At 75.3% G+C, this 57671-nt stretch carries 44 protein-coding genes and 1 pseudogene (2 of these 45 cut by a window edge); 22 read left to right on the top strand and 23 right to left on the bottom strand.

The features are described from left to right. Together ACI79O_RS10110 and ACI79O_RS10105 are read left to right on the top strand one after the other, a co-directional pair. On the top strand, nucleotides 1–1303 hold the 3' portion of the coding sequence (locus ACI79O_RS10110) for a glycoside hydrolase family 15 protein (protein WP_456914036.1). The gene continues 527 nt to the left of window position 1, outside the view; the window shows 1303 of its 1830 coding nt (coding positions 528–1830); its start codon lies beyond the left edge, outside the window; its stop codon occupies nucleotides 1301–1303. 111 nt (nucleotides 1304–1414) lie between these two features. Beyond that, the gene (locus ACI79O_RS10105) at nucleotides 1415–1714 is read left to right on the top strand and encodes an anti-sigma factor family protein (RefSeq protein WP_456914035.1); all 300 of its coding nucleotides are present in this window, start codon (nucleotides 1415–1417) and stop codon (nucleotides 1712–1714) included. A gap of 27 nt (nucleotides 1715–1741) precedes the next feature. Here the strand turns inward: ACI79O_RS10105 and ACI79O_RS10100 are convergent, their stop codons facing one another. Together ACI79O_RS10100 and ACI79O_RS10095 are read right to left on the bottom strand one after the other, a co-directional pair. Then, the gene (locus ACI79O_RS10100; protein ID WP_456914034.1) at nucleotides 1742–3685 is read right to left on the bottom strand and encodes a potassium transporter Kup; all 1944 of its coding nucleotides are present in this window, start codon (nucleotides 3683–3685) and stop codon (nucleotides 1742–1744) included. A gap of 31 nt (nucleotides 3686–3716) precedes the next feature. Further along, nucleotides 3717–4196, bottom strand: coding sequence for a hypothetical protein (locus tag ACI79O_RS10095; protein ID WP_456892164.1), 480 nt, complete (start codon nucleotides 4194–4196; stop codon nucleotides 3717–3719). 216 nt (nucleotides 4197–4412) lie between these two features. Between ACI79O_RS10095 and ACI79O_RS10090 the strand changes: the two genes are divergently transcribed. Continuing rightward, nucleotides 4413–5807: an MFS transporter gene (locus ACI79O_RS10090; protein WP_456914033.1), complete on the top strand. Its 1395-nt coding sequence runs from the start codon at nucleotides 4413–4415 to the stop codon at nucleotides 5805–5807. 81 nt (nucleotides 5808–5888) lie between these two features. Here the strand turns inward: ACI79O_RS10090 and purU are convergent, their stop codons facing one another. Together purU and ACI79O_RS10080 are read right to left on the bottom strand one after the other, a co-directional pair. Continuing rightward, nucleotides 5889–6737: a formyltetrahydrofolate deformylase gene (purU, locus tag ACI79O_RS10085; protein WP_456892160.1), complete on the bottom strand. Its 849-nt coding sequence runs from the start codon at nucleotides 6735–6737 to the stop codon at nucleotides 5889–5891. 10 nt (nucleotides 6738–6747) lie between these two features. Continuing rightward, the gene (locus ACI79O_RS10080) at nucleotides 6748–8121 is read right to left on the bottom strand and encodes an L-serine ammonia-lyase (protein WP_456914032.1); all 1374 of its coding nucleotides are present in this window, start codon (nucleotides 8119–8121) and stop codon (nucleotides 6748–6750) included. Nucleotides 8122–8261: 140 nt separating this feature from the next. Here ACI79O_RS10080 and ACI79O_RS10075 point away from each other — a divergent pair, with 140 nt between their 5' ends. Next, nucleotides 8262–8930, top strand: a complete 669-nt coding sequence (locus ACI79O_RS10075) for a GntR family transcriptional regulator (protein WP_456892156.1) — start codon at nucleotides 8262–8264, stop codon at nucleotides 8928–8930. Between the two features lie 88 nt (nucleotides 8931–9018). On the opposite strand, the gene ACI79O_RS10070 is transcribed toward ACI79O_RS10075, so the two are convergent. The 6 genes from ACI79O_RS10070 to ACI79O_RS10045 are packed head-to-tail and all read right to left on the bottom strand — an operon-like array spanning nucleotide 9019 to nucleotide 17810. Further along, entirely contained in the window at nucleotides 9019–11487 is a 2469-nt protein-coding gene (locus ACI79O_RS10070; protein ID WP_456914031.1) for a GcvT family protein, read from the bottom strand. Between the two features lie 4 nt (nucleotides 11488–11491). Continuing rightward, nucleotides 11492–12082 carry a sarcosine oxidase subunit gamma gene (locus ACI79O_RS10065; protein WP_456914042.1) on the bottom strand — a complete coding sequence of 197 codons (591 nt, stop codon included), beginning with the start codon at nucleotides 12080–12082 and terminating at the stop codon, nucleotides 11492–11494. Next, a complete protein-coding gene (locus ACI79O_RS10060) occupies nucleotides 12075–14945 on the bottom strand; it encodes a 2Fe-2S iron-sulfur cluster-binding protein (protein ID WP_456914030.1) in 2871 nt (956 codons plus the stop codon). Before ACI79O_RS10060 ends, ACI79O_RS10065 begins: the two co-directional genes overlap by 8 nt. After that, complete coding sequence (locus ACI79O_RS10055) at nucleotides 14942–15220, bottom strand: sarcosine oxidase subunit delta (RefSeq protein ID WP_456892150.1); 279 nt, start codon at nucleotides 15218–15220, stop codon at nucleotides 14942–14944. Before ACI79O_RS10055 ends, ACI79O_RS10060 begins: the two co-directional genes overlap by 4 nt. Before the next feature lie 26 nt (nucleotides 15221–15246). Further along, nucleotides 15247–16479, bottom strand: coding sequence for a sarcosine oxidase subunit beta family protein (locus ACI79O_RS10050; protein ID WP_456914029.1), 1233 nt, complete (start codon nucleotides 16477–16479; stop codon nucleotides 15247–15249). Continuing rightward, nucleotides 16476–17810 (bottom strand): serine hydroxymethyltransferase, encoded by a 1335-nt coding sequence (locus ACI79O_RS10045; RefSeq protein WP_456914028.1) that lies wholly within the window; start codon nucleotides 17808–17810, stop codon nucleotides 16476–16478. The genes ACI79O_RS10050 and ACI79O_RS10045 overlap by 4 nt, the downstream gene beginning before the upstream one ends. 194 nt (nucleotides 17811–18004) lie before the next feature. Between ACI79O_RS10045 and ACI79O_RS10040 the strand changes: the two genes are divergently transcribed. Together ACI79O_RS10040 and ACI79O_RS10035 are read left to right on the top strand one after the other, a co-directional pair. Then, nucleotides 18005–19096: an S-(hydroxymethyl)mycothiol dehydrogenase gene (locus tag ACI79O_RS10040; RefSeq protein WP_456914027.1), complete on the top strand. Its 1092-nt coding sequence runs from the start codon at nucleotides 18005–18007 to the stop codon at nucleotides 19094–19096. Then, nucleotides 19093–19992, top strand: coding sequence for a methylenetetrahydrofolate reductase (locus tag ACI79O_RS10035; RefSeq protein WP_456914026.1), 900 nt, complete (start codon nucleotides 19093–19095; stop codon nucleotides 19990–19992). Before ACI79O_RS10040 ends, ACI79O_RS10035 begins: the two co-directional genes overlap by 4 nt. Before the next feature lie 72 nt (nucleotides 19993–20064). On the opposite strand, the gene ACI79O_RS10030 is transcribed toward ACI79O_RS10035, so the two are convergent. Together ACI79O_RS10030 and ACI79O_RS10025 are read right to left on the bottom strand one after the other, a co-directional pair. Further along, the gene (locus ACI79O_RS10030) at nucleotides 20065–21186 is read right to left on the bottom strand and encodes an aromatic ring-hydroxylating oxygenase subunit alpha (RefSeq protein WP_456892142.1); all 1122 of its coding nucleotides are present in this window, start codon (nucleotides 21184–21186) and stop codon (nucleotides 20065–20067) included. A gap of 191 nt (nucleotides 21187–21377) precedes the next feature. Then, nucleotides 21378–22178, bottom strand: coding sequence for an IclR family transcriptional regulator (locus ACI79O_RS10025; RefSeq protein WP_456892140.1), 801 nt, complete (start codon nucleotides 22176–22178; stop codon nucleotides 21378–21380). 127 nt (nucleotides 22179–22305) lie between these two features. Here ACI79O_RS10025 and ACI79O_RS10020 point away from each other — a divergent pair, with 127 nt between their 5' ends. After that, a complete protein-coding gene (locus ACI79O_RS10020; RefSeq protein WP_456878109.1) occupies nucleotides 22306–22626 on the top strand; it encodes a bifunctional 3-phenylpropionate/cinnamic acid dioxygenase ferredoxin subunit in 321 nt (106 codons plus the stop codon). Beyond that, entirely contained in the window at nucleotides 22623–23795 is a 1173-nt protein-coding gene (locus ACI79O_RS10015) for an NAD(P)/FAD-dependent oxidoreductase (protein WP_456892138.1), read from the top strand. The genes ACI79O_RS10020 and ACI79O_RS10015 overlap by 4 nt, the downstream gene beginning before the upstream one ends. A gap of 207 nt (nucleotides 23796–24002) precedes the next feature. Here the strand turns inward: ACI79O_RS10015 and ACI79O_RS10010 are convergent, their stop codons facing one another. Further along, on the bottom strand, nucleotides 24003–25973 hold the full coding sequence (locus ACI79O_RS10010) for a BCCT family transporter (protein ID WP_456914025.1): 1971 nt from the start codon (nucleotides 25971–25973) through the stop codon (nucleotides 24003–24005). A gap of 277 nt (nucleotides 25974–26250) precedes the next feature. Between ACI79O_RS10010 and ACI79O_RS10005 the strand changes: the two genes are divergently transcribed. Beyond that, the gene (locus ACI79O_RS10005; protein ID WP_456914024.1) at nucleotides 26251–28842 is read left to right on the top strand and encodes a DUF4062 domain-containing protein; all 2592 of its coding nucleotides are present in this window, start codon (nucleotides 26251–26253) and stop codon (nucleotides 28840–28842) included. 6 nt (nucleotides 28843–28848) lie between these two features. Here the strand turns inward: ACI79O_RS10005 and ACI79O_RS10000 are convergent, their stop codons facing one another. Further along, complete coding sequence (locus ACI79O_RS10000) at nucleotides 28849–29583, bottom strand: CPBP family intramembrane glutamic endopeptidase (protein WP_456914023.1); 735 nt, start codon at nucleotides 29581–29583, stop codon at nucleotides 28849–28851. A gap of 122 nt (nucleotides 29584–29705) precedes the next feature. Between ACI79O_RS10000 and ACI79O_RS09995 the strand changes: the two genes are divergently transcribed. Then, the gene (locus tag ACI79O_RS09995) at nucleotides 29706–29912 is read left to right on the top strand and encodes a hypothetical protein (RefSeq protein WP_456877923.1); all 207 of its coding nucleotides are present in this window, start codon (nucleotides 29706–29708) and stop codon (nucleotides 29910–29912) included. A 16-nt stretch (nucleotides 29913–29928) separates the two neighbouring features. Here the strand turns inward: ACI79O_RS09995 and ACI79O_RS09990 are convergent, their stop codons facing one another. Then, complete coding sequence (locus tag ACI79O_RS09990) at nucleotides 29929–32520, bottom strand: LuxR C-terminal-related transcriptional regulator (RefSeq protein WP_456914022.1); 2592 nt, start codon at nucleotides 32518–32520, stop codon at nucleotides 29929–29931. A 295-nt stretch (nucleotides 32521–32815) separates the two neighbouring features. On the opposite strand from ACI79O_RS09990, the gene ACI79O_RS09985 reads away from it, so the two are divergent. The 4 genes from ACI79O_RS09985 to ACI79O_RS09970 all read left to right on the top strand — a co-directional run bounded on the left by ACI79O_RS09985 (nucleotide 32816) and on the right by ACI79O_RS09970 (nucleotide 35640). After that, nucleotides 32816–33394 carry an HdeD family acid-resistance protein gene (locus ACI79O_RS09985; RefSeq protein WP_456892663.1) on the top strand — a complete coding sequence of 193 codons (579 nt, stop codon included), beginning with the start codon at nucleotides 32816–32818 and terminating at the stop codon, nucleotides 33392–33394. A gap of 14 nt (nucleotides 33395–33408) precedes the next feature. After that, nucleotides 33409–33564 carry a hypothetical protein gene (locus ACI79O_RS09980; RefSeq protein WP_456892665.1) on the top strand — a complete coding sequence of 52 codons (156 nt, stop codon included), beginning with the start codon at nucleotides 33409–33411 and terminating at the stop codon, nucleotides 33562–33564. Between the two features lie 169 nt (nucleotides 33565–33733). Beyond that, nucleotides 33734–33910 (top strand): hypothetical protein, encoded by a 177-nt coding sequence (locus tag ACI79O_RS09975; RefSeq protein WP_456892667.1) that lies wholly within the window; start codon nucleotides 33734–33736, stop codon nucleotides 33908–33910. Beyond that, nucleotides 33907–35640: an alpha/beta hydrolase gene (locus tag ACI79O_RS09970; RefSeq protein ID WP_456892668.1), complete on the top strand. Its 1734-nt coding sequence runs from the start codon at nucleotides 33907–33909 to the stop codon at nucleotides 35638–35640. Before ACI79O_RS09975 ends, ACI79O_RS09970 begins: the two co-directional genes overlap by 4 nt. Nucleotides 35641–35655: 15 nt before the next feature. Here the strand turns inward: ACI79O_RS09970 and ACI79O_RS09965 are convergent, their stop codons facing one another. Next, nucleotides 35656–37080 (bottom strand): M1 family aminopeptidase, encoded by a 1425-nt coding sequence (locus ACI79O_RS09965; RefSeq protein ID WP_456892670.1) that lies wholly within the window; start codon nucleotides 37078–37080, stop codon nucleotides 35656–35658. 264 nt (nucleotides 37081–37344) lie between these two features. On the opposite strand from ACI79O_RS09965, the gene ACI79O_RS09960 reads away from it, so the two are divergent. Beyond that, a complete protein-coding gene (locus ACI79O_RS09960) occupies nucleotides 37345–38580 on the top strand; it encodes a hypothetical protein (protein ID WP_456914021.1) in 1236 nt (411 codons plus the stop codon). Between the two features lie 72 nt (nucleotides 38581–38652). Here the strand turns inward: ACI79O_RS09960 and ACI79O_RS09955 are convergent, their stop codons facing one another. Genes ACI79O_RS09955 through ACI79O_RS09945 form a run of 3 tightly spaced genes read right to left on the bottom strand, consistent with a single transcriptional unit; the run spans nucleotide 38653 to nucleotide 44844 of the window. Next, the gene (locus ACI79O_RS09955) at nucleotides 38653–39372 is read right to left on the bottom strand and encodes a BPL-N domain-containing protein (RefSeq protein WP_456914020.1); all 720 of its coding nucleotides are present in this window, start codon (nucleotides 39370–39372) and stop codon (nucleotides 38653–38655) included. Continuing rightward, nucleotides 39359–40648, bottom strand: a complete 1290-nt coding sequence (locus tag ACI79O_RS09950; protein WP_456914019.1) for a heparan-alpha-glucosaminide N-acetyltransferase domain-containing protein — start codon at nucleotides 40646–40648, stop codon at nucleotides 39359–39361. Before ACI79O_RS09950 ends, ACI79O_RS09955 begins: the two co-directional genes overlap by 14 nt. A gap of 29 nt (nucleotides 40649–40677) precedes the next feature. After that, complete coding sequence (locus ACI79O_RS09945) at nucleotides 40678–44844, bottom strand: Pls/PosA family non-ribosomal peptide synthetase (RefSeq protein WP_456892677.1); 4167 nt, start codon at nucleotides 44842–44844, stop codon at nucleotides 40678–40680. A gap of 256 nt (nucleotides 44845–45100) precedes the next feature. Here ACI79O_RS09945 and ACI79O_RS09940 point away from each other — a divergent pair, with 256 nt between their 5' ends. The 3 genes from ACI79O_RS09940 (at nucleotide 45101) to ACI79O_RS09930 (ending at nucleotide 47086) form a co-directional block, all read left to right on the top strand. Next, nucleotides 45101–45823 carry a 4'-phosphopantetheinyl transferase family protein gene (locus ACI79O_RS09940; RefSeq protein ID WP_456892679.1) on the top strand — a complete coding sequence of 241 codons (723 nt, stop codon included), beginning with the start codon at nucleotides 45101–45103 and terminating at the stop codon, nucleotides 45821–45823. A 163-nt stretch (nucleotides 45824–45986) separates the two neighbouring features. Continuing rightward, on the top strand, nucleotides 45987–46583 hold the full coding sequence (locus ACI79O_RS09935) for a TPM domain-containing protein (protein WP_456914018.1): 597 nt from the start codon (nucleotides 45987–45989) through the stop codon (nucleotides 46581–46583). Between the two features lie 104 nt (nucleotides 46584–46687). Further along, nucleotides 46688–47086, top strand: a complete 399-nt coding sequence (locus ACI79O_RS09930; RefSeq protein WP_456914017.1) for a hypothetical protein — start codon at nucleotides 46688–46690, stop codon at nucleotides 47084–47086. A gap of 66 nt (nucleotides 47087–47152) precedes the next feature. On the opposite strand, the pseudogene ACI79O_RS09925 reads toward ACI79O_RS09930, so the two are convergent. Next, nucleotides 47153–47596: pseudogene (locus ACI79O_RS09925) on the bottom strand (GtrA family protein); the annotation flags it as partial. A gap of 253 nt (nucleotides 47597–47849) precedes the next feature. On the opposite strand from ACI79O_RS09925, the gene ACI79O_RS09920 reads away from it, so the two are divergent. Together ACI79O_RS09920 and ACI79O_RS09915 are read left to right on the top strand one after the other, a co-directional pair. Further along, a complete protein-coding gene (locus ACI79O_RS09920) occupies nucleotides 47850–49499 on the top strand; it encodes an MFS transporter (RefSeq protein WP_456914016.1) in 1650 nt (549 codons plus the stop codon). 139 nt (nucleotides 49500–49638) lie between these two features. Beyond that, nucleotides 49639–50238 carry a hypothetical protein gene (locus tag ACI79O_RS09915; RefSeq protein WP_456914015.1) on the top strand — a complete coding sequence of 200 codons (600 nt, stop codon included), beginning with the start codon at nucleotides 49639–49641 and terminating at the stop codon, nucleotides 50236–50238. A 94-nt stretch (nucleotides 50239–50332) separates the two neighbouring features. Here ACI79O_RS09915 and lon read toward each other — a convergent pair whose 3' ends face one another. Beyond that, nucleotides 50333–52687: an endopeptidase La gene (gene lon, locus ACI79O_RS09910; RefSeq protein WP_456914014.1), complete on the bottom strand. Its 2355-nt coding sequence runs from the start codon at nucleotides 52685–52687 to the stop codon at nucleotides 50333–50335. A 152-nt stretch (nucleotides 52688–52839) separates the two neighbouring features. Between lon and ACI79O_RS09905 the strand changes: the two genes are divergently transcribed. Then, a complete protein-coding gene (locus ACI79O_RS09905) occupies nucleotides 52840–54894 on the top strand; it encodes an ABC transporter ATP-binding protein (RefSeq protein WP_456914013.1) in 2055 nt (684 codons plus the stop codon). 38 nt (nucleotides 54895–54932) lie between these two features. On the opposite strand, the gene ACI79O_RS09900 is transcribed toward ACI79O_RS09905, so the two are convergent. After that, on the bottom strand, nucleotides 54933–55379 hold the full coding sequence (locus ACI79O_RS09900) for a hypothetical protein (protein ID WP_456877470.1): 447 nt from the start codon (nucleotides 55377–55379) through the stop codon (nucleotides 54933–54935). A 194-nt stretch (nucleotides 55380–55573) separates the two neighbouring features. Then, on the bottom strand, nucleotides 55574–57184 hold the full coding sequence (locus ACI79O_RS09895; protein WP_456892695.1) for a Na+/H+ antiporter: 1611 nt from the start codon (nucleotides 57182–57184) through the stop codon (nucleotides 55574–55576). A gap of 158 nt (nucleotides 57185–57342) precedes the next feature. On the opposite strand from ACI79O_RS09895, the gene ACI79O_RS09890 reads away from it, so the two are divergent. Continuing rightward, nucleotides 57343–57671 carry the beginning of a GmrSD restriction endonuclease domain-containing protein gene (locus ACI79O_RS09890; protein ID WP_456892697.1) on the top strand. The gene runs 1513 nt beyond the window's last position, so only the first 329 of its 1842 coding nucleotides appear in the window; it begins with the start codon at nucleotides 57343–57345; the stop codon falls past the right edge of the window.

The raw sequence follows: 57671 nt of genomic DNA, 5'->3' as shown, positions 1-57671 counted from the left end.
GCGGGCCGGGGACGTCGTCCACCTGGCGCTGCAGCGCAGCACCCTCGGCGACGCCGTCTCGGCGCACGTCTGGTCCCAGGGCGAGCTGGCGGACCTGCTCGACCGCACGCTGGCCTCGTGGGAGTCCTGGTGCGACCTGCACCAGTCGTACGAGGGCCCCTGGGCCGACCTGGTCCACCTCAGCGGCCGGGTGCTGCAGGGGCTGTCCTACCAGCCCAGCGGCGCGGTCGTCGCCGCCGGTACGACGTCCCTGCCCGAGGGGGTCGGCGGCGAGCGGAACTGGGACTACCGCTACGCCTGGGTGCGCGACGCCAGCTTCACCATGGAGGCGCTGTGGGTCGCGGCCTGCCCCGACGAGGCGGAGGACTTCTTCGCCTTCATGACCACGGCGGGCGCCGGCGGCATCGGCCCCGAGATGTCGCTGCAGATCATGTTCGGCGTCGGCGGTGAGCACGACCTCAGCGAGCGGACCCTCGGGCACCTGCGCGGCTGGCGGGACAGCCGGCCGGTCCGGGTGGGCAACGGCGCCTGGGACCAGCGGCAGGTCGACGTCTACGGGGAGCTGCTGGGCGCGGCCGCCCGGCTGGCCGACCAGCTGCCCGCCCTCGACGAGGAGACCCGCTGGTTCCTCGCCGCCTGCGCCGACACCGCCGCCGTCCGCTGGCGGGACCGGGACCAGGGGATCTGGGAGGTGCGCGGCGAGCCGCAGCACTTCCTCTACTCCAAGGTCATGTGCTGGGTCGCCCTGGACCGGGCGATCGCCCTCGCCCCGCAGCTGCGCTGCGAGCACCGCGTCGACGAGTGGGCCAAGGTCCGCGAGGAGATCGCCGACACCGTGCTGCAGCAGGGCTGGAACGAGGAGGCCGGCGCGTTCACCCAGTCCTTCGGGTCCACCGCGCTGGACGCCTCCAACCTGATGCTGCCCATCGTCGGGTTCCTCCCCGCCGACGACCCCCGCATGCTGGCCACGATCGACGCGATCGCCGAGCGGCTGACCGACGACCGGGGTCTGGTGTACCGCTACCGCACCGAGGAGGGGGTCGACGGGCTGGCCGGGGAGGAGGGCACGTTCCTGCTGTGCACCTTCTGGCTGGCCCAGGCGCTGGCGCTCTCCGGGCAGGTGGACCGGGCCCGCGAGGTGTTCGAGCGGGCCGCGGCGTTCGTCAACGACCTCGGGCTGCTGTCGGAGGAGGTCGACCCGGTCAGCGGTGAGCTGCTCGGCAACGTCCCCCAGGCGTTCAGCCACATCGGCCTGGTCAACGCCGCCTGGGCGATCGACCAGGCGGAACGGGCCCGGCGGTGAGCGCCCCGCATCGGACCCCGCCGACCGGGGCATCCTCCTGGGCCGGGAGTGCACCCGGCCACGGGCGCTGATCGACGGCGCGGGCCGGTGCGCCGAGAGGAGGAGAGCGCCATGGCCGAGCTGCCGAGCCCTCGCCCCGCAGGTGGGGACCCCGCACTGGAGGTCGCCTGCCAGGAGTTCGTCGAGCTGGTCACCGAGTACCTCGAGGGGTCCCTCGCCGAGGACGTCGAGCGGGCGGTCGCGGCCCACCTGGAGCTGTGCGAGGCGTGCGCGGTCTACCTGGAGCAGATGCGCCGGACGTCGGCAGCGCTGCGGGCCACCGACACCCCGGCGCTGCCCCAGGCCGCCCGTCTCCGGCTGCTCGAGGTGTTCCGGACCCTCCACGCCCGGGACGGGGACGGCGGCCACTGACCGGCCGCGGCGAGGCTCCGGGCGGGATCACAGGTCGATCTCGGCTCCCGTGACGACGGTCCGGGGGGCGGGCAGGGACAGGTACTCGCTGTGCCCCACCGAGCCGTGGGCCAGCGCGACGAACAGGCGGGTCCGCCAGGCGCTCATCCCCGACCGCCGGGTGGGCCGCAGCACCGGCCGGGTCACGAACCAGGTCACCGTGTCCGGGTCGCCGTCCCCTCCGGGTACCGCCCCGCGGAGGGCGGCCGCGAGGTCCGGCGGGTCGAGGAAGCCGAACTCGACGGTGACGTGCACGAAGCCGTCGCCGGCCGGGCCGAGGGGCTCCACCGTCACCCGCCGGTCCTCGGGGACGTGCGGCACGGTCGCCGTCCGGCCGGAGACGACCACGACCCGTTCGTGCAGGACGGAGAAGCGGTCGACCGTGGTCCGCAGTGCGAGTGGGGCGGTGTCCCCGGAGGCGTGCGGGTAGATCCCGGCGCCGGGGACGCGGGGCACCCCCGCGGCGCGCACCTCGTCGAGGAACCGGCGCAGCGGCCCCTCGGACTCCCTCCGCCGGGCCACCAGCAGCTCGTGTCCGCGGTGCCAGGTGGTCATGACCGTGAAGACCGTGGCCGCGAGCAGGAGGGTCAGCCACCCGCCGTGGGCGACCTTGGGCAGGGTGGCGGCCGAGTAGGTGAGCTCGACGGCCCCCAGGACACCGCCGAGGAGCAGCAGCCGACGCCCCGACCAGCCCCACCGCAGCCGGGCGACCGCGAGCAGCAGCGCGGTGGTGACGAGGAAGGTGGCGGTCACCGCGACGCCGTAGGCGGTGGCCAGCCGGGCCGAGGAGCCGAAGCCGAGCACCACGACGAGCACGGCGACGAACAGCACCCGGTTCACCACCGGCACGTACACCTGACCGGCCTCCCGTGCGGAGGTGTGCCGGATGCGCAGCCGCGGCAGGAAGCCCAGCTGCACGGCCTGGCGGGACACCGAGAAGGCGCCGGCGAGCACGGCCTGCGACGCGATCACGGTGGCGGCGGTGGCGAGCACGACCACCGGCACGTGCGCCCAGGACGGGTAGAGCAGGAAGAACGGCTCCCGCCGGGCGGCCGGGTCCCGGGCGACCAGCGCCGCCTGCCCCAGGTAGTTGAGGACGAGCGCCGGGAAGACCAGCAACGACCAGGCCAGCCGGATCGGCCGCCGGCCGAAGTGGCCCATGTCGGCGTAGAGGGCCTCCGCACCCGTGACCGCCAGCACCACCGCCCCCATCGCGGCGAGGGCGACGGCGGGCCGGTCGGCGGCGAGGAGCACGGCGTAGGAGGGCGACAGTCCGCGGAGCACCCCCGGCGTGCTGAGCACCTGCGCCAGCCCGGCCGCGCCGAGGACGGCGAACCACACCAGCATGACCGGACCGAAGACCCTGCCGACCCGGCTGGTGCCCCAGCGCTGCACCGCGAAGAGCGCGGTCAGCACCGCGACGGCCAGGGGGAGGACGACGCCGGAGAGCCCCGGCGACACGACCTCCAGGCCCTCGACGGCCGAGAGCACCGAGATCGCCGGCGTGATGACGCTGTCCCCGAAGAACAGCGAGGTCCCCAGGACGCCCAGGACCATCGCCAGGCCCGCACGCCGGCCCGGGCCCGCGCGCAGCGACCGGGAGACCAGGGCCGCGAGGGCCAGGACGCCGCCCTCGCCGTCGTTGTCGGCCCGCAGGACGAACACCACGTACTTGACGGTCACGGTGATCGTGAGCGACCAGAACACCAGGGACGCGACGCCGAGCACGTCATCCGCGGTGGTCCGCACCGCACCGCCGTCGACGGCGAACACCGTCTCCACCGCGTAGAGCGGGCTGGTGCCGATGTCGCCGTACACGACCCCGAGCGCCCCCAGCACGAGTGCCGGCCGGTGCGGTGCGGCGTCCGCGCGCGACGCCCGTGCCGGTGTCCCGTCCGGTCGCACGCCGGCAGGCGGTACGGATCGGGCCACCGGCGCGGCTCCTCTCGCTGACGGGCCGCGCTCAGGTGCGCATGCCCTCGTCCGGCGTCGAGAAGAGGGCCGCGGCGTTGTCGTCGAGCAGCGCGAAACCGTCGACCATCTGAGCGGCGACCCGCCACCCGGGACCGGACGGGTCCGCGCGGAAGAGCCAGGTGTGGAAGGCCTGGCCGGTGAACTCCTCGCTCACCGCGGCACCGGGGTCCCGGCGGCGGAGGGAGAAGCGCAGCCGCGTGCGGGCCCGGATCACGTCCTCGGCCGTCTTCTCCACGTCCATCAGCTGCAGGATCTCGTGCGACTCGTCGAAGAAGACCGCGCGGGTGCTCAGGAAGTCGGCCAGCCCGTCCGGGCCGCGCCACGTGAACCCGCCGACGAACCCGGTCTCGAAGTCCTGGGTCAGCACCTCCGCGAGCATCTGCTCCGCGGGCACGTGGGCCTGCAGCAGCCGGAAGTAGTCCTCGATCGCGGTCAGCACGAGCGGCTCGAGGGCCTGGGGAGCTGCCACGGGCGCCTCCCGGTGCGGAGTGGGACGCGGGTCCCTGGGTCCGGCCCGGGCATCGTCCCACGGGACGCCCCGCCGGTGACCGACCGCGCGCACGGCGGACGGCACGCGCGCCGGGGTGCCCGTCCCCGGCCGGCGTCCGGTCGCGCCGAGGGTCCTTGAGGGGGTGCCGTCGCGCTGCGAGACTCCTCGCGCCCGATGAGGGAAGTGGTGGTGCACGTGCCCACGCCCGCGAGTCTCCGGTCGGCGATCCCCTTCCTGCCCGTGGGTGGGGCGCTGTTCTGCATCCAGCTCGACTTCTTCTCGCTGAGCCTCGCGCTGCCCACGATCGCGGCGGACCTCGGGTCGACCACGACGGACCTGCAGTGGCTGCTGAGCGGCTACATGATCGCCCTGGGCTCGCTGCTGATCCCCGCGGGCCGGGCCGGTGACGTGCTGGGACGGCGCCGGGTGCTGCTGGCCGGCGTCGCGGTCTTCGGGGCGACCTCGCTGGTCTGCGGCCTCGTGTCGTCCGTGCCGCTGCTGCTCGCCGCCCGGGTGGCCCAGGGGATCGGCGCGGCGATGATCCTGCCGACGGCGTTCGCCCTGGTGACGAACGCGACGACCGAGGCGGAGCGGCCGCGGGTCACCGGTGCCCTGCTCGGGGTCGCCGGGGTCGGGACGGCGCTCGGGCCGGTCGTCGGCGGGGTGCTGGCCTCGACCGTGAGCTGGCGGTGGGTGTTCCTGCTCAACGTCCCGCTCGCCGCGCTGGCGGTGGCGGGCGGGCGGCGGCTGCAGGAGTCCCGCGACGAGACCGGGCCCCGCACGCTGCGCGGCCTGGACTGGTGGGGCGTGCTGACGGTGGTGGCCGGCCTCGCCCTGGTCAGCATCGCGATCGACGACGGCGGCGTCGAGGGCTGGGCGAGTCGGGCGACGCTGGTCCCCCTGGGCGTCGGCGTCGCGCTGCTGGTGGTGTTCGGGCTGGTCGAGACGCGGGCCCGGGCACCGCTGGTCCGCCCGTCCCTGCTCCACGACCGGCTCTTCGTGCTGCTCACGGTCGCCGGCACGGTCGCGAACATCGGGGCCTGCGTCTACGTCGTCCTGGCCACCCTCGAGCTGCAGGAGGTGCGGGGGCTGTCCGCGGCCACGGCCGGGATGCTCTTCTTCGTCTCCTCGGCCGGGCTGGCGCTGTGCGGGCCGCTGTCCGGGCGGTTGTCGGCCCGCCATCCCGCGGGGCTGGTCATGGGCGCGGCGGTGCTGCTGTCCGCGCCCGCACTGGCCCTGCTGTCGCTGGCCGGCCCGTTGCCGCTGTACGTCGCCGCGATGGGGCTGTGCGGCATCACCTCCGGCATGGGCTACGCCCTGAGCCAGCTCGCCGTGCAGAACGTCCTGCCCGCGGCCCGCTCGGCCGAGGGCACCAGCGTGCTGCTCACCGTCCTGATCTGCATCGGCGGTGTGGGCGTGGTCGCCGCCACCGCGGTCGTGGAGGCGGTGGGCGGTGGCCGGCCGACCCCGGGCGGGATCGACCTGGTGCTCCGCGTCGTGGCCGCCCTGCTCCTCGTCGCGGGGGTCGCCACGCTCGCCGTCGAGTCCCGTCGGCTGCGGACCGCGGGGTCGGTGGCGTCGCCGGCCTGAGGACGACGCGGGCCCCGAGCGGGCCCGCGGTGCGCCGTCAGGCGCCCCGGACCCGGGGGCGGGTGCGGTCCGGGCTCGGGGTCAGCGGAAGACGACGGTGCTGTGGCCGTTGAGCAGCACCCGCCGCTCGCTGTGCCAGCGCACGGCCCGGGAGAGCGCGAGCGCCTCGGCGTCCTGGCCGACCGTGGCCAGGGCGCGCGGGTCGTGGGTGTGGTCGATCCGGATGACCTCCTGCTCGATGATCGGCCCCTCGTCCAGGTCGGGGGTCACGTAGTGGGCGGTCGCCCCGACGAGCTTGACGCCGCGGTCGAAGGCCTGGTGGTAGGGCTTGGCGCCCTTGAAGCCCGGCAGGAACGAGTGGTGGATGTTGATCGCCCGGCCGTGCAGGGCCGCGCAGGTCTCGTCGGAGAGCACCTGCATGTACCGGGCGAGCACCACGAGGTCGACCGCGTGCTCGTCGACCAGCTCGAGCAGCCGGGCCTCGGCCTCCCGCTTCGTCGCCGGCGTCACGGGCACGTGGACGAACGGCAGGCCGGCCGCCTCGGCCATCGGGCGCAGGTCCTCGTGGTTGGAGACGACGGCGACGAGGTCGGCACCGAGGCTGCCCGCGCGCCAGCGGAAGACCAGGTCGTTGAGGCAGTGCCCCAGCCGGGACACCATGACGAGCACCCGCTGCGGCTGGTCGCCGGTGACCTGGTAGGTCATGCCGAACTCGTCGGCCACCGCCCGGAAGTCCGCCGCCAGGCGGTCGGCGTCGGTCTGCTCCGCGCACACGAACGCGGTCCGCAGGAACAGCTGACCGCGGACGGCGTCGTCGAACTGCTGGTGCTCGACGATGTCGCAGCCGCGCTGGAAGAGGAACGCGGTGACCGCGTGGACGATGCCCGGGCGCTCCTGGCAGCTCAGCGTGAGGGTGAAGGGGTGCGACACGGGTGCCTCCTCAGCACTCGACGACGTTGAGGGCCAGCCCGCCCCGGGCGGTCTCCTTGTACTTGTCCTTCATGTCGGCGCCGGTCTCGCGCATCGTCTTGATGGCCTTGTCCAGCGAGACGTGGTGCCGGCCGTCCCCGCGGACGGCCATGCGCGCCGCGGTGATCGCCTTGACCGACCCCACCGCGTTGCGCTCGATGCACGGGATCTGCACCAGCCCGCCGACGGGGTCGCAGGTGAGCCCGAGGTTGTGCTCGATCCCGATCTCGGCGGCGTTCTCCACCTGTTCGGGCGTGCCACCGAGGACCTCGGCGAGGCCCGCGGCCGCCATGGAGCAGGCCGAGCCCACCTCTCCCTGGCACCCCACCTCGGCTCCCGAGATCGAGGCGTTCTCCTTGAACAGCAGCCCGATCGCCGTGGCGGTGAGCAGGAACCGGACCACGCCGTCCTCGGAGTAGGAGTCGAGGAAGTCGCGGTAGTAGTGCAGCACCGCGGGCACGATCCCGGCGGCGCCGTTGGTCGGGGCGGTGACCACGCGACCCCCGGCGGCGTTCTCCTCGTTGACCGCGAGGGCGTAGAGCGTCACCCACTCCATCGCCCGCAGGGCGTCGGAGTCGTCGCGGTGCTCCTCCAGCTGAGCCCGCAGCGCCGCCGCCCGGCGCCGGACCCGCAGACCGCCGGGCAGGACGCCGGTGGCCCGCGTCCCCCGCTCGACGCACTCCTGCATCACCGACCAGACGTGCAGCAGGCCCGCGCGGACCTCGGCCTCAGTGCGCCAGGACAGCTCGTTGGCCAGCACCAGGTCGCTGATCCGCAGGCCGGTCTCCCGGGCGTGGGCCAGCAGCTCCTCGCCCGTGCGGAACGGGTACCGCACCGGCGTGCCGTCCTCGACGAGCACCGGGTCGCCGGCCTCGTCCTCGTCGAGGACGAAACCGCCGCCGACGGAGTAGTACGTGCGCCGGCTCAGCTCCGTCCCGTCGGCGCCCAGCGCCAGGAAGAGCATGCCGTTGCTGTGGAACTCCAGCCGCCTGCGCCGGTGCAGGACGACGTCGTCGTCCACGGAGAACTCGACGAGGTGCTCGCCGGCGAGCCGCAGCTTGCCGTCGTGGCGGACGGCCTCGACCCGCGGCCGGGCCGCGAGCGGGTCAACGGTCTCGGGGTCCTCGCCCTCGAGGCCCAGCACGACGGCCGGCACGCTGCCGTGGCCGTGGCCGGTGGCGCCGAGCGAGCCGAACAGCTCGCAGCGCACCCGGACCACCCGGCCGAGCACCCCCTCGTGCCGCAGCCCGGCGGCGAAGGAGCAGGCGGCCCGCATCGGCCCGACGGTGTGCGAGCTGGACGGGCCGATCCCGACCTTGAAGAGGTCGAAGGCGCTGATGGTCACCCGGGCCCCCTCCCACCCGCCGCGGCGACGACCGCCCGGCGACGGAGGTACACAGTTGGTATATCAGTCAGTAGGATGACGGTATGTCGATTCCTCTGACGAGGCAAGACCCGCAGGCGGTCAACGCCTACGATCTGCGCGTGACCGTCGCTCCGCTGGACCTGGACCAGCCGGCCGCCTCGTCCCTGGCGGACCGGGCCTACGTGGCGATCCGGGACCGGCTGATCATGCTCGACATCCGGCCGGGCGACCCGATCGACGACGACGACCTGGCCCAGGACCTCGGCGTCGGCCGCACCCCGGTCCGCGAGGCGCTCAAGCGCCTGGAGGGCGACCGGCTCGTCGTGTCCTACCCGCGGCGGGGCACGTTCGCCACCGGCATGGACATCTCGGACCTGGCGCACATCTCCGACATCCGCGCCCAACTCGAGCCCCTGGCCGCCCGCCGGGCCGCTGAGCGCGCCACCCGGACGCCACGCCCCGACCTCGAGGACCTGGCCGCGCACATCGAGCAGCTCGACGTCACCCGGGTCGACCGGACCGAGCTCATGCGCTGGGACCTCGCGGTGCACCGGGCCATCTACCGGGCGGCCGGCAACCCCCACCTCGAGGACGTCCTGATCCGCTACGACAACCTGGCGACGCGGATCTTCTGCCACTTCCTCGACCGCCTGCCCACGGTCGACGAGCACGTCCGGGAGCACGTGGAGCTGCTCCGGGCGATCGCCGCCGGCGACACCGACCGGGCCGACGACCTCGCCCGCGAGCACGTGCTCGGCTTCGAGACGGCGATCCGCGCGGTCATCTGAAAGGACCCCCCTTCAGGGGCCCACGCCGCACTCCGTTCGGCGCGGGCCCCTGAGGGGGGCCGTTCCAGCACGTCACCTGGGTCCTCCATCAGCCTCGGATGCGGGTCATCTCGGGGTCGACGAGCGGCTCGGCGGCGACGGTGGCGGGGATGCGGGTGCCGAAGTACTCGATCTCGACAGCCGTCCCGACGGTCGCCGAGGCGGGCAGCCAGGCGTAGGCGATCGGCCGGCCGACGGTGTGCCCGAAGGCCGCGCTGGTCACGTGGCCGGCCGGGCGGCCGTCGACGAACACCGGCTCGGAGCCGAGGACGACGCTGCGGCCGTCGTCGATCGTCAGGCAGGACAGCCGGCGGCGCACCGTGTCGTCGCCCTTCCCGGCGAGGGCCTGCCGTCCCACGAAGTCGTGCTGCTTCTGCCGGCGGACCGCGAACCCGAGACCGGCCTCGTAGGGGTCGTGCTCGGTGGTCATGTCGTGGCCCCAGGCGCGGTAGCCCTTCTCCAGCCGGAGGCTGGCGAAGGCCGCGCGGCCCGCGGCGACCACGCCGAGGTCCTGGCCGGCGCACCACAGCACGTCCCACAGCCGCCGGCCGTCGTCGGCGGAGGCGTAGAGCTCCCAGCCCAGTTCGCCGACGTAGGACAGCCGCATCGCCGTCACCGGCACTCCCCCGATCCGTGCCCGCGTGGCGCGGAAGTACCGCAGCCCGTCGTTCGAGAAGTCGTCGGAGCTGACCCGCTGGACCAGGTCGCGGGCCCGCGGGCCCCACAGGCCGATGCAGCAGGTGCCGCCGGTGACGTCCCGGACCTGCACGCTGCCGTCGTCCGGCGCCTCGCGCAGCAGGTGGTCGTGGTCGAGGGGACCGTTGGCGCCGACCTGGAACAGCTGCTCGCCGAGCCGGGCGACGGTGAGGTCGCTGCGGATGCCGCCGGCCTCGTCGAGGGCCAGCGTGTAGGTGACCGACCCGACGGACTTGTCCATCTCGCCGGTCGTCAGCCGCTGCAGCAGGGTGAGGGCGCCGGGGCCGCTGACCTCCAGCCGCTTGAGCGGCGTCATGTCGTACAGCGCCACGGCCGTGCGGGTCCGCCACGCCTCCGCCGCCGCGATCGGCGACCAGAACCGTCCCGCCCAGGCGTCGCGCTCCGGCGGCACCCACTCCGCGGGCAGCCGGTCCACCAGGTGCGCGTTGGCCTCGTACCAGTGCGGCCGCTCCCAGCCGGCGGCCTCGAGGAACACCGCGCCGAGCTCCTGCTGCCGGGCGTGGAAGGGGCTGACCCGCAGGTCGCGCGGGGACAGCCGCGGCTGCAGCGGGTGGACCACGTCGTAGACCTCGACGAAGTTCTGCTGCGAGGTCTCGCGGACGTACTCCGGCGCGAGCTGGACGTCCTCGAAGCGGTGCACGTCGCAGCCGTGCAGGTCGAGCTCCGAGTGGCCGTCGACGAGCAGCTGGGCCACCGACCGGGCGACACCGGCCGAGTGCGTCACCCAAACCGCCTCGGCGATCCAGAAGCCCGCCACGTCCCGCGACTCGCCGATCAGCGGGCCGCCGTCCGGGGTGAACGAGAAGACGCCGTTGAAGCCCGAGTCGATCTTCGTGGCCCGCAGCGAGGGCAGCAGCAGCCGGCTCTGCTCCCACGCCGGTGCGAAGTCCTCCTCGGTGAAGGGCAGCATCGAGGGCATCGCCGACTCCCGCACGCCGTCGCCCTGGGGGAGCTCGCCCAGGTCGACGGGCATCGGCCGGTGGGCGTAGGACCCGATGCCGAGGCGGTCGACGCGCTCGCGGTAGTAGAGGTCCTGGTCCTGGTGGCGCAGGATCGGCAGGCTCGCCTCGCCGAGCTCGTCGTTGCGGCCGACCAGCTCGGGCACCTGGCCGGTCCAGACGAACTGGTGGGCCAGCGGCAGCAGGGGCACGTCCATGCCGACCATGGCGCCGAGCTCCTGGCCCCAGAAGCCGGCGCAGGAGACGACGATGTCGGCGGGGAGAACGCCGTCCGGGGTGCGGACGCCGGTCACCCGGCCACCGGCCTGCTCGATCCCGGTCACCCGGGTGGACCCCTGGAAGCGGGCGCCCCGCGCCTCGGCGCGGCGGGCCAGGGCGACGACCGCCCGCGACGCCTTGGCCAGGCCGTCGCTGGGGATGTGCAGGCCGCCGAGGATGCGGTCGCGGTCGACCAGCGGGTGCAGCCGGAGGCACTCGTCCACGTCGACCACCTGCGCCTCGACGCCCCAGGAGGTGGCCCAGCCGTGCTTGCGGTGCAGGTCGGCGAGCCGCTCCGGCGTGGTGGCGACCTCGAGGCCGCCGACCTGGTTGAAGCACCAGGCGCCGTCGACGTCCATGCCCAGGAACTTCTCGACCGTGTAGCTCGCGAAGGCGGTCATCGTCTTCGAGGCGTTGGTCTGGAAGACCAGCCCGGGCGCGTGCGACGTGGAGCCCCCGGTGAGCGGGAGGGGTCCCTGGTCGACCACGGTGACGCGGTCCCAGCCGCGGGCGGTCAGCTCGTCGGCCAGGTTGGCCCCGACGATGCCCGCTCCGATGACGACCACACGAGGCGTGGTGGACATGGCTCTACTCCTGACCGGCGGTGGTGGGGGTGAACTCGAGGGCCGCGTCGAGCAGCCAGTCGGCGAGGTAGCCGGCGAACGAGGACCGGACGAGCACGAGGTGGTCGTCGCCGGCGTCGGAGAGGGTGAGCAGCACGACCCCGGCCTGGCCGAGCGTGGTCTGCGCGCTGCGGCCACGCCCGGAGACCCGCGGGTGCAGGTCGATCGAGCAGCCCCTGGCGAGCACGTCCCGCACCCGCGCACCGGTCAGCCGGAGACCGATCCGCTGGGCGGAGACGTCCGTCACGGACCCGCCCAGCGGGACCACGGCGGCACGGACGCGGGCCTCGAGCTCCTCCGGGGTCTCCGTGGTGCTCGTCAGCAGCCACTCGTCGGGGCCGAGCCAGACGGCCCGTCCCGAGCCGGCGGGCACCCAGGTGTTCGGCGCCGTCGGCAGGTCCACGCCCAGCGCCGCGGCGGCCTCGGTGCCCACCGCGGGCAGCCGGACGTCGACCGTCGCGACGTACGGCTCGACGGCGATGCCGACGTCGGCGGGCAGCCGCGCGAACCGGGTGGTCCACGCCTCGAGCGGGTGGGTGCGCAGCAGCTCAGCCATCACGACGGGCTCCTTCGGGGTCGACCAGCACCGACCCGGTGACCTCGACCGGGACGAGGGCGCCGTCGACGGGCACGTGGACGGTGTCGCCGACGCGGGACCGGCCGCCCTTGACCAGGGCGAGGGCGAACGGGCGTCCGAGCTCGGCGCTGCGGTAGCTGGAGGTGACGTGCCCGAGCATCGGGACCGGCGGGGGCGGCAGCTGGCCGTCGGCGCGGAACTCGACGATCTGCGACCCCTCGGGCAGCACGGTCTGCCGGTCCACGGGCAGCAGGCCGACCAGCTGCTTGCGCAGCGGGTCGGAGTTGGCCGGGCGGGCGAAGGAGCGCTTGCCGACGAAGTCCGGCTTCTTCTTCGACACGGCCCACGCCATGCCGAGGTCGTGGGGGGTGACGGTGCCGTCGGTGTCCTGCCCGATGATCGGGTAGCCCTTCTCCGCGCGGAGCACGTGCATCGTCTCCGTGCCGTACGGCGTGATGCCGAACGGGCGGCCGGCCTCGATCAGCCGCTGCCACACCGCGACGGCGTACCAGGGGCTCACGTAGACCTCGAAGGCGAGCTCGCCGGAGAAGCTGATCCGGGCCAGCCGGACCGGCACCCCCTCGAGGGTGGCGTCCCGCCAGGTCATGAACGGGAACGCCTCGTTCGAGACGTCGACGTCGGGGAAGACTGCGCCGACCACGTCGCGGGAGCGGGGGCCCACGACGGGGAAGGTGGCCCACTGCTCGGTGACCGACGTGCAGTGCACCCGCAGGTCGGGCCACTCGGTCTGGAGCCACTCCTCCATCCAGTCGAGGACCTTCGCCGCGCCGCCGGTCGTGGTGAGGACGAGGAAGCGGTCCTCGGCCAGCCGCAGCACCGTGCCGTCGTCGATGACCATGCCGTCGACGCCGCACATGACGCCGTAGCGGACCGAGCCGACCTTCAGGCTGCTCATCAGGTTCGTGTAGAGCCGGTCGAGGAGGACGGCGGCGTCGGGGCCCTGGACGTCGATCGTGCCGAGGGTGGAGCCGTCGAGGATGCCGACGCCGGTCCGGGCCGCGGCGCACTCGCGGAGGACCGCGGCCTCCATGTCCTCGCCGGGCCGCGGGTAGTACCGGGGCCGCTTCCACTGGCCGACGTCCTCGAGGACCGCGCCGGCCGCGACGTGCCAGTCGTGCAGCGCGGTGACCCGCTCGGGGTCGAAGAGCCGGCCGCGGTCGCGGCCGGCCAGCGCGGCGAAGGCGACCGGGGTGTAGGGCGGCCGGAACGTGGTGGTGCCGGTGTCCTGCACCGGGATGCCCAGCAGCTCGGCGGTGATGCCCGAGGTGAGGACGCCGGAGGTCTTGCCCTGGTCGTGCGCCGTCCCGATCGTCGTGTAGCGCTTGACGTGCTCGATGGAGCGCAGGCCGGCACCGACCGCGCGGGCGATGTCGGCGACCGTCGCGTCGCGCTGCAGGTCGACGAACGAGGTGCTGCCCGCGGCGCCGGAGGTGTCGGGGACCCGCCACAGCACCAGGGGCGCGGCCGGCGCGACGGGCTCCGGGGCGGTGGGCAGCCGGTCCTCGGCCGCGGGCGCGATGGCCAGGGCGGTCAGTGCCGCGCGGGCCACCCGCTGCCCGTCGGCCAGGCACCCGGCCAGGTCGGACACGCCGGCCGCCGAGCCGGCGACCGAGAGGCCGTCGAGGTCCTCCCCGGGGACGAACGCGCCGAGCGCCTCGTCGTAGCGCAGCCGGCCGCGGGCCTGGCTGAACAGGTGCACCGCCGGGTTCCAGCCGCCGCTGACCAGGAGCAGGTCACAGGCGACGGCGGAGGAGGCGCCGACCTCCCCGTCGGCGAACGGGGCGACGAGGGCGTGGGTGACCCGCTCCTCGCCACGGGTGCCGGTGACGACGGCGCCGGGCAGGACGCGGATGCCGGCCTGCTCGCACTCCTCGCGCCGGCGCGGCGAGCCCTCCGGCCGGGCGTCGACCACCGCCTGCACCCGCACGCCGGCGCGGGAGAGGTCGAGGGCGGCGTCGTAGGCGCTGTCGTTGGTGGTGAAGACGACGGCCTCGCGGCCGGGCAGCACGCCGTACCGGTGCAGGAACGTCCGGGCGGCGCCGGCGAGCATGGTCCCCGGGCGGTCGTTGTCCGCGAACACGACCGGACGCTCGTGGGCCCCGGTCGCCACGACGACGGCGCGGGCCCGGAAGCGCCACACCCGCTGCCGGGACAGGTGCCGCGGTGCGGCCGCCCCGAGGTGGTCGGTGCGCCGCTCGAGCGCCAGGACGAAGCCGTCGTCGTAGCTGCCGAAGGCGGTGGTGCGCTGCAGGTGCAGCACCTCCGGGTGCGCGGCCAGCTCCGCGACCGCGCCCGCCACCCAGTCCGGCGCCGGGGCGCCGTCGAGCCGGTCGGTGCCCGACAGCAGCGAGCCGCCGGCCTCGGAGTGCTCGTCGACGAGCGCGACCCTCGCCCCCGCACGGGCGGCGCTGAGCGCCGCGGCCAGCCCCGCCGGACCGGCCCCCACGACCAGCACGTCGACGTGGTGGTGCACGGCGTCGTACCGGGCGGAGTCGGGGACGTCGGCGAGACGTCCCTGTCCCGGCAGGCCGGAGGCGGCCAGCCCGTCGAAGAGCTCGACGGTGGTGGCCAGCAGCATGGGCTCGGGGAAGGGCTCCTCGATCTGGACGAGTCCGCCCGGGTCCTCGGCCCAGGCCGCGGCGATGCCGCGCGGCCGGCCGAGCTTGACGCTGGTGGCGACCCGGTGGCGGCCGGAGGCGAGCAGGGCCGAGGCCAGCGTGTCGCCGGGGTGGCCGGTGAGGGTCTCCCCGTCGAAGGTGAACTCGAGGGTGGTGGTGCGGTCGATGCGGCCGCCGTCGGCCGTCCGGGAGCTGCTCGTCACGGGGTCACCGGCTTCGGGTCGTCGAGGCGGTCCACGCGCTCGAAGCGGTAGGTGGCGGTGTCGCGGACGGCGGTGAACCAGCGGCGGCAGCCGGCGCTGTGGTGCCAGCGCTCGGTGAAGCGGCCCCGGGGGTTGTCGCGGAAGAAGACGTAGTGCGCCCACTCCTCGTCGGAGAGCGCGCCCGGGTCGTCCGGGTACGGGACGGAGGCCTGGCCGCCGTAGGAGAACTCGGCCTCCTCGCGGGGGCCGCACCACGGGCACGGGATGAGTTGCACGGAGAGCTCCTGGGTGGGGAACGACGTCAGTGGGCGACGGCGGCCGCGCCGTGCTCGTCGACGAGCGCGCCGGTGACGAAGCGGTCGAGGCTGAACGGCGCCACGGTCGGGTGCGGCTCGTCGTGGGCGACGGTGTGCGCCAGGGCCCAGCCGATGCCGGGCGTGGCCTTGAACCCGCCGGTGCCCCAGCCGCAGTTGAGGTAGACGTTGTCGTACGGGGTCCGCCCGACGATCGGCGAGGCGTCGGGGCTGACGTCGACGATGCCGGCCCAGCTGCGCAGCAGGTGCGCCCGGGCGAACACCGGGAAGAGCTCGACGGCGGCGGCCATCTGGCGCTCGATGACGTGGAAGGCGCCGCGCTGGCCGTAGCCGTTGTAGGAGTCGACGCCGGCGCCCATGACCAGCTCGCCCTTGTGCGCCTGGGAGACGTAGACGTGGACGGCGTTGGACATGACCACGGTGGGGTGCACCGGCTCGAGCAGCTCGGAGACCAGGGCCTGCAGCGGGTGGCTCTGGATCGGCACCCGGATGCCCAGCAGATCGGTGAGCACGGAGGTGTGCCCCGCCGCGCAGAGGACGACCCGGCCGGCGGCGATCGTGCCGCGGGTGGTCTGCACCCCGGTGACCCGGTCGCCGTCGGTGCGGAAGCCGGTGACCTCGCAGTCCTGGACCAGGTCGATCCCGGCCTGGTCGGCGCGCCGGGCGAAGCCCCAGGCCACGTAGTCGTGCTTGGCGATGCCGGCGCGTGGCTGGTAGGTGGCCCCCATGACCGGGTAGCGGATGTCGGGCGAGGTGTTGACGACCGGGCAGACCTTGCGGACCTCGTCGGGCTCGAGCCACTCGGCGTCGATGCCGTTGAGCTTGTTGGCCTCCACCCGGCGCACGCTGTCGCGGACGTCCTGCAGCGTGTGGGCGAGGTTGAGCACGCCGCGCTGGCTGAACAGGATCGGGTAGCCGAGGTCCTCCTCGAGTCCCTCCCACAGCTTCAGGGCGTGCTCGTAGATCGCCGAGCTCTCGTCCCACAGGTAGTTGGACCGGATGATCGTGGTGTTGCGGGCCATGTTGCCGCCCGCCAGCCAGCCCTTCTCCAGGACCGCGACGTCGGTGATGCCGTGGTTCTTCGCCAGGTAGTGGGCGGTGGCCAGGCCGTGCCCGCCGCCGCCGACGATGACGACGTCGTACGAGCGCTTCGGCTCGGGGTTCCGCCAGAGGGCGTCGGGGTGCTCGGGCAGGTCCGCGCCGGGGGTGCGGGGGCTCATCGGGCGACCTCCGTCAGGTCGGGGTAGAGCGGGTGGCGGCCGGCCAGCCGGGTGACCCGCCCGCGGAGCCCGGCCAGCTGGGCCTCGTCCACCTCGGGCCGCAGCGCGGTGGCGATGACGTCGGCGACCTCGGCGAAGTCGTCGACCTCGAAGCCGCGCGCCGCCAGGGCGGGGGTGCCGATGCGGACACCGGAGCTGACCATCGGCGGGCGGGGGTCGAACGGCACCGCGTTGCGGTTGACGGTGATCCCGATCGCGTGCAGCCGGTCCTCGGCCTGCCGGCCGTCGAGCTCCGAGGCGCGCAGGTCCACCAGGACCAGGTGGACGTCGGTGCCGCCGCTGACCACGTCGACGCCCGCCGCGCGCGAGTCGGGCGCCAGCAGCCGGTCGGCCAGGATCCGGGCGCCGGCGAGCGTGCGCTCCTGCCGCTCCCGGAAGGCGGGTTCGCCGGCCAGCTTGAAGGCGACGGCCTTGGCCGCGATCACGTGCTCCAGGGGCCCGCCCTGCTGGCCGGGGAAGACCGACGAGTTGAACTTCTTCGCCAGGTCGGCGGTGGCCAGGATGACGCCGCCGCGCGGGCCGCCGAGGGTCTTGTGGGTGGTCGAGGTGACCACGTGGGCGTGCGGGACGGGCGACGGGTGCAGCCCGGCGGCCACCAGCCCCGCGAAGTGGGCCATGTCGACCATCAGGTGGGCGCCGACCTCGTCGGCGATCCGCCGGAACTCCGCGAAGTCCAGCTGCCGCGGGTAGGCCGACCAGCCCGCGACGATCAGCCGGGGCCGCCGCTCGTGGGCCAGCCGCTCGACCTCGGCCATGTCGACGCGGTGGTCGTCCGGCCGCACGTGGTAGGCCGCGACGTCGTAGAGCTTCCCGGAGAAGTTGAGCCGCATCCCGTGGGTCAGGTGGCCGCCGTGCGCGAGGTCCAGGCCCAGGATGGTGTCGCCGGGCTGCAGGAGAGCCGACATCGCCGCGGCGTTGGCCTGCGCACCCGAGTGTGGCTGCACGTTGGCGTACTGGGCGCCGAACAGCGCCTTCAGCCGGTCGATGGCCAGCTGCTCGACGACGTCGACGTGCTCGCAGCCGCCGTAGTACCGCCGGCCGGGGTATCCCTCGGCGTACTTGTTGGTCAGCACCGAGCCCTGGGCCTCCATCACCGCGACCGGGGCGCAGTTCTCGCTGGCGATCATCTCCAGCGTGGTCTGCTGCCGGGTCAGCTCGGCGGAGATCGCGTCGGCGACCTCGGGGTCGGTGTCGGCCAGCGACCGGTCGAGGACGCGGTCGGGACGAGCCCGGGCCGGGGCCGGTGGCGCTCCGTCCAGCTGGACGACCATGCCGGGTCCCTCCTGTCATGAGATGGAGCCGAGGACTGGTATATCAGTCGTGCAACACCGTAGGGTGACCGCCGGACGGGGTCAAGAGGCGCCCGGGGACGACCTCCCCGGCCCGCCCCGCCCGCCTCCGCGGCACGCTCCGCAGGGCAGCCCCGCGTCCGGTCCGTACGTCCCCCGAGAGGAGATCCGCCGTCATGGCCTACGAGGTGAGGGGCGTCGTCGCCCGCAGCAAGGGCGCTCCGGTGAGCGTCGAGACGATCGTGGTGCCCGATCCCGGCCCCGGGGAGGCGGTGGTCGACGTGCAGGCCTGCGGGGTCTGCGCGACCGACCTGCACTACCGCGACGGCACCATCACCGACGAGTACCCGTTCCTGCTCGGCCACGAGGCCGCCGGCACCGTCGCCGCCGTCGGCGAGGGCGTCACCGACGTCGCGGTCGGGGACTACGTGGTGCTCAACTGGCGCGCGGTGTGCGGGCAGTGCCGCGCGTGCCTCAGGGGCGAGCCGCAGTACTGCTTCGACACGCACAACGCCGCGCAGAAGATGACGTTGACCGACGGCACCGAGCTCTCCCCCGCACTCGGCATCGGCGCCTTCGTGGAGAAGACCTTGGTGCACTCCGGCCAGTGCACCAAGGTCGACCCGGCCGCCCCCGCCACCGCGGCGGGGCTGCTCGGCTGCGGCGTGATGGCCGGCGCCGGCGCCGCGATGAACACCGGCGCGGTCCGGCGCGGCGAGAGCGTGGCGGTGTTCGGCTGCGGCGGCGTCGGCGACGCGGCGATCGCCGGGGCGAGGCTGGCCGGGGCGACGACGATCGTCGCCGTCGACGTCGAGGACCGGAAGCTGGAGTGGGCGAAGCAGTTCGGCGCCACGCACACGGTCAACTCACGCGCGACCGACCCGGTCGAGGCGATCCGGGCCCTCACCGGCGGCTTCGGGGTCGACGTCGCGATCGACGCGGTCGGCCGCCCCGAGGTGTTCGAGCAGGCCTTCTACGCCCGCGACCTCGCCGGCCGCGTGGTCATGGTCGGCGTGCCGGCCCCCGACATGCGCATCGAGCTCCCCGCCATCGAGGTCTTCGGCCGCGGCGGCGCCATCAGGTCCTCCTGGTACGGCGACTGCCTGCCCAGCCGTGACTTCCCGCTGCTGGTCGACCTGTACCTGCAGGGGCGGTTCCCGCTCGACCGCTTCGTCACCGACGTCATCGGCCTGGACGACGTCGAGGCGGCGTTCGACGACCTGCGCCGGGGCGAGGTGCTGCGCTCGGTCGTGGTGCTCGACAAGTGAGCGTCCGGGCGGACACCGGCCCGGGCTCCCCCGGGCCGGTGCTGCGGCGACCCCGCGGCGCGCTGCAGCAGGCGCTGCGGGAGGCCGGCTACGAGGTCCTGCCGCTGCGCGGGGCCGAGGAGCAGGTCGTCGAGCACGTCCCGCGGACCGTGCCGCTCACGGTGACGGTCACCGAGGCGCGGGGCCTGACGCCCACGCTGGACCTGGCCGAGCGCCTGTCCGGCCACGGCTTCGGCGTCACGCCGCACCTGGCCGCGCGGCTGGTCCACGGCCCGTCGCACCTCGCCGACGTCGTCGCCCGCCTGCACGCCGCCGGCGTCGAGGGCGTGTTCGTCGTCGGGGGCGACGCCGCCGAGCCGGTGGGCCCGTTCCCGGACGCGCTCTCCCTGCTCGAGGAGCTGGAGGGCCTCGGCCACCGCTTCCGGCACGTGGGGATCGGCGGGTATCCCGAGGGGCACGGGCACATCGGCCGGGAGGTCGTCGAGCGCGCCCTGGAGCGGAAGGCCCGGCACGCGACCCACGTGGTCTCGCAGCTGTGCTTCTCCGCGGCGACGACGGCGGCCTGGGCGCGCCGCGTCGCGCAGCGCGGTGTCGACCTGCCGATCCGCGTCGGCATCCCCGGAGCGGTGACGCGCCAGAAGCTGGTCCGCATCTCGGCCGGGCTCGGCCTGGGGCAGTCGGCCCGCTTCCTGTCGAAGCAGCACGGCCTCCTCTGGCGCTTCCTCCTCCCCCACGGGTACCGGCCCGACCGGCTCGTCGAACGCCTGGCACCCGCCCTCGGCGGCCCCGGGCACCGCCTGCAGGGCCTCCACGTGTCGACCTTCAACGAGGTGGCGCGGACCGAGGCGTGGCGTCAGGAGTGGCTGGCGCGCCTGTCGGACGCCGGGGACGGCTGAGCGGTACGCCCGCGGACGGCAAGGGGGCCGGGAGGACGACGTCCTCCCGGCCCCGTTGCCGTGTGTGCCGGCTCAGTCCGACAGGCGCTGGGTCAGCCACTCGTGGAAGACACCGATGTGGTGCTCGGAGGGCACCAGCACGCCGCCGTTCGCGTAGGCGCGGGAGGACATGGCCGGCTGCGTCCGCTCGCAGGCGGCGAAGTCCTGCTCGTTGACCCGGTGGAACAGCTCCACCGACCGGGTCACGTCCCTGCCCGACTCGACCACCTCGTGGGAGTAGAGCCAGTCGCACTCCACGATCGTCCGGTCGGCCGCGACGGGGAACATGCGGTGGAAGATGACGTGGTCGGGCACCAGGTTGACGAAGACCGTCGGCCGGACCGTGATGGCGAAGTAGCGGCGGTCCTGCTCCTCCTCGACGCCGGGGAGCCGGTCGAAGCCCGCGCTGCCGTCGACGGTGAAGCCCTCGACGTCGTCCCCGAACTGCGCGCCGTGCCCGACGAAGTACTGCGCCGCGTACCCGTCGGCGAACTCGGGCAGCACCTCGGTGAGCTCGGGGTGGATCGTCGCGCAGTGGTAGCACTCCATGAAGTTCTCGATGATGAGCTTCCAGTTCGCCTTGACGTCGTAGGTGATGCGGCGTCCCACGGACAGCGAGTCCAGGTCGTAGCTCTCGATCACCGCCTCGCTCCCCAGCCGCTCGACGACGTCGGCCACGACCCCGTCCTCGAACGACGGCGGTTCGTCCGCGAGGCAGACCCACGCGTAGCCCAGCCACTCGCGCAGCGCCACCGGCACCAGGCCGTACCGGACCCGGTCGACGTCGGGCATCTTCGTGAGGTTGGGAGCGGCGACCAGCTTGCCCTCGAGGTCGTAGGTCCAGGCGTGGTACGGGCACTGGAAGGCCCGCTTGACCGCGCCGGAGTCCTCCGTGCAGATCTGCGCGCCCCGGTGCCGGCAGATGTTGAGGAACGCCCGCAGCCGGCCGTCCCGGCTGCGGACCACGAGCACGCTCTCCCTCCCCACCTGGACCTTGCGGAAGGACCCCGGGGTCGGGAGGTCGCTCGAGCGCACGGCGCAGAACCACATGTCCTCGAAGACACGGGACTGCTCGAGCGCGAAGACGGCCGGGTCGGTGTAGTAGTGGCCCGGCAACGTGGAGATGAGGCTCGCGGGCAGGTCGGTGGTGGTCATACGGCACCTCGGGGTTCCGTCGGGCGATGCGATGTGGAGGACACGCCAGATGTCGCACGACGCGGTGTCTGCGACGAACCACGGCCGTCGCCCACCGGCGAGCTCAGGACGACCGTTCGTTGCACATTAATCAGCGGGTCGCGTCATGCGCAACAGCCCGCCGAGAGGCTGCCCGCCGCCGCAGCGGATGGTCAGCGGGGCGGACCGAAGAAGCCCAGTCGCCGGCTCAGCTCGTCGGCGCCCGCCACCACCCGCCGACCCAGCCGCGGGAAGTCCTCGGGGTGCATCCGGAAGGACGGTCCCGAGACGCTGAGCGCCGCGACCACGTCCCCGTCCGCACCCCGCACGGGCGCGGCGACGGCGTTGAGCCCGATCTCGTACTCCTCGACCGTGCTGCCCCACCCCTGCTCGACGACCCGGTCGAGGTCCTGCCGCAGCGCCTCGGGGTCGGTGACCGTGGCGGGGGTGTAGCGCGGCAGGTCGCGGGAGAGCACGTCCTTGCGGACGGCGTCCGGGGCGTGCGCCAGGAGCACCTTGCCGCTCGACGTCGCGTGCAGCGGGGTGCCCTGCCCCACCCAGTTGTGCGTGCTGAGCGCCGCCGGCCCGCGCGCCTGGCTGACGTTCACCGCCCGGTCGCCGTCGAGGATGGCGATGTTGACGGTCTCCTCGAGGTCGGCGGCCAGCGCCTGGCAGATCGGCCGCCCCTCCCGGGCGATGTCCAGTTGCGCGGCGGCCGCACCGGCCAGGCGCACCAGACCGAAGCCCAGCCGGTACTTGCCACGATCGGCCAACTGCTCGACGAAGCCCCGGCTCTCCAGTGCCGCCACCAGGCGGAAGGCCGTCGACTTGTGCACGCCGAGCTCGGCGGCCACCTCGGTGACACCGGCCTCACCCTGGGCCGCGAGGATCTCGAGCACGCTCAGGGCCCGGTCCACGGACTGGACGACGGCGGCCTGACCTCGCTCTGCGCTCTCTTCCTGCGGCCCGCTCACGACCCCAGCGTAGGTGGCGGACGGCGGGGTCGGTCCCGCTCTTGACGCCGTCACCCGGGCGGGTCATGCTGTTGCGTCAGAGGCACATCGTTGCGCAACACGCAACAACGACCGACGTGGAGTACCGATGATCCCGGTCTGCCCGACGACCGCGTTGCCGCCCGGTGAGGCGACCCGAGTGGAGGCCGAGGAGCCCATCGCGGTCTTCAACGTCGACGGCGAGTTCCTCGCGATCGACGACACGTGCACCCACCAGGACGCCTCGCTGGCCGACGGCTGGCTCGAGGGCTGCGCCGTGGAGTGCCCCCTGCACGCCTCCTGCTTCGACCTGCGCACCGGGCAGGTGTCGGGCCCGCCGGCCAAGACACCGGTCCGCACCCACCGGGTCGTCGTGCGGGACGGCATGGTCTACGTGCAGCCGGGAGTCGCCGTGGAGGGCGCCGCATGACCTCCACCATCGCCGTCGTCGGGGCCTCGCTGGCCGGCCTCTCGGCCGCGCGGGCACTGCGCGAGCAGGCCTACGACGGACGCGTCGTGGTGGTCGGCGACGAGGTGCACCCGCCCTACGACCGCCCGCCCCTGTCGAAGGACTTCCTGGTCGGGGTGTCGTCCGTGGACGACATCGCCCTGGGGACACCCGACGACGAGGACCTCGGCCTCGAGTGGCGGCTGGGTACCACGGCGGTGGGCCTCGACCCCGCCACCCGCTCGGTGCTGCTGGACGACGGCAGCGAGGTCCGCGCCGACGGCGTCGTCCTCGCCACCGGTGCCCGCGCCCGACGCCTCCCCGGCAGCGAGGGACTCGGCGGCGTGCACGTGCTGCGCTCGCTGGACGACGCCGTCGCCCTGCGGCAGGACCTGCTCGCCGGCGGACGGCTCGTCGTGGTCGGTGCCGGGTTCATCGGGGCCGAGGTCGCCTCCACCGCCCGCTCGCTCGGGCTGGAGGTGACCGTCGTCGAGACCCAGCCCATCCCGCTGGCCGGCCCGCTGGGCGCCGACATGGGCGCGGTCTGCGCCGGGTTGCACGCCGACCACGGCACGCGCCTCCTGGTCGGCGCCGGGGTCGCCGGGCTGGTCGGCACCGGCCGGGTGCAGGCCGTCGAGCTCACCGACGGCACCCGCCTGCCCGCCGACGTGGTGGTCGTGGGGATCGGCGCCGTCCCGAACACCGAGTGGCTGGCCGGCTCGGGCGTGGCTCTCGGCGCCGGCGTCCTCACCGACGCCCGCGGCGCCACCAGCCTCCCCGGCGTGGTCGCGGCCGGCGACTGCGCCGCGACGTGGTCGGCTCCCGCGGGGCGGCACGTCCGGGTCGAGCACTGGACCAACGCGCTAGAGCAGCCGGCCACCGCGGCCGCCACCCTGCTCGGCACCGGCGTGCCGGTGCCGGCGCCGGTGCCCTACTTCTGGTCCGACCAGTACGGCGCCCGCATCCAGTTCGCCGGCTCGCACCGCCCGGGCGACGTCGCCCGCGTCGTGGAGGGCGACTGCGCCGACCGCTGCTTCCTCGCGGTCTACGAGCGCGACGGCCACCCCGTCGCCGTCCTCGGGATGAACCAGCCCCGCCTGTTCACCCGCTGGCGCCGCCGGCTGCGCTCGGCCGTGCCGACCGCGTCCTGACCCCCGCGGCCGGGCCCACCGGCGCAGCCTCGGGCCGCCGTCACCTGGTGACGGCGGCCCGCTCGCGTGTCCCGGGTCCCCGCCGTGGCGCCGAGCGGTCCTGCAGGCGTCCCGGGCACGGCGGTGTCCCGGGCACGGCGAAGCCTCCCGGCAGCGGGGCGACCAGGTGTCGTCCGGCTGCCGGGAGGCTCGCGCCGTCCCCGGCCCCTAGTCGCGCGGTTCGAGCGGACGTCCGACGGCCTCCGCCCGGGGCTGGCTCCGCGCGGGGACGGCCGGATCGTCCGCCGACGCCACGAAGTTGCCCCGGGGGCCTGCCGGCGGCCGGTCACCCCGCTCCGCGGGCGCCGGGGACGACTGGACCCCCGCGCCGGCGGCGTCCGGAGCGGCCCGTCCCGGTTCCACCACCAGGACGAAGGCGTCGCCGTGCCGGGTGATGCCCTCGACCACGGCCTTCTCGATGGCGAGGTTGGCGAAGTTCCCGCGCAGCACGATGGGGTCGCGCCGGAGGTCCTTGACCAGGCTCACCGCCATCAGCGCCATCACCAGCGCGAAGGGCAGCGCCGCGATGATCGTCAGGTTCTGCAGGCCGGTCAGGGCGGCGCCGTCCTCGCCCAGGAGCAGCATGATCGCCGCCACCGAACCCATGACCACGCCCCAGAAGACGACGACCCAGCGGCTGGGCTCCAGCGTGCCGCGCTGCGACAGCGATCCCATGACGATCGAGGCGGCGTCCGCACCGGACACGAAGAAGATCGCCACCAGGACCATCACCAGCACGGTCGCGGCGGTGGACAGCGGGTACTGCTCCAGGACCGTGAACAGCTGCCCCTCCGTGGTGCCCTGGCCGGCGACGTCGACGCCGCTGCGCTGGGCGGCGATCCCGGCGCCGCCGAACACGGCGAACCACAGCAGGCTGACCAGGCTGGGGACGAGCAGCACGCCCGTGACGAACTGCCGGATGGTCCGGCCCCGGCTGATGCGCGCGATGAACAGCCCGACGAAGGGGGTCCAGCTGATCCACCAGGCCCAGTAGAAGACCGTCCAGCCGCGCAGCCAGGTGGCCATGGCGTCGCCGCCGGTGGCCTCGGTGCGCGCGGCCATCTCGCCGAGGTCGGAGAAGTAGCTGCCGACCGCGTCGGGGATCAGGTTCAGGATGAAGATCGTCGGGCCGGCGACGAAGACGAACAGCGCGAGCACCAGGGCCAGGACCATGTTGGTGTTGGACAGCCACTGGATCCCGCGCGCGATGCCGGAGACGGCCGAGACGACGAAGGCGGCGGTCAGGATCGCGATGATCCCCACCAGGACGCCGTTGCCGACGTCCCCGGCCCAGCCGAGGATCTCGACGCCGCTGCCGATCTGCAGGGCACCGAGGCCGAGGGACGCCGCGGATCCGAACAGCGTCGCGAAGATGGCCAGGACGTCGATGGTCCGGCCGACCGGGCCGCTGGCGCGCCGCTCCCCGAGCAGCGGGATGAACGCCGAGCTGATCAGCTGACGGCGGCCCCGCCGGAACGTGCCGTAGGCGATGGCCAGTCCGACGACGGCGTACATCGCCCACGGGTGCAGCGTCCAGTGGAACAGCGTGGTCGCCATGGCCGTCTGGATCGCCTCGGACGTCTCGGGCTCGGTCGTCAGCGGCGGCGGGGCGACGTAGTGCGACAGCGGCTCGGCGACGCCGAAGAACATCAGCCCGATGCCCATGCCGGCGCTGAACATCATCGCGATCCACGAGATCGTGCGGAACTGCGGCCGCTCGTCGTCGCGCCCGAGCGGGATCCGCCCGTACCTGCCCGCCGCCAGCCAGATCACGTACACGACGAAGGCCGAGGCCAGGAGCACGAACAGCCAGCCGAGGTTGCCGGTGATCCAGCCGAGGGCCGAGCTGCTCGCGGTGCCGAGTCCGGTGGGCGTGGCGAAGCCCCAGACGACGAAGCCCAGCGCCATGGCCGCGGCGATGGCGAAGAGGACCCGGTCCACCGCCCAGTGGCGGTCGGCGACACAGGGAGGCGGCTCCGCGATCGCGGGGTGCGTCCCGGTCACGGTCACGTCGGTGGCGTGGACGGTGGGGCGCTCCTCCCCGGCCGGGGCGCCGCCGACGGGCGCCGGGTCGGCCGCGACGGTCTCCGGGGTGCCGGGGCGGTGGGAGGGCGGAGCGGACTCGTGCGGTTTCTCCATGACGTTCCCCAATCATTGTTGCGTCATCCGAGACCGACTTCGGATGAGGGAACCAGAGGGCTGCGCGGTGAACAAGGGTCGAACGTGACTCTTTACACAGTCCCAGCATCGGCTGACGGTGCGTCACACGGGCGTCACGAGGACTGCACGTCCCACGCCGATCCGCGGACCGGTCCTCGAGCCCCTACCGGTCGCACGCGGAGATCGCGACCCTGTCCCCACGGGCCCTGCAGCCCGACCGCCGGACGTCGACGGCGGCCCTCCCCGAGGAGGACGCATGACGGTGACCGAACAGGACACGGCCGCGATCCGGACCCCGGACCAGCGCTTGCGCGTCTTCGTGAGCTCCACGCTGACCGAGCTCGCCGAGGAGCGCGCGGCCGTCGCGCGGGCCATCACGGCGCTCCGCCTCACGCCGGTCATGTTCGAGCTCGGGGCCCGGCCGCACCCGCCCCGCGAGCTGTACCGCGCCTACCTGGCCCAGTCGGACGTCTTCATCGGCCTGTACTGGCAGCGGTACGGCTGGATCGGGCCCGACATGGACGTCTCGGGCCTGGAGGACGAGTTCCGGCTCTCCGGCTCGATCCCCCGGCTGCTCTACGTCAAGGGGCCGGCACCCGAGCGGGAGCCCCGGCTGGCGGCCATGCTCGCCGGGCTCCAGTCGGAGGGCACCGACTCCTACCGCCCGTTCCGCACCCCGCGGGAGCTGGCGCGGCTGGTCCGCGACGACCTCGCCCTGCTGCTCAGCGAGCGGTTCACGACCACGGGCCGGGCCGACCGCGCCCCGGCGTCCCCCGCGCCCCGGGCCACCGACCGGCCGGGCACGCGGACCCTGCCGCTGACGTCGACGTCGCTGATCGGGCGCGAGCAGGACATCGACGCCGTCGCGGGCCTGCTGCAGTCCCCCGGGGCGCGGCTGGTCACCCTGACCGGGCCCGGCGGCGTCGGCAAGACGCGGCTGGCGATCGCCGTGGCGGAACGGGTCCAGGCCCGCTACCCACGGGGGGCGGTGTTCGTCCCGCTGGCCTCGGTCGACGACCCCGCGCTGGTGCTGCCGCGGGTCGCCGCCGTCCTCGGCGCCGCGCTCGACGGTGCCCGCCCGCCGCTGGACGTCCTGGCCGAGCACCTCGCGGACACCCCGACGCTGCTCGTGCTCGACAACCTCGAACAGGTCGTGGCGGTCGCCGCCGAGCTCGACGCCCTGCTGGCCCGCTGCGCCGGGCTCGTGGTCCTCGGCACCAGCCGCACCGCCCTCCGGCTGCGGGCCGAGCGGGAGTACCCGGTGGGGACGCTCACCGTGCCGGCGTTCCCGTCCCCACCGGCGGTGGACCGGCTGGCCGCACTGCCCGCCGTCCGGCTGTTCGTCGACCGGGCGCAGGCCGTCCGCTACGACTTCGCGCTGACCGAGGAGAACGCGCCGGCCGTGGCGGAGATCTGCCGGCGCCTCGACGGCCTGCCGCTGGCCATCGAGCTCGCGGCGGCGCGCACCCGGTTGCTGACCCCCGACGCGCTGCTCGCACGGCTCGGCCGGCGGCTCGACGCCCTGGGGTCGGGTCCGGTCGACCTGCCCGAGCGCCAGCGCACCCTGCGCGCGACCGTCGAGTGGAGCGTCGGGCTGCTGACCGACGCCGAGCAGCGGATGCTGGCGACGCTGTCGGTCTTCGCCGGGGGGTGGAGCGCCGAGGCCGCCGCGCACGTCGCCGCCCTCCCGGAGGACGAGACGCTGGACCTGCTCGACGCGCTCGCCCGGCACAGCCTCGTGACCATCGACGTCACCGGCACCGGTCCCCGGTTCCGCATGCTGGCGGCGGTTCAGGAGCTCGCCGCCGAGCGCCTGGCCGGCAGCCCGGAGCGGGACGACGTCGAGCGGCGCCACGCCGAGTACTTCGGCGCGCTGGTGGAGAACGCCGACTGGCCCGCCGAGCGGCAGCAGGAGTGGGCCGCCCGGCTGCGCACCGAGGAGGAGGACCTGCGGGTCGCCATCCGCTGGTTCCTCGCGCACGACATCGCGCCGCTCCCGCACGTCTTCCGCATCCTCTGGCTGTTCTGGCAGATGCGCGGGCGCATGCCGGAGGGCCGGGCGTGGATCGACCAGGTCCAGCAGCGCGCCGACGCACTGGACGACCGGGCGCGGGCCGAGCTGCTGCTCACCTCGGCCGTCACCGCGGTCGAGGTCGGCGACGACGACGGCGCGCTGACCGCCGTCGACGGGCTCCGGGCGCTGGAGGGCCGTTTCGACGACCCCTACCTGGTGGACGCCGCCCAACTGGCCGTCTCGTGGATCCTGCCGATCGTCGGCGACCTCGACGGTGCGCTGCGGACCGCGTCGCGGGCCCTCGAGGGCCTGCGCCGGGAGAACGAGCCGTTCGCGGCGTTCGCCGCCCTGACCGTCGGGATGGTGGAGATGGCGCTCGGCGAGGACGTGGCCGCCCGGGCCCACCTGGAGGAGGTCGACGAGCACGGCGGCCAGCTCGGCAACGACTGGCTCCGGGCGACGACCCGGACCCAGCTCGCCGCCCTCGCGGTCCGGTCGGGCCGGCTGGAGGAGGCGCAGGCGCTCCTCGCCGGGTCGGTGGATGGGAGCGAGGACATCGAGGTGAGCACCCTGACCCTCACCTTCGCCCTCGTCTCGGCCGCCCGGCTCGCGCTCGCCCACGGGGACGCCCGGCGGGCCGCGACCGCGCTCGGTGCGGCCGACGGGCTGCGGCGGCGCGCGGGCCTGCGGGCGTGGCCGTCCGCGCGGGGGGAGGAGGCGGAGCTGACGGGCCGCGTGGCCGGCGCCGTCGCCGCCGAGGACTACGCGGCCGCCTTCACCGCCGGGACCGGGCTCGACCACCGCGGGGCGGTCGCCCTCGTCCGCGGCCCGTAGGCCGGGTCAGCCCGAGCGGAGGGCGGTGACCGCGGCCAGCGTCCCCAGCGTGTTCGTCGCCAGGTGCAGCAGCGCCGGGGCCAGCAGGCTGCCGCTGCGCACCCGCAGCCAGGTGAACAGCAGGCCCGCGACGGCGGTGCCGGCGCAGGCGAGGGCCACGGCCGCGGCCCGGGCGGCCGGGCCCTCCACGAGGTCGTTGGCGGCGAGGGCGCCGAGCGTCGGCCGGACGTGCCACAGCCCGAAGACGACGGCCGAGACGACCGCGGCCGCGCGCAGGGGGAGGACCCGGGCGAGGACGGCCAGCAGCACGCCGCGGAAGGCCACCTCCTCCCACAGCACGGTGCCCAGGGGGATGCGGACGAGCACGTCGCCGGCGATCTCACCCGGCCCGAGATCGGCGACGCGGGCGTCGGCGAGCAGCGGGCGGAGGACCGGCAGCGCGAGCGCGAACGCGTAGCCGGCCGCGACCACGGCGAAGGCGGCGCCGCCCCACCGCAGCCCGGCCGGGACGCAGCGGCGGGCCAGGCCCAGGTCCGCCCACGAGGACCCGGTCGCGCGCGCGGCGAGCAGCAGCACACCGGCGGCCGCGACGTTCACCGCCACGTAGGCCCCGCGGCCGCCGGGCACCCGGGGGACGACGACGTTGTTCCACAGCACCAGCACCACGACCAGCGCCGCGGCGAACGGCACGCCGCCCCACCAGGTCCGGGACCGCCACGCGACCCCCCTGCCCGCCGTCACGGCCGGGTCCTACCCGCCGGGGAGCCCCACCCGGCACGGTCGGCATCCCATCCCCAACGGAGGACGTGCCACCCGGTCCGCCCGGCGACGATGCCGGGTGGTCGAGGTCAGGAGGTCGGGCCGTGTCCTCACGACGGTACGAGTTCCGGGTGGCGGGCCTGGTGTCCGACCACACCCGGGGGGCGTTCCCGGACCTGGAGGTCCTGGACGCCCCGCCGGAGACGATCATCCACGGGCAGGTGGCCGACGCGGCGGAGCTGCACGGCATCCTCGCCCGGTTGCAGGACCTCGGGCTGCGCGTCGTGTCGCTGCACGAGGTCCCCGGCTGACGTCCCCGGCCCCGGGTCAGCTCCCGGCGCCGTCCTCGGGCCTCGGCTCGACGAGCACCCCGCGCCTCCGTGCGCTGTCCACCGCGGCCCGGCGCGAGTTCACGCCGAGCTTGCCGTAGATCGCCCGGACGTGGGTCTTCACGGTGCTGTGGGAGACCGTCAGGTCGCTGGCGATCTCCTCGAACGAGCGCTGGCTGGGCAGCAGCCGCAGCACCGCCCGCTCCCGGTCGGTCAGCGCCACCGGGCGCCCGCCGACGCCGAGCGCGGTCCGGGCGGCGAGCACCCGGTGCGCGGTCGGGTCGGCGCTCCCGAAGCTGCCGAGGTGGCGGGTCAGCAGCTCGACCACCTCGTCGGGCGCGAGCGCCAGTGGCCGCGGCGCGTCCATCGCCTCGGTCAGCGCCAGGGCCCGTTCCAGGCTGCTGCGCGCCCGGGACGGGTGGCCCTGCAGCACCGCGAGCCGGCAGTCCAGGACCCAGCCGGCCAGGAGCGCCCACGGGACAGTGACGGCGAGCGACCGGTCCAGCACCGGCTGCAGGGTCTCGACGGCCGACCGGTGCCGGCCCAGGGCGACCAGGCGGAGCGCCCGCATGAGGGCCACGTCGCCGGTGTTCCCGAGCGTCGACTCGGCCCACTCCAGCGCGGCGCGGGCGGGCTCGGGGTGGCCCGCCCGGGTGGCCGTCCCGTGCTCGAGCAGCGCGACCAGGGCGGCCGCGCTCGCCGCCAGCGGGTGACCGGCCACCGCCGTCCGCGCCCGCCGCATCCCGTCGAGGCCGTCGGCCTCGCGCCCGAGATCGGCCGAGGCGGCCCCGTGCAGCGCCCGGACCGTGACCGCCACCGGGTTGGACGGGGGCGGTGGCTCCCGCTCGTGGAAGGCGAGCGCCGGGGCCAGCAGGTCCAGGCACCGCTCCGGCTCCACCCGCAGCAGCGCCGCGTACGCGCGCATCGAGGCCGTGAAGGCGGCTCCGGCCGTGGCGCCCCAGTCGGTCCCCCGGGCGCCGACGTCGGCCTCCTCGGCGAGGGCGGACATCCGCCGGAAGTCCCCCCGGACGCCGGCGACGGCCCCCAGGACCGTGCGGCTCCGGGCCACCAGGTACCGCTGGCCCAGCTGCTGCGCCCGGACCAGTGCCGCCCCGGCGATGGTCTCCGCCTCGCCCCGACGGTCGGCCGCCAGCAGCGCCAGCGCCCGGTCGAGGGCCGCCGTCACCGCCAGGCCGGGGGCGTCCGCGGCCGTCGGGGTGAGCGCGTCGGTCGCCGTCACCATGTCGGCCGGGTTCCCGGCCATGTTCACCCGCCGGGCGCGGACCAGGGCGCGCAGCTCCACGAGCTCCTCCCCGGGCTCGGCCGGCCAGGCGGCCGCCGCCCGGGCGAGGTGGCCGTCGGCCGCGACCAGCGCCCCGGCCTCGACGTCGACCAGCCCGGCGAGCAGCTCCAGCCAGGGGTCCTCCCCCACCGCGGCACCGATCCAGGTCAGCGCCTCGCGCATCGCCCGGTAGTGGCCGTCGGTGACCAGCCGGCCGGTGTTCTCGCGCAGCAGCAGCGCCACGGCCGCGGGGTCGCCGCCCTGCCGCGCGTGGGTGAGCGCCTCGACGACCCCGCCCCGCGACGCGTACCACCCCGCCGCCCGCCGGTGCAGGTCGAGCACCAGGTCGGGCCGGCGGCGCGTCAGGTCGGCGAGCAGGTGCGAGCGCAGCAGCGGGTGCACCCGGTACCAGAGGCGGCCCTGGCCGGAGCTCAGGACCAGCGAGGTGTCGCGCTCCATCGCGTCGAGGACCTCCGCCGCGTCCGGCCGGCCGGACACCGCCACCGCCAGCGGTGCGGACAGCTGGTCGCACACGCTCAGCGCCCGGAGCAGGTCGAGCACGTCGGCCGGGAGCCGGGCCAGGACCTCCCCGACCAGGTAGTCGGACACGGCGCGGCCGTTGCCGACGAAGTCGGTGAGGAACCGGTCGGGGTCGTCGGTCTCGCGCAGGGACAGCGCCGCCAGCCGCAGCCCGGCGGCCCAGCCCTCCGTCTGCTCGACGAGCAGGCGCACCTGCTCGGGGCTGGCCTCGACGTCGGCCGAGGCCAGCATGGTGTCCGCCTCCGGCACCGAGAACCGGAGGGCCTCCGCCCGGATCTCGGCGAGCTCGCCGGCCACCCGCATGCGGCTCAGCGGCAGCGGCGGGTCGGTGCGTCCGGCCAGCACCAGGTGCAGCCCGGGAGGACGGTCGCGGACGAGGGCGGCCAGCCCGTGCCGGGGTTCGGACGCGGTCAGCTCGTGCACGTCGTCGAGCACCAGCCGGACGGGCTCGGGCAGCAGGTCGACCGCGTCGGCCACCGTGGCGAGGAACGCCGGGTCCCGGCTCGGCAGCCGCGGGACGGCGACCGAGTGGAGGGGCGAGTCCGCCGGCACGACCGCGCAGGAGGCGAGCGCGCTCAGCACGGCCGACCAGAAGCGCCGGTCGTCGTCGTCGTCGGCGTCGAGGGACACCCAGGCCGTCCGCCGCGGGTCGCGGGAGGCCCAGTCCGCGAGCAGCAGGGTCTTGCCGTACCCGGCGGGCGCGCACACGGCGGTGACCTGGCCCGGCGTCGCCGCGTCGAGGGCGGCGAGCAGCCGCGGCCGGCGCACGTACCCCGGCGACAGACGCGGGATCGCCGTCTTCGCACGAGGTATCCCGGATCGTCTCGAGCCCGTGCCTGAGGCCACGATCCCCCCCTTGCAGCGGCACGAACGTACGACGATCGAGACGTCGCCGACAGGGGTTGCGCACAACTGAGTGGACGGTTCGCGACCGCAGCGGGGACCGACGGTCACGACCGGTCCGGCGGGACGCCGCCGTGCCACACCTCATCCTCCGCGGAGGAGCCGGGCCGCACCCGGCCCCGGGAGGCTGCCCTGGCTGGGGACCCCGGGAGGAGCGCACGTGACCACGACCTTCGAGCGACGGCGGACCGGCGGCGACATCGCGATCGGGGTCCTGCTGGTGATCGCCGGCGTGATCCTGCTCGGCAACGTCGTCCTCGCGACGGTGGTGTCGGTCGTGCTGATCGGCTGGACGGCCCTGATCTCCGGGGTGGTGCTCGTCGTCGGGGCGCTGTTCACGATCCGTGAGGGCGGGTCCTGGGCGGTGGCCCTCGGCGGGGTCGTGCTCGCGGTGCTCGGCCTGTTCATCCTCCGCAACACCACGGTCGGCGCGCTGACCCTGACGCTGCTGGCGGGGTCGATGTTCCTCGCGACCGGGTTGGCGCGGGTCTTCGGCGGGGTGCTGGTCGCGGAGGCGCGGACCGTGCTCGTGGTCAGCGGGATCATCTCGGTGGTGCTGGGCCTGTGGATCCTGTTCAACCTCACCACGGCCACCCTGACCCTGCTCGGCACCCTGCTGACGCTCCAGACCCTGCTCGAGGGCGTCACCCTGCTGGCCGTGGGGCGCATGCGGCCGGCGCCGGCACGGCGCGCGGCGCCCGTCGGCGGGCCGGTCGACGACAGCCGCATCGCCACCTGACCGGGGACGGGACCGTGACGGTGGTGGTCCCGGACGGCGCGCGGGTGCCGTCGGCCCGGGACGTCGTGGTCGGCGCGGGCATCGTGGTCGCCGAGCGGGCGTGGCCGACCGGCCGGCCGCTGCGGGACGCGGCCGCGCCTTCCCGATCGGCCTGCTGTGGGTCGCCGTGAGCTCCTCGCGCCGCTCACCGCAGGACCTCGCCGTGGGCAGCACCGTGGCTACGACCGCTGACGCACCGCCGGCACGGGACCTCATCCCGTGCAGGTGAGGCCACCGTCGGTCACCAGCCGCCAGGCTCCCGCTCCCAGGCCCGTCCCGCTCCGTGTGCCAGGAGGTCCGGTGTCGATCCCCACCGTGCGGCCTCCCGGCCAGGACGGGCGGGAGTGGCCGGAACCGGACCCGGAGGACTTCGACCTGGTGTTCGCCGCGTGGGCGCTGCTGCTGACGGTCGGCCTGCTCACCGGCGCGGTCGTCGCCGTCTGGGCGCTCGCCGGCTGGCCGGTGTCGGGACCGTGAGCGTGCCGGGGGCCCCGGTCGGGGTGGCCGAGGCGCCGCAGCCGGACCCGGTCCCGGCAGCGGGCTCCCCCGCGCGCGCCTTGGGTCCGCGCAGGACGGCGCGGTGGTCCCGGCCGGGACGGGCGCTGTCGCTGCCCGGCTCGTGGGGTGCTCTGCTCCTGGCCTGCCTGTCGTCCACCCCGTCGCTGCTGCCCCGCAGCGGGGTGGCGCAGGGCGTGGTGGCCGGGATCAGCGCGGCGCTCGGGTACGGGCTCGGGGTCCTCCTCGCGGCGGTCTGGCGCGGACTGGCCGACCGCGACCGCCGCCGGCCGCGGCGGCGGTCCTGGCGGGTCTTCGCCGTGGCGGCGGCCGTGCTGCTCACGGTCTCTTTCCTGCTCGGCCGGCGCTGGCAGGGCCGGCTGCGCGACCTCATGGGCGCCGAGGGGGAGCCGCTGTGGCGGGCGCTGCTGGCACTCCCCGTCGGCCTGCTCGTCCTCGCCGTGCTCCTCGGGGTCGCGCGCCTGGTCCGGGGAGCCGCGCGGGCGGTCGCCCGGGTGCTCGAGCGGCAGATCGGGGCCCGGGCGGCGCGCACCCTCGGCGGGCTGGTGGTCGCCGGCCTCGTGCTGTTCCTGGTGGCCGGGTCGCCGGGTGAGGCGCTGCGGACGAGCCTGCACGAGTCCTTCGCCCTGGTCGACTCCGGCACCGCCGACGGCGTCGAGCAGCCGGACAGCGGGCTGCGCTCGGGCGGCCCGGGCTCGCTGATCGCGTGGGACACCCTCGGCCGGGAGGGCCGCACCATCGTCGCCGGCGGCCCGTCGGCCGAGGAGATCGCGGCGTTCACCGGCACCGCGGCCGAGGAACCGATCCGGGTCTACGCGGGCGTGCGCAGCGCCGACGACGTCCAGGTCCGCGCGCAGCTCGCCGTCGACGACCTGGCGCGGGCCGGCGGCTTCGAGCGGTCCCGGCTGCTGGTGGCGACGACGACGGGTCGCGGCTGGCTGGACGCGGGCTCGATGGCCGCCTTCGAGTACATCGCCGGTGGCGACTCGGCGCTGGTGTCGATGCAGTACTCCTACGTCCCCTCGGGGATCTCCTACCTCGTCGACCAGTCCCGTGCCCGCGCCGCCGGCCGGGAGCTGTTCGACGCCGTCTACGAGCGGTGGTCGGCGCTCCCCGCCGACGCGCGGCCGCAGCTCTACGTCTTCGGGGAGAGCCTCGGCTCGTTCGGCGCGGAGGCCGCCTTCAGCGGCGAGTCCGACCTGCGCAACCGCGTCTCGGGCGCGCTGTTCGTCGGCGCGCCCAACTTCAACGCGCTGCACACCGAGTTCCGCGAGGACCGCGACCCGGGCAGCCGCGAGGTCGAGCCGGTGTACCGCGGCGGGCGGACGGTGCGGTTCAGCACCGACGTCACGCAGGGCGCTCCCCCGGCCGGCGTCCCGTGGGAGGGGGCTCGGGTGCTGTTCCTGCAGCACCCGTCGGACCCCATCGTGTGGTGGAGCCCGTCGCTGCTGTTCTCCCGCCCCGACTGGCTGGCCGAGGAACCCGGGCGCGACGTCCTCGACGAGATGACCTGGCTGCCCGTCGTCACGTTCTGGCAGGTCACCCTCGACATGCCCTTCTCCCTCGACGTGCCCGAGGGGCACGGGCACCGCTACACCCGCGAGTCGGTGGACGCCTGGGCGCTGCTGCTGCGCCCGGAGGGCTGGACGGCGGAGCGGGCCGAGGAGCTGCGGGCCCTCGTCCGGCGGTGAGCGGTCGGCCGGCGGTCAGGGCAGGGCGCCGACCTGCCGGAGGACCTCGAGGACCTCCGGCAGGTCGGCGAACGCCTCCCGGACGTCCTCGGGCTCGGCGACGGCGTAGGCGTTCGCCGCGGTGTAGCCGGCCAGCGCGTCGTCGAACACGTCGTGGCCGGCCCGGTCGCGGGCCTCCACGAGCGCGGCGCCGCCGAGGGTGTAGACGGTGTCGTAGTAGGTGCTGCTCGGGCGCTCGAACTCCGCGGCCCAGTAGGTCATGGACCCGCCCACCGGCGGGGCGTCCCCGTCCGAGCCGTGGACGACGGGCTCCTCGTCGCCGTCGGCCACCATCTGGGCGAACGTCGCGAACGACTCGTCCAGCCACGGGTGCTCGCCCTGGTCGTTGCCCACCCGCCCGTAGAACCACATGTGCGCGAGCTCGTGCGTCACCAGGCCCCGGCGCTGCTCCGGGTCCACGTCACCGAACTGGATCGCCCCCGGGAACTCGATGCCGCTGGTCTGGCTGGAGAGCACCACCACCCAGAGGTCGTCGTAGGGGAAGGGGCCGAGGAACTCGACGAGGTCGTCGGTGGACCCGGCGATCTGGTCCAGCCAGTCCTCGCCGGTCGCCCGCTCCACCGCCCGGTCGAGGCCCACGCGCACGCGGACGCCGCCGATCGTCCGCTCGGTCACCTCGAGGTCCCCGACCGCGACGGCGACGTCCCGCACCGCCGGCGCGGTGAAGCGGTGCACCGTCGTCCCGTCGGGCCCGTCCTCGGTCCCGTCCGCCTGCCCGGTGCCGAGGACCCCGTAGCCCGACGGCGCGACCACCTCCAGCGACCGCAGCCGGAAGTCCTCGCTCACCGCGGTCTCGCCGGCGACCGGGACGGCGGGACCCCGTTCCCAGCCGCGCCCGCGCTCCCACGCCAGGAGGGGGAACGCCGTGGCGAACCAGGCGGCCTCCGCCTCGGAGGAGGTCCCGACCCGCTCGTTGACCTCCTCGCCGAGCACCACGTCGAAGGAGAGGTCAGCGGTGACGGTCTCCCCCGCCGACAGGCACTCCTCCAGCGGCACCTCGACCAGCGTGCCCGGGGTGCCCGCCGGTGCACCGGCGGCGACGTCGCGGAACCCGGCGTCCCGGCCGTCCACCCGCACCTCGGTGACCGTCAGCGAGCTGCCCGCGCGCGCGGTCGCGGGCTTGTTCGGCCACGCGCGGAAGACCAGCTCGCAGGTGTCCAGGTCGGGGGTGAACTCGACGACCTCGCGGCCGGCGACCGAGCCGAGGTCCGCGGCGACCTCGAACCGCAGGTCCACCACCGGCCGGTCGGCCCACGGCTCCGCGACGGCGGCCACCCGCCCGTCGGGCTCCGCCGGTGCCTCGGGAGCCGCCGAGCACCCGCCGGTCACCACCACCGACGACACCAGGACGACCGCGGACCACCGTCGACCTCCGCGCATCCCCGTCCTCGTGAGCTGGCCACCGGGTGGCTCCGACCTGACCGATCACCGTCGATCATCCCCGCAGCACCCGACACGCGGAACCGCCGACGAACGTGGCATGGGTCATCGGCAGCTCGGTGCGGCGGGCGGGACGGGTGGTACGGCTGGGACGAGTGTGACCAACAGCCCTCTGGTCGACGCGGAGTTGATCTGTCAGCCTCGTAGCGTCACAGCGCAATCACGTTCCGTCGTCACGGGCGGACATCCGGAGGCTCCCCACTCGTGCGCAGTTCCCTCTCCGCCGCCGGTCGCCGGGCCGGCGTGCTCGCGTCCGCGGCCATCATCTGTCTGACCACCGCCGCGTGCGACCCCGCCGGCCTGCAGCTCGGCGCCGCCGGCCGGACGGGCGCCACCGACGCGGGCAGCCGGGCGGAGGCCGCACCGCCCGCTCCCCTCGCCGAGGCGGCCCCGAGCAGCACCGTCCCGGCTCCCGTGCCCTCGCCCACCTCGCCGGCCGAGGTCCCGGCCGAGACCCCGGCCGAGACCCCGGTCGAGGTCCCGGTCGAGGTCCCGGCCGAGGCGCCCGTCGAGGCCCCGGTGGCCGAGCCCACCGAGCCCGCCCAGCCGCCGGCCGAGGACGCGTCGTCCGCGCCGGCGACCGGGGACGTCCAGGCCGAGGCCGCGCCCGGGGCCCCGCAGGCCACCGCGGCCGCCGGCTCGGGGCGCGGCGGTGCGGCCCCGACGGCGGGCGGGTCGTCGAGCGCGCCGACGTCGGCCGCCGCCGCCGCGCCGGCGGCCGGTGGCTCCACCGGCGGCTCGGGCGGGGCGTTCACCGACCAGCCGCGCCAGTCGTTCCGGGCCGGCAACGGGCAGACCGGCAACTACCTCCTCTACGCCGGCGGCGTCGACCCGGCGCGCCCGGTCGGCCTGGTCGTCTACCTCGACGGCACCGGCGAGTACGGCGTGGACAACCCGGGCTCCTCCTACGCGCTCGGCGGCGCGTCGGGGCTGGTCGCGGCCGCCAAGGCCCGCAACGCGGTCACGCTGGCGGTGGAGAGCCCGAACCAGTCCTGCGAGTGCTGGCACACCGGCGACACCGCCGCCTACGCGGACTTCCTGGCCGAGCTGGTCGAGCGCCAGATGGCCGCCTACCCCGTCACCGAGGTGTGGCTGGCCGGCTTCTCCTCCGGTGCGCAGGAGATCACCCGCTTCCTCGTGCCGCGGCACCCGGAGCTGATGCGCCTCGGCGGCGGCTGGGTGGTGTTCGGCGGCGGCGGGCCGCCCGCCGACGGCGGGGCCGCGGTGACCGCCGCCCGCATGGCCGGGGTCCGCGGCCACTGGTACACCGGCACCGCCGACACCGCCGTGCCGCTGACCGCCTCATGGGGGGCGCAGGCCGGGGAGCGCTTCTACGCCGGCCGCGGCGTCGTCACCTCGCACGAGTGGCCGGCCGGGGTCGGCCACGCGCTCGACGGCCGGCTCGGCCGCACGGTCGGGCAGCTGATCGACGCCTCCTGACGCCTCCTCCCACGACGCCGGTGGGGCGCTCCCGCTCGGGGAGCGCCCCACCGGTCCGTCGTCGGGGAGGGGTCAGGCGGCGCGGCCTCCGGGCCGGGCCGCCCGCAGCACCCGGTCGACGAGGTCCTGGGTGAGGTCGGCGCGCACGTCGGCCGGCACGGGCAGCCCGCTGTCGGTGTACCAGTCGGGCGTGGCCTCGGGGTGCGGTCCCACGACGCCGACCGCGCCGCGGCCGAAGGGGGCGACGACCGCGGCGGGCAGCCCGTTGCCGTAGGTGGCGAGCACCTCCGCCGGGCCCCGGGCGGGGTCCAGGTCGAACCACGGGCCGTCCTGGAAGAAGACCCGGCGGCGGTGTCCGGCCCAGTCGAGCTCCACCAGGCTGTCGCCGTCGTGGTCCGGCCGCGCGCCGGGTGAGGAGATGAACCGGTCGGTGTCGCCGGGCAGCAGGCCGAAGCCGGGGGTCTCGCCCGCCAGGTAGCCGCCCAGGCAGAAGCCGAGGTAACCGCCGCCGGACCGGACGAACTCCCGGATGGTGTCCGCCGAACGCCGCAGCTTCCGGTGCGCCGCCCGCAGCGTCCCGCCGCCGGGCTGGGCGTAGAGGCGGGCGCCGGCGAGCACGTCGGGCTGCAGCGGGAGCTCCTCGCGCGGTCCGACGAAGCGGACCTCCAGGTCCCACCGGCTCCGGCGGAGCGCGGCCGCGACCGCCTCCGGGCACCCCGGGGTCGAGGCCGGTCCGCGGTAGACCAGCGCCAGGTCGCGGCCGGTGGAGCGGCCCCCGTCAGGCGGTGGCACCGGCCTCCTCCCGGCGCCCGGCCAGCACTCGTCGCCGGACCGCCCCGGTCGCCCGGGCCACGAGGTCCTCGAGCGGACCGCGCACGTGGGTGCGGCTCCAGGCGAAGGCGAAGGCGACCAGGACCAGGACTTGGACCAGCAGGGAGGCCAGGTCGTCGTCCGGCATGAACGGCGAGCTGAGCAGCAGCAGGTGCAGGGAGTACAGCGTCAGGGTCATGCTGCCCGCGACGGCGAGCGGCCGCAGCAGGCCGGTCGTCATCCGCCCGAGCAGCAGGCACACCCCGAGGACGGCCAGGCCGACCCCGATGGTGAACACCAGGTCCAACGGCGTGCTCGAGTGCGGCGAGACCGTGGCCAGCCACCACCCGGTGTCCGACGGCGTGACGCCGTCGGGGCCCCACGCCAGCAGGTCCGCGAGCTGCTCCTGGGTCAGGGACCGCAGCGCCACCGCCTCGAGGTCGGCGCGCCCGCCGAGGACGTCGAGGAGGACCCACGACGTGACCCGGGCGGCCACCGCGAGGGCGGCTCCGGTGAGCGCGATGGTGACGGCGGTCCGACGGGAGGACAGCGCCGCCCGGCCCACGGCGAGCCCGACGCACAGGTACGCCAGCCACGGCAGCGCGGGGTAGGTCCCGGTCAGCGCCAGCTCGGTGAGCACACCCACCGGGTCCGAGGCGAGCTGCCCGAAGGTGCGGTTGGGGGCGGCGACCAGCTCGCTGCCCGACCGCAGGACGTGGCTGAGGACCGGCATCCCGATCGCGATGGCGCCGGCGACCAGCACGAGGGCGCGGACCGACAGCGAGAGCAGCGGGATCGCCAGCAGGAACAGCAGGGCGTAGTACGGCAGGATCACCGCCGCCCGCTCCTCGGGGACGACGGCCCCGAGGGTGAGGCCGACGACGGCGATCAGCAGCGCACGGACGACGAGCGAGCTCGCGCTGGCCACCCAGGCCCGGCCGTGCGGCCGCTCGCGACGGCCGCTGGCGAAGGCGACACCCACGCCGGCGAGCAGGGCGAACAGCGCCGCCGACTTGCCCGCCGCCAGGCTCCACGTCAGCGAGGGGTTGCGGCCGTCGGCGTCGACCGGGTCCATGACGTGGACGGCGATCATGCCCAGCAGGGCGACCCCCCGCGCCGCGTCGATCCCGATCAGCCGCGAGCCGGACCGCCGGCCCGGGGCCGTCGTCGCCGGGGTGCCGGAGGCGTCCCCCGGCGGGGCCGGGTCGCAGGCGTGGGCCAGGGTGGACGCCCCGGGCCGGCCCGCCGGAGTAGTCACGGGGTCCCGCCGCCCCTCGGCGCCGGTCGTCATCGCCGGCCCTCCCCCGCCGTCGACAGCCGGTGGGCGCGGTGCGGCGGCGCGGCCACCGGGGCGCGGCCGACCTTCTGGGCCGGGATGCCGCACCAGGTGGTCTCCCGGGGCAGCACCTCACCCTTCATCGCCAGGGACAGGGCGGCGAGCGTGGCGTCCTCCTCGACGACGGAGTCGTACAGGACGACGGCCTTGTCGCCGATGCTCGCCCGGTCGCGCAGCACCACGTGGTCCATCTTCATGACCCGGTCCTCGAACAGGTGGGTCTGCAGCGACGCGTTCGCGCCCACCGACACGTCGTCGCCGATCGTGACGAGGTCGAACTCCGTGACGTAGGTCGTGTCGATCAGCGTCCGCCGGCCGACCCGGCAGCCGAACAGGCGCAGCGCCGGGCCGAGCAGCGGCGTGCCGGTGAGGAAGGTGAGCAGCGCCGGGACCGCCGCCGCCTCGTAGACGCCGGTGACGAACTCGGTCCGGCGGACGAACCCGTTCCACAGCGGCCGCACCCGCGGCCGGTACCGGCCCACGACGGCCCACTTGAGCGCGGCCACGAACAACAGCACCAGGGCGCTGGAGCCCAGGGCCACCACCGGGGCGAGCAGGACCGTGGCCACCGTGCTCCAGGAGAGCGCCAGCGAGGACAGGCCGTACAGGGTGGCGAAGGTCGCGACGGCGAGCAGCGAGCTCGGCAGCACGATGCGGAGGAACTCGATCGCGTACCGGGCGCCCACCTGCCGCCGCGACGGCGCGTACGTCTGCGCCTCGGTGAACTCCTCGAAGACCTCTCGCCGCGGCAGGTAGAACGGCGGCGAGCCGAGCCAGGAGGTGCCGGGGTCGGCCCCCTCGGTCGGCGGGACGCTGCGGACGCCGATCAGCGAGCCCGCGCCGAGCTGTGAGCCCGCGGGGACGAAGGCGGCGTTGCCGACGAAGGCGCGGGAGCCGATCTCGGTCCGGCGGAGGGCGACGTGGCCGTTGGCGTAGGTCGCGCTGCCCACGCTGGCCATGTCGGCCACGAAGCTGCCCTCGCCGAGGGTGAGCAGGTCCGGATCGATGTTGGCGATGGTGGAGACCTCGGCGCCCTTGCCGACGCGGGTCCCCAGCGCCCGCAGCCACATCGGCGTGTAGAGGGTCGAGTACATGGTGTTGGTGAACAGCAGGCTCAGCTCGAGCAGCTTGTCCCCCAGCCACTTCTCGACGCCCAGCTTCGACCGCAGGTGGTGCACGCCCTCCGGCGTCGCCGACAGCACCAGGCGGCGGGCGCCCAGCAGGAAGCCGCAGGAGGCGAGGACGAACAGCGGCCCGGACAGCGCGGTGGCCAGGAACGCGGCCGCGGTGCCGTAGGTGAGCAGGACCCACCACACCACGGTGACCACCGGCAGCAGGATCAGGAACGGCATCAGCTCCAGGAGGAGGACGCCGCCCGCGAAGCCGGCCAGGAGCCCGCGGGACCAGGTGCGCGGGGCGGCGGCGCACGCGGCCATGAGCCCGACGACCGGGTCGATCGCCTCGGGCGCCGACCGCGCCGGGGACCCGGCCCAGCTCTCCCCCGCGGGGACGGCGCGGCCGGAGGGCAGCAGGGACTGGTCGCCGAGGATGGCGTTCTCCCCGACCTCCGAGCCGCACTCGAGCACGCTCTCGGACCCGACGACGGCGCCGGTGCCGATGGTGACCGGGGCGAGGGTCAGCACGCCCTCGGCGACGCGGTGGCCGTGCAGCTGGGTGCCGTACCCGATCGTCGCGCCGGGGCCGACGCTCAGGAACGACGGCAGGGAGACGTCGGCCGAGCCGAGGTGGCACTCGGCGTCGACCCGGGCGCCGGCCAGGCGCAGGTAGGTCGCCGCCCACGGGGACCCGCTGAGCACGGTCATCGGGGAGATGGACAGCAGCTTCTGCACGGTCCACACCCGCAGGTGCGTGCCGCCCCACAGCGGGTGGTCTCCGGCGCGCAGGCCGCGCGAGAGCAGTCGGGAACCGACCACCGGGAGGACCCAGCGGGTGACGAGGTAGGACGTCGGCAGCGCGACCGCGAGTTGGAGGACCAGCGCCAGCGAGGGCTGGCCGTCGTTGAGGCCGTAGGCGACGGCGACGGGGAGGAGGAAGAGCCCGACGATCGCGACCAGGACCGACAGCTGCGCCGCTCCGAACGCGACGACTCGACCACGGGACGGCGGCGCCGGCCGGGGCTCGCGCGGCTCGAGCGTCGTGGCGTCCGGCTGGTCACCGGCGCCGGCCTCGAGGAAGGCGGCCAGGCCCCGGACGGTGGGGTGCCGGTAGAAGTCCAGGATGGACAGCCCCGCGCCGAGGTCGCTCTCCCGCATGGCGGAGACGACGTTGGCCGCCACGAGGGAGTGCCCGCCCAGCGCCTCGAAGAAGTCGGCCTCGACCGAGACCGCACCGGCGGGCAGGGAGAGCATCTCCTCCCACAGCCCGGCGATCCACGCCTCCGCCGGGGTCGCCGGGGGCTCGTGCTCCGCGCCGGTGCGGATCAGCCGCGGCCGCGTGGGCGCCGGCAGCCGGCCGCGGTCGGCCTTGCCGCTGGGCAGCATCGGGATCGACGTGACCACGTCGAGGTACGACGGCACCATGTAGGGCGGCAGCTGCTGCACTGCCTGCTCGTGCAGCTGGGCGATGACCTCGTCGGCGGCGTCTGCCTCGCCGCCCCGCAGGACGACGTAGCCGGCCAAGTCCCCGCCGGTGTCCGACGAGGGCAGCAGGGCGACCACGGCGGCCGTCACCGCGGGGTGCTCCAGGAGCACGCTCTCGATCTCCTGCAGGTCGACCCGGTGGCCTCGGACCTTGACCTCGCTGTCTGCGCGCCCGAGGTACTCGATCTGGCCGTCGGGGAGGAATCGGCCGAGGTCCCCGGTCCGGTAGATGCGCTCCCCGGGGATGCCGCGGGGGTCGGGGATGAACCGGTCGGCGGTGAGGTCGGGCCGGTTGACGTAGCCGCGGGCCACACCGGGCCCGCCGACGCAGATCTCCCCGACCTCTCCGGCCGGCACCGGGCGCCGGTCGTCGTCGAGCAGCGTGACCCGGTAGGTGGGCAGCGGGCGCCCGATGGTCACCGGCCGGCCCGGAAGCAGCTCGGCCATGGTGCAGGTCACGGTGGTCTCGGTGGGCCCGTAGGTGTTCAGGATCCGGCGCCCGGGCCCCCAGCGGTCGACCAGCTCGCGCGGGCATGCCTCCCCGCCCACGTTGACCGTGCGGATGCTGGGCAGCAGGCGGTCCAGCGTCGCCAGCACGGTGGGGACGCAGTAGATCATCGTGATCTCGTTGTCCTCGAGGAAGTCGGCCAGTCCCGACCCCACCCGGCGGCCGTCGGTGGGGCCGGCGACGAGCGTCGCCCCCACCGCCCACGTGGGCCAGATCTCCTCGATGGAGAAGTCGAAGGCGATCGTCATGCCCTGGTAGACGCGGTCGGTCGGTTCGACCCCGTACAGGGACGGCACGATGCCGATGAAGTTGCAGATGCTGGACTGGCTGATCTCCACGCCCTTGGGGCGGCCGCTCGAGCCGGACGTGTAGATGACGTAGCAGACCGGGTCCCCGTCGGACTCGGTGCCGGGGCGGGCGCTCGACTGGACCGCGAGCTCGTGCCCGAGCTCGTCGAGCAGGAGGCTCTCGCAGGGCAGCGCGGCGCAGGAGGCCGCGAACGAGGAGTGCGTCACCACGAGGGCGAGCGAGCAGTCCTCGGCGATGTAGAGCAGCCGGTCGGCGGGCGCCTCGGGGTCGATGGGGACGAAGGTCGCCTCGGTCTTGGTGACGGCCAGCAGTGCGACGTAGGTGTCGACCGAGCGGTGCAGCAGGATGCCGACCCGGACGCCGCACCCGATGCCGCGGCTCATCAGCAGGTTGGCCAGGCGGTTGGCCCGCTGGTCGAGGTCGGCGTAGGAGAGGCGCTCGCCCCCGCACTCCAGCGCCGTCGCCGAGGGCCGGCTGTCGCAGGTGCGCTCGAAGTACCGGCTCAGCCGGGTGACCCCGGTGGTCTGGCCGAGCTCCGCGACGAAGTTGTCGTGCAGCCGGTATCCGACGTCGTCGTGCAGCCGGTGTCCGAGGGCGGTGGCGCCGAGGGGGGCGTTCCGGGCAGCCGCGACGGTGGAGTGCCCGTTCTCCTCGTGGGGGAAGTCCGAGAAGTCCTGGGTTCGTTCGTTCTGTGTTGCCATTCGCTCACTCTCTGCAGCCCCCGACACGGCATTCGACGGACCACTAAACCTGCTGATCCGCGACCTCCTGCAGCAGAGATCGAAATGGACGGCGACACGCCCTCCTTTGTCACTGAGCAGCACCGACGCAATCCGGGACGTGACGTGCCCGTAACCCGATCGGTCGACTTGTGACGCTAAGAAAGCGATCGATCACAATGCGCTTTCGCCATTACCCTCTCCCGCGCGGAGCTGGCCGCGAGGCAGGGAGAGCGGGATGGACCGGGTGCCGGGAGAAGGACCCCTCGTGGTCACCGGCCGCGCCCGCGCCGTCCTCGAGGACGCCGATGGCGGCGTCCTGACGGCGCGCGAGCGACGGCGGGCCGCGGCCCTGCGCCACCCCGCCGACCGGGAGTCCTACGTCGCGGCCCACGTGCTGGTGCGGCACTGCGCTGCGGCGCTGACCGGCCGCGCGGTCGGCACGCTCGAGCTGGTGCAGCGGTGCGCGGAGTGCGGCTCGGCCGACCACGGCAGGCCGTCGCTGGCCGGCCTGCCCGAGGTGCACGTCAGCCTGGCGCACACCCGCGGCGCCGTCGTCGCGGCCGCGGACTGGCACCCGGTCGGCGTCGACGTGGAGGGACCCCCGGCCGGCGGCACCGGCCCGGCGGTGCTGGGCTCCGCGCTCACCCCCGCCGAGCTGGAACGGGTGCGCGAGTCCGCCGACCCGGCGACCGCGTTCCTGCGCCACTGGGTGCGCAAGGAGAGCCTGGTGAAGGTCGGCGCCGCGACGCTCGACGACCTGTCCCGGATCGAGGTCGACCTCTGCCCGGGCCAGGACCCGTCGGGACCGACGGTCGGGCGGTTCGGGTCCCTGGACGTCGCGGACTGGTTCGACGACGCGCTGCGCGTGGCGGTCGGGGTCGCGGGGACGGGGACGCCGACGCTGCGGACCGCCCCTGCGAGGGGGACGCTGGAGGGGACGCGCCCGCCGGACGGCTGACCGGTCCGGCCCGCGTCGCGGTGCAGCCGTTCGTGCCGGTCGGTGTCCCCCGGACGGGCGGAGCCCGCCCCCGCGGTGGGTCGCCGGGGTGGCCACGCGACCGGCCGCACGTAGAGTCCGCCATCCCGGGCGTCCCGTGCCCGGATCCCCCTCGGAGGTCGTGGTGCGCAGGGCTGTGGTCGTCGCCGGAGCGGTGGCGCTGGTGACGCTCGTCCCCGGACCGGCGTGGGCCGAGCCCCCGTTCGAGATGACCGCTCAGGTCACCGACGAGGTCGGGGCCCTGGGCGCCGGGGCTGCGGCGGCCCAGGCGTCGGTGGAGGACCTGGGCGCCGACACGGACCTGGGCCTGCACGCCGTCTTCGTGTCCTCCTTCGACTCCACCGACGCCGGCGACTGGGCCGCCGGCACCGCGCGGCTGTCCGCTCTCGAGGAGTCCGACGTGCTGCTGGCCGTGGCCGTCGGCCAGGACACCTACGAGTACGGGTGGTGGGTCGACGACGACTTCCCCCTGTCCGAGGTGGACGTCGAGCGGGTCGTCCTCGACGAGGTGCAGCCGCGGCTGGACGCCCGGGACTGGTCCGGCGCGGTCGTCACGATGTCCGACGGGCTCCGCTCGCTCGCGGCCCCCGAGGAGGACGAGGCAGGGAGCCCCCAGTGGTCGGCCACCCAGACCCTCGCGGTGGTCGGCGGCGTCGCCGCCGTCCTGCTCGTCGCGCACCTGCTGTCCCGTCGGCGGTCCGCGAGCACCTCGTCCCGGTAACCGCGCCGCGCCGCCCGGCGGCGGGTGTCCCACGTCACGCCTCCCAGGGAGCTCACAGCCCCGACACGGGGGGACGTACAGGAGGTGCCCCGAGGCTGCGTGGTGTGTCCATCCCCCCGGCCGTCACCGAGCCGACGTCGGCCACCGCACCGGAGCCGCCGCGGCCGCCTCGCGTCATCCAGCCGGTCACGGCCGACGCCTGCACGCACGCGACGGTCCCGGGCGCGCCGGTGGGGGCCGCGCCCGGCATGAGCCTGACCCGTCCCCACGACCCCGCGCTCTGCGAGGGCCGTGGCTGCTCCCTGCACCACCCGAGCGCCCACCACATGCGGACGTGGCCGCGGGTGTGGCGCGAGTTCTACGGCTTCTCCGACCGCGTCTGCGACCACGGCGTCGGGCACCCCGACCCGGACGACGTCGTCCACCTGCAGTCCGTCGGCGGCGCCACGACCACCCATCCGTGCGACGGCTGCTGCACCGCTCCGCTGCGCGACGCCCGCTGAGCCGTCGCGGCGCACCGCGGCGGGAGGGCGTGCACCCGGGCGGACGGCGAGGACCCAGCGGAGCCCGGCGAAGCGGACCAGTCCCACCGCGCCGCTGACCGCGCACACCGCGAGCACCGACACGACCGGCCCGGCGGAGACGGTCCAGGTCTCCAGCGCGGCCAGGGTGAGGCTCGAGGCCGCCAGCCCCGCGGCGGCCAGGCCACCGCCGGCCCACTGCGCCGTCGCCCAGCCGGTCCGGTCGCCGGCGCGGAAGGTCAGGCGGCGGTGCAGCTCGTTGGCCAGCGCCGTGGACGCCACGACCCCGACCAGGTTGGCCGCCTGGGTCCCGGACCCGGCCAGCAGCAGGAAGAGACCGGCGTAGACCAGGTTCGCCGAACCGCCGACCAGGACGAACCGGACGAACTGCGCCGGGGCGGAGTCGCGCGCCGGCCAGGCGGCCGGCCGGACCGGCGGCAGCGGGGGCGGGGCCGTCGTCGCGGGACCGGGCTCGCGGACCGTCGCTGGCATGCGCCCAGGCTGCTGGCCGGACCCGGCGCGGCACATCCGGGAGGACCCTGGATCCACCCCTGACCACACCCCCGCCGCACGCGCGGTCGGGAGGCGCCGACGACGGCAGCGACTGCGGATCCTGCGTGCTTGACTGGGCCGCAGGCTGCGCTCGCCCGCGACGGAAGGCGGACCGGACATGGCCCACGCCCCGACCCCCGCCCCGACCTCCGCCCCCGCGCTGCGCGGCGCCGACCGCCCGGCGGTGTAGGCCGTGGCCGGGCGTGCGCCGCAGCTCCTCGAGCGGGGAGACCTGCGGCCCGCCGCCGGCCTGGCCGCGTGCCCGGCCCACCCCGGGGCCCCGCCGGTCCCCCGCCCGCCCGGAGAGCCCGAGGCCGCCGCGCGCCGGTGTCAGCGGTGGACGCTGGTGGTGGTCTGTCTAGCCTCGGCGCTGCTGCTGTTCAACGTCACCGCACCCAACGTGGCGCTGCCCGCCATCGCCGCCGACCTGGCCGCGGGCTTCGAGACGCAGCAGTGGGTGCTGTCGGTGTACGCCCTCGTGCTGGCCTCGCTGCTGCTGGCCGGCGGCGCGCTCGGCGACCGCTACGGGCACCGCCGCTGCGCCCTGCTCGGCCTCGCGCTCTTCGGTGCCGGGTCGGTGCTGTGCGGGCTGTCGCCCTCGGCTCCCGTCCTGGTCGCCGGGCGGGTGGTGCAGGGCCTGGGCGCGGCGGTGCTGTTCCCCAACGGGCTGGCGCTGCTGGCCGCGGAGTTCGAGGGCCCGGCCCGCGCCCGGGCGGTCGGCATTTGGGGCGCCAGCGTGTCGGGGGCCATCGCGCTGGGGCCGCTCCTGGGCGGTGTGCTGGTCGAGACGAGCGGGTGGCGGTCGCAGTTCCTCGTCGCCGCGGCGCTGGTGCTGCCCACCCTCGCCGTCGGGGCCCGTCACCTGCGCGGCGGGCCGGCGCGGGCGGGGGCCCGCCTCGACTGGCTGGGCACCACGCTGCTCACCGGCGCGCTGGTGCTGCTGGTCGTGGTGCTGCAGCGGGCCGGCGCGCTGGGCTGGACCAGCGCCGCGACCCTGACCATGGCGACCGGGGCGCTGGCCCTGTTCGCCGGCTTCCTGCTGGCCGAGCACCGCGTGCGCGCGCCGCTGATCGAGCCGGCCCTGCTCCGCGACCGCACCTTCCTGGGCGCCACGCTGGTCGCGCTGGTGTTCGCCGCCGCCGGGTTCGCGCCGGTGGTCTACCTCACGCTGTTCCTGCTGCAGGTCGGGGGGTCGGGACCGACGCTGGCCGGCCTGCAGGTCGCGCCGTTCGCCGTGTCCTCGCTGGCGGTGTCGCTGCTCGCCGCCCGCGTGGTGGCCCGGGCCGGCGTGCGGCTCACCCTGGTCGCCGGGCTGGTCCTCTGCGGGCTCGGGCCGGCGCTGCTCGTCGGCCTCTCCCCCGACGCCGGGCTGCTCCGGCTCCTGCCGGGGCTGCTGGTCTTCGGCGCGGGCGCCGGGCTGGTCAACCCCACGATGACCGTCGCCGCTCTGGGCACGGTCGACGCCGCGCACAGCGGCATGGCCTCGGGGGTCAACAACACCGCCCGGCAGCTGGGCATCGCCGCGGGCATCGCCGGGCTGGGGACCCTGCTGCAGGCCGTGCTGGCCGACCGGCTGACCGCGGCCCTGGCGGGCGCCGGCCTGGACGCCGCGACGGCCGCCGACGCCGCCCGGCTGGCCGCCGCCGGCGGTCCCGGCGCGGCCGCCCGGGAGCTGGGCTCCTCGGCCGGCGTCCTGTCGGCCGCCTACGACCGCGCCTTCGTCGCGGCGCTGGACGCGGTGCTGCTGGTCGCGATCGGCATCGTCGCCCTCGGGATCGTCGCGACCCTCGCGCTCGTCCGCCCGACGCCGCGCGACGCACCCGCCCGCCGCCCCGCGGCCTGACCGCACCACCGCGGCCGGTCCCGCGCGCCGCGGGACGGTCCGCGAGGCCGCAGCCCCCGATAGCCTGCTGTACCCACAGCCGCCCCCGTCGGCAGCCGATCCCCTCCCGGACAGCCGCCGCCGCGCGCAGGGAGGTCCGGTGAGCGCTCCTGCTGACCCAGGGACGACGGCCCTCGCCGCGTCCGGCGCCCCGGCGGAGAACGGGGTCCTCGAGGTCGTCGTACTGGCCGTGCTGCTCCTGCTGGCCGGTTACTCGTTCTGGCGGCGGCGGGTGCTGCGCCGCCGCTACCACCTCGGCAGGCGCGAGCGGGCCGTGCGCCTGCAGCAGCAGTGGCTGGAGCCCCTGGTCGCGGTGGTGCTGGTCGCCGGGGTGCTGGCCAAGGACGTCGCCGCCGGGTCGGCGCACCTGATCGCACTCGCGATCGGCGGGGTGGTCGGCGCGGTGCTCGGGGTCCTCCGCGCGCGCTACCTCCTCGGCCGCGCGCACCGGGTGGGCAACCGGCTGGTCCTGGAGCGCAACTGGCAGGAGATGCTGCTCCTCGTCGTCCTCGTGGTGCTGCAGATGGCCCAGCGCGAGCTCAGCACGGAGTCCACGAGCGTCCTCGGCCTGGTCAGCACCGCACTGCTCAGCGCCGGTGTGGTCGAGTCCGTGGCCCGCGTGGCCTACCTGACCGCCCGAGCACGCTCGGCGACCACCCAGGACCCGCCCGGCGCCGCCGCGGGCGCCCGGACGGCCTGACGCGGGCCGGCCGTCCACCCGCCCGCGGGCAGCGGCGACCCCGCCGGCCGCCGCGCCGGGGCCCGACCGCACCACCGCGGTCGGACCCCGGGGCTCAGGCAGCGAGCGCCGGCCTGGTCGCGGGCTCGAGGGCCAGGGCGAGCACGTCGCGGACGTCGCCGACCAGGTGGACGGTCAGCAGGTCGCGGACCGCGGCCGGGACGTCGTCGAGGTCGGGCTCGTTGCGCGCCGGCAGCAGCACCTCGGGGATGCCGGCGCGGTGCGCGGCCAGCAGCTTCTGCTTGACCCCGCCGATCGGCAGCACCCGGCCGGTGAGGGAGACCTCGCCGGTCATCGCGACGTCGCTGCGCACCGGCCGGCCGGACAGCACCGACGCCAGCGCGGTGACCATCGTGATCCCGGCGCTGGGCCCGTCCTTGGGCACCGCGCCGGCGGGCACGTGCACGTGCACCTCCCGCTCACGCAGGTCGGACACCGGCAGCTCCAGCTCGGCGCCGTGCGAGCGGAGGAAGGACAGCGCGATCTGCGCCGACTCCTTCATCACGTCGCCGAGCTGACCGGTCAGGCGCAGCCCGGTGGCCCCGGTCTCGGGGTCGGCGAGCGACGCCTCGACGAAGAGCACGTCCCCGCCGGTGCCCGTCACGGCCAGGCCGGTCGCCACGCCGGGCAGCGCGGTGCGCTCGGCGGACTCCGGGGTGAACCGCGGGCGGCCGACCAGCCCGCGCAGCGCGCCGGCGTCGACGTGGACCGGGGCCGCGTCCGGGCCGGACAGCCGCGCGGTGACCTTGCGCAGCAGGCGGGCGAGCTGGCGCTCGAGCTCCCGGACGCCGGCCTCGCGGGTGTACTCGGTGGCCAGGGTCCGCAGCACGTCGTCGTCGACGGTGACCTCGTCGGGGGTGAGCCCGGCGCGCTCGAGCTGGCGGGGCAGCAGGTGGTCCCGGGCGATGGTCACCTTCTCGTCCTCGGTGTAGCCGTCGAGCCGGACCACCTCCATGCGGTCGAGCACCGGCGCCGGGATCGCCTCGAGCACGTTGGCCGTGGCGAGGAAGACGACGTCGGACAGGTCGAGCTCGACCTCGAGGTAGTGGTCGCGGAACGTGTGGTTCTGCGCGGGGTCGAGCACCTCGAGCAGCGCGGCCGCGGGGTCGCCGCGGTAGTCGCTGCCGAGCTTGTCGACCTCGTCGAGCAGCACGACCGGGTTCATCGACCCCGCCTCGGCGACCGCGCGCACGATCCGGCCGGGCAGCGCGCCGACGTAGGTCCGCCGGTGGCCGCGGATCTCGGCCTCGTCGCGGACGCCGCCGAGCGCGACGCGGACGAACCGGCGGCCCATCGCGCGGGCCACCGACTCCCCCAGGGAGGTCTTGCCGACCCCCGGCGGGCCCACGAGCGCCAGCACCGCGCCGCTGCGCCGGCCACCGACGACGCCCAGCCCGCGCTCCTCGCGCCGCCTGCGGACGGCGAGGTACTCGGTGATGCGCTCCTTGACCTCGTCGAGGCCCGCGTGGTCGGCGTCGAGCACCGCCCGCGCGCCGGCGACGTCGTAGGCGTCCTCGGTGCGCGTGGACCACGGGAGCTCCAGCACGGTGTCCAGCCACGTCCGGATCCAGCCGGACTCCGGCGACTGGTCGGAGGTGCGCTCCAGCCGGTCGACCTCCCGCAGCGCCGCCGTGCGCACGTGCTCGGGCAGGTCGGCGTCCTCCACGCGGGTGCGCAGGTCGGCCGGCTCGTCGCCGCCGTCCCCGCCGCCCTCCAGCTCGCGCAGCTCCTTGCGGACGGCGGCCAGCTGCCGGCGGAGCAGGAACTCCCGCTGCTGGCGGTCCATGCCCTCCTGCACGTCCTTGCGGATCGTCTCGGCGACCTCGAGCTCGGCGAGGTGCTCGCGGGCCCAGCCGGTGGCCAGCTCCAGTCGGCGGGCGACGTCCGCGGTCTCCAGCAGCGTCAGCTTCTGCTGGGCGGTCAGGTAGGACGCGTACCCGGCGGTGTCGGCCACCGCGGACGGGTCGGTCAGCCGCTGCACGCCGTCGATCAGCTGCCACGCGCCCCGGGCCTGCAGCACCGACACGATCAGGCCCTTGTACTCGCGGGCCAGCTCCTGGGCGCGCTCGCCCTGCCCCTCGTCGGGCAGGACGGTGACCTCCACCCACAGCGCGCCGCCGGGCCCGCCGGCACCCGCGCCGATGCGGGCGCGGGCCGTGCCGCGCACCAGCGCACCCCGCTGCCCGCCGGGCAGCCGGCCGACCTGCTCCACCACCGCGACGGTGCCGATCCCGGCGTAGCGGCCGTCCAGCCGCGGGACGAGCAGGACGCGGGACGTCCCCTCCGGCGTACGGGCCGCGTCGACGGCGACCCGGGCCTCGGCGTCCTCCAGCTCCACGGGCACCGCCATGCCGGGGAGGACGACCGTGTCGTCCAGCGGCAGCAGCGGCAGTCTCTCGGTTCCGCTCATCGTCGTGCTCCTCCTCCTGCAACGGTGTAATCACCGATGCCGCGGAGAACGCGGGCGGGCCGCTCCGCCGTTCCGGGTGTTCGCCGAGAGCGCAGTCCCGGGCCACCCGGGCAGCACTGGACTCCCGGCCGGCCGTGGGACACGCTCGGGCGATGACCGCCGGCCCGCCGGGGCTCCCCCGGGCCACGGCAGCGGCGACGGGCACGAGGGCTGGGACGACGGCGGCGACGACGGCGACGGCGACGGACCGCACGGGGCGGCGGGTGCTGGCCCTGTTCCGCCCCCACCGCGCGCGGGTGGCCGTCGTCGCCACGGCGATCCTGGTGTCCTCGCTGCTGGGGATCGTGCAGCCGTTCCTGACCCAGGCGGTGTTCGACCGGGCGCTGTTCCCGCGGGCCGCCGACGGCTCGATCGGCCCGCCCCGGCTGGGCCTGCTGGTCGCGCTCGTGGGCGCCAGCATCGCCGTCGTCCTGGTGGGCGCCGCCCTCGGGGTGGCGACGACCTGGCTGACGACCCGGCTGGGCAACGCCGTCATGCGCGACCTGCGGGACCGGCTGTTCGCCCACCTGCAGCGCATGGAGCTGGCGTTCTTCACGGGCACCCGCACCGGCGAGATCCAGAGCCGGCTGGGCAACGACGTCGCCGGGGTGCAGTCGGTGGTCACCGACACCGCGAGCTCGATCCTCGGCAACGTGGTGACCGTGGTCAGCGCGCTGGTGGCCATGCTGGTGCTGTCCTGGCGGCTCACGCTGGTCGCGGTGGTGCTGCTGCCGGTGTTCGTCGTGCTGCAGGTGCGGGTCGGGCGGGTCCGGCGCCGGGTCGCCGGCGCCACCCAGCGGTCGGTGGCCGACATGACCGCGATCACGCAGGAGACGCTGTCGGTCAGCGGGGTGCTGCTGGCCAAGGTGTTCGACCGCCAGGACGCCGAGGTGCGGCGCTACGCCGAGGAGAACGCCCGCCAGGCCGACCTCCAGGTGAAGCAGACCATGACCGGTCAGTCGTTCTTCGCCACCGTCCAGGCCTTCTTCGGGCTGACCCCGGCGCTGGTCTACCTGGTGGCCGGCCTGTCCATCGGCGGGGTCTTCCTCGCGGGCGGTGCCGACACCCTGACCGCCGGCACGATCGTGGCCTTCACGACCCTGCAGACCCGGCTGCTGTTCCCCGTGGTGGCGCTGCTCCGGGTCGGCGTCGACGTGCAGACGTCGCTGGCGCTGTTCGAGCGCGTCTTCGAGTACCTCGACCTGCGGCCGGCGATCGTCGACCGGCCCGGCGCGCTCGACCTGCGGAAGGAGGAGGTGGCCGGGCACGTGGCCTTCGAGGACGTCCGCTTCCGGTACGGCACCGGCGACCGCGCCGGGAGCGACGGCGCGCAGCCGTGGGTCCTCGACGGCGTCAGCCTGGACGTGCCCGCCGGGTCGCTGGTCGCCTTCGTCGGCCCCAGCGGAGCCGGGAAGACGACGGCGTCCTACCTCGTGCCCCGCCTCTACGACGTCGACGCCGGCCGGGTGACCCTCGACGGCCACGACGTCCGCGACCTGACCCGGGCCACGCTCGCCCGGGCGGTGGGCGTGGTGACGCAGGAGTCCTACCTGTTCCACGCCTCGGTGCGGGACAACCTGCGCTACGGCCGCCCGGACGCCACCGACGAGCAGGTCCGGGCGGCGGCCCGCGCGGCCAACATCGACGAGCGGATCGAGCGCCTGGCCGAGGGCTACGACACGACGGTCGGCGAGCGCGGCTACCGGCTCTCGGGCGGGGAGAAGCAGCGCCTGGCGATCGCGCGGGTGCTGCTGGCCGACCCCCGCGTGCTCATCCTCGACGAGGCGACCTCCGCCCTCGACACCGCCAGCGAGCGGCTCGTGCAGCAGGCGCTGGAGCAGGCGATGCGCGGCCGGACCACCATCGCCATCGCCCACCGGCTCTCGACCGTCCTGGCCGCCGACACCATCGTCGTCTTCGACCGGGGACGGGTGGTCGAGCAGGGCACCCACGCCGAGCTGGTCGGGCGCGGCGGGCTCTACGCCCGGCTCTACGCCGAGCAGTTCGGCGGCGGGACCGTCGAGGCGCGCTGCGACGACGGCGTCGTCTTCGCCGACGGCGACGTCCTGCCGCACGCCCCGTCGGCCCGCGACGGGTGGTCCGCGGACGGGATCGGGGCGGACGTGCGCAGGAGGGGTGCGCAGCGACCGGCACCCCGCCCGGGGTGACCCCCCGACTCCAGTGACGCCGCGGTGGGTCGCCGCCGTCAGCGGGTCAGGGCGGAGCTGCGCGAGAACCTCGTCCTCAACTCGACGCCGGGACCGAGCACGCGGGTGAGGGGCGCCTGGCCGGCGACCTCACGGGCCCGGTCCAGCTGGTCGGCGTCCAGGTCCTCGGTGTAGGTCACCCGGCAGTCGAGGACCCAGTCCGGACGGACCGAGACGACCACCTCGAGGTCACCGCCGTAGGAGTAGGTGCTGTCCAGGTGCGCCCGCAGCGTGATCGCGGTGTCGGAGGCCAGCGCGGCCGCGAGCAACCCCAGCGGGCTCGGCCCGGCGCTGCGGCCGTCGGGGTGGGGCGGCGCGCTCACCGTGAGGTGCTCGCGGCCGACGTGCACCGCCGTCACCCGCTCGTCGGTGGCGCGCAGCAGGGCGCTGGCCACCGCCAGCCCGTCCTGCGCCGTTGCGTACGGGGTCGCCGCGTGATCGGTCACGTCGTCCTCCACGGGGTACGCGCGTCGGTCGGTCGGTCGGCGCGGTGCCGTCCGGGCGGCGGGCGGTCCGGCGTGGCGTCTCCCACCCTCGCGGTCATCGCTCCGGGCACGACCCTGGCACGCCTGCCGGGGCGAGTCGAGGTCGCGGACCACGGCGCGACGGTCGCACCCGGGCCGGTGGGAACGGCGGCCGGTCAGGCCCGGTCGAGCAGCAGCTCCTCGGTGTCGAGCTCGCGCAGCACCGCGGTGACGACCTCCTCGTCGATGCGGCCCTCGTCGCGGGCGCGGAGGAACACCGCCCGCTCGACGGCCAGCATCTCGCGGCGCAGCCGGCGGTACGCGACCGACGGCGGCTCGCGGTCCTGGCGGCCCAGCCGCTCCCAGGCGAACAGTCCCCGGATCTCGGCCTTGTCCCGCAGCCGGTCCACCACCTCCGGCGGCACCGCGTCGTCGCCGGCGACGAGCTCGTCGAGCCGCTTGATCGCGGCGTTGACCGCCTCGTGCTGCACCGCGGCCTCCTGCAGCGCGTCCTCCGTCGCGCTCGGGCCGGGCAGGGCGAGGCGGCGGATCACCCAGGGCAGGGTGAGGCCCTGGCCGACCAGGGTGGCGACGACGACCACGAAGGCGAGGAAGGTCAGCAGGCCGCCCTGCGGCGCCGTGGACAGGTAGGCCAGCGCCGCCGCCAGCGAGACCACGCCGCGCATCCCGGCCCATGAGATGACGGCGGGGAACTGCCACGGCGGTGCCGCCTCGCGCCGGCGCACCCGCGGGAACAGCCGCGCCAGGTATGTGGCCGGGAAGACCCACAGCGGGCGGCTGAGGACCACCGCGAGCGTCACCGCGACCGCACTCCCGACGACGGTGCCGGCCGGCAGTCCCCGGATCTCGTCGAGGATGGCCGGCAGCTCCAGCCCGATCAGCAGGAACACGACCCCGGTGAGGACGAACTCGATGACGCTCCACAGCGGGTCGGCCAGGGTCCGCGACGTCGGGGAGAAGAAGCCGTACCACCGCGTGCTCAGCCACAGGCCGGTGGTGACCACCGCGACCACGCCGGAGGCGCCGACGGCCTCGGCGAGCAGGTAGGAGGTGAACGGCGTCACCAGGCTGAGGACGACGTCGATCATCGGTTCCTCGTTGCGCCGGTGCAGGTGGGCGGCGACCCAGGCGCTGCCCAGCCCGATCGCCGCCCCGCCGGCCGCGGCGAGGACGAACTCCCCGAGGAAGTCCAGGACGGTGACCGACCCGGCCACCCCGGCGATCGCGACGCGCAGCGTGGTCAGCGCGGTCGCGTCGTTGACCAGGCTCTCCCCCTCGAGGATGCTCACCGCCCGCCGCGGCAGGCCGGTGCGCCGGGCCACCGCGGTGGCCGCGACGGCGTCCGGGGGTGCCACCACCGCCCCGAGGGCGAATGCCGCGGCCAGCGGGAGGCCGGGGACCACGGCCCAGGCCACGAGCCCGACGACGAGCGTGGTGAACAGCACCAGCCCGACCGACAGCAGGGCGATCGGGCGCAGGTTGGCCCTCAGCGAGCGGTTGGAGGTGCGCCAGGCCGCGGCGTAGAGCAGCGGCGGGAGGAACAGCAGCAGGACCATGTTGGGGTCGATGCTGTAGTCGGGCACGCCGGGCACGTAGGACAGCGCGACACCGACGAGGACGAGCAGGATCGGGCCGGCCACCGGCACCCGGCGGCCGAGCGCGGCCCCGGCCGCGACCACGAGGACCAGACCGAGCACCTCGAAGACCCCGCCGACCGACACCGCGCTGTCCGCCGCGGCAGCCAGCGGCACGGGATCGATCGCCATCTGACCTCCACCGGTCCCAGGGCTGGCCGGGCCCAGTATCCCGACCCCGCCCCACGGGTCACTCCCGTCGCTCCGCCCTCCGCCGTTCCTGTACGCGCCGGTCCGCGTGGCCGAGCATGGGCGGCACGGTGCACCGGGCACCACGGGGAGGCCTGCGCATGTCGTCGTTGCCGGATGCCGTCCAGCAGGTGCTGCGCCACCACGCGCAGCGCTCGCCGGGGACGCCGATGCGGGCGGTGGTGTCCAAGGCCGCCGCGCTCGGCTACGAGGTCGTCGCGCCGAGGGAGGGCAGCAGCGCGACCTACCTGCGACTGGTCGCCACCGCGCCGACCGGCCGGCGGACCACGCTCTACGTCGACGGCGCCAAGCTGAGCTCCAACGGCCGGGCCGACCGGTCGTTCGCGGCCGGGCTGCCGGGGGCGGTCGAGACCACCGTCGACGTGCAGTTCCCCTTCACCGGCGCGGACCCGTTCGAGGTGCTGGTCGC

It is taken from the genome of Geodermatophilus sp. SYSU D00696 (assembly GCF_054050235.1).
Note: the sequence above shows the minus strand (reverse complement) of the source record. Positions and strands in the feature narration are given on the sequence as shown.

What these genes read in the sequence shown, in the direction of transcription:
- ACI79O_RS10040 (WP_456914027.1), top strand. Translation starts at nt 18,005, where the DNA reads ATGGCCTACGAGGTGAGGGGCGTCGTCGCCCGCAGCAAGGGCGCTCCG.
- ACI79O_RS10105 (WP_456914035.1), top strand. Translation starts at nt 1,415, where the DNA reads ATGGCCGAGCTGCCGAGCCCTCGCCCCGCAGGTGGGGACCCCGCACTG.
- ACI79O_RS09905 (WP_456914013.1), top strand. Translation starts at nt 52,840, where the DNA reads ATGACCGCCGGCCCGCCGGGGCTCCCCCGGGCCACGGCAGCGGCGACG.
- ACI79O_RS10070 (WP_456914031.1), bottom strand. Translation starts at nt 11,487, where the DNA reads ATGTCCACCACGCCTCGTGTGGTCGTCATCGGAGCGGGCATCGTCGGG.
- ACI79O_RS10050 (WP_456914029.1), bottom strand. Translation starts at nt 16,479, where the DNA reads ATGAGCCCCCGCACCCCCGGCGCGGACCTGCCCGAGCACCCCGACGCC.
- ACI79O_RS09945 (WP_456892677.1), bottom strand. Translation starts at nt 44,844, where the DNA reads ATGGCAACACAGAACGAACGAACCCAGGACTTCTCGGACTTCCCCCAC.
- ACI79O_RS10030 (WP_456892142.1), bottom strand. Translation starts at nt 21,186, where the DNA reads ATGACCACCACCGACCTGCCCGCGAGCCTCATCTCCACGTTGCCGGGC.
- ACI79O_RS10065 (WP_456914042.1), bottom strand. Translation starts at nt 12,082, where the DNA reads ATGGCTGAGCTGCTGCGCACCCACCCGCTCGAGGCGTGGACCACCCGG.
- ACI79O_RS09940 (WP_456892679.1), top strand. Translation starts at nt 45,101, where the DNA reads ATGGACCGGGTGCCGGGAGAAGGACCCCTCGTGGTCACCGGCCGCGCC.
- ACI79O_RS09895 (WP_456892695.1), bottom strand. Translation starts at nt 57,184, where the DNA reads ATGGCGATCGATCCCGTGCCGCTGGCTGCCGCGGCGGACAGCGCGGTG.
- ACI79O_RS10005 (WP_456914024.1), top strand. Translation starts at nt 26,251, where the DNA reads ATGACGGTGACCGAACAGGACACGGCCGCGATCCGGACCCCGGACCAG.
- ACI79O_RS10015 (WP_456892138.1), top strand. Translation starts at nt 22,623, where the DNA reads ATGACCTCCACCATCGCCGTCGTCGGGGCCTCGCTGGCCGGCCTCTCG.
- lon (WP_456914014.1), bottom strand. Translation starts at nt 52,687, where the DNA reads ATGAGCGGAACCGAGAGACTGCCGCTGCTGCCGCTGGACGACACGGTC.
- ACI79O_RS10010 (WP_456914025.1), bottom strand. Translation starts at nt 25,973, where the DNA reads ATGGAGAAACCGCACGAGTCCGCTCCGCCCTCCCACCGCCCCGGCACC.
- ACI79O_RS10020 (WP_456878109.1), top strand. Translation starts at nt 22,306, where the DNA reads ATGATCCCGGTCTGCCCGACGACCGCGTTGCCGCCCGGTGAGGCGACC.
- ACI79O_RS09965 (WP_456892670.1), bottom strand. Translation starts at nt 37,080, where the DNA reads ATGCGCGGAGGTCGACGGTGGTCCGCGGTCGTCCTGGTGTCGTCGGTG.
- ACI79O_RS10045 (WP_456914028.1), bottom strand. Translation starts at nt 17,810, where the DNA reads ATGGTCGTCCAGCTGGACGGAGCGCCACCGGCCCCGGCCCGGGCTCGT.